This window comes from Ginsengibacter hankyongi, from assembly GCF_008710285.1.
GTDB classification, from domain to species: Bacteria; Bacteroidota; Bacteroidia; order Chitinophagales; family Chitinophagaceae; genus Ginsengibacter; species Ginsengibacter hankyongi.
In genome coordinates, this window is sequence record NZ_VYQF01000002.1 from 1 (window position 1) to 57,671 (window position 57,671).

51 protein-coding genes, 1 tRNA gene, 1 other RNA gene and 1 pseudogene (1 of these 54 running past the window's edge) are annotated in these 57,671 nt (G+C 36.3%); 21 read left to right on the plus strand and 33 right to left on the minus strand.

Annotated elements, in window-relative coordinates:
- Positions 1–367 precede the first annotated feature (367 nt).
- Positions 368–760: a plasmid mobilization protein gene (locus FW778_RS09485; protein ID WP_150414437.1), complete on the plus strand. Its 393-nt coding sequence runs from the start codon at positions 368–370 to the stop codon at positions 758–760.
- Positions 745–1,533, plus strand: a complete 789-nt coding sequence (locus FW778_RS09490) for a relaxase/mobilization nuclease domain-containing protein (RefSeq protein ID WP_150414438.1) — start codon at positions 745–747, stop codon at positions 1,531–1,533. The genes FW778_RS09485 and FW778_RS09490 overlap by 16 nt, the downstream gene beginning before the upstream one ends.
- 48 nt (positions 1,534–1,581) lie before the next feature.
- Here the strand turns inward: FW778_RS09490 and FW778_RS09495 are convergent, their stop codons facing one another.
- The 3 genes from FW778_RS09495 to ssrA all read right to left on the minus strand — a co-directional run bounded on the left by FW778_RS09495 (position 1,582) and on the right by ssrA (position 2,562).
- Positions 1,582–1,809 (minus strand): tyrosine-type recombinase/integrase, encoded by a 228-nt coding sequence (locus tag FW778_RS09495; protein WP_150414999.1) that lies wholly within the window; start codon positions 1,807–1,809, stop codon positions 1,582–1,584.
- Positions 1,778–1,942, minus strand: a complete 165-nt coding sequence (locus FW778_RS23710) for an Arm DNA-binding domain-containing protein (RefSeq protein ID WP_202552168.1) — start codon at positions 1,940–1,942, stop codon at positions 1,778–1,780. Before FW778_RS23710 ends, FW778_RS09495 begins: the two co-directional genes overlap by 32 nt.
- 247 nt (positions 1,943–2,189) lie before the next feature.
- Positions 2,190–2,562, minus strand: a transfer-messenger RNA (tmRNA) gene (ssrA, locus tag FW778_RS09500).
- Between the two features lie 194 nt (positions 2,563–2,756).
- Between ssrA and FW778_RS09505 the strand changes: the two genes are divergently transcribed.
- Positions 2,757–3,629, plus strand: a complete 873-nt coding sequence (locus FW778_RS09505) for a hypothetical protein (protein WP_150414439.1) — start codon at positions 2,757–2,759, stop codon at positions 3,627–3,629.
- A 128-nt stretch (positions 3,630–3,757) separates the two neighbouring features.
- Entirely contained in the window at positions 3,758–5,548 is a 1,791-nt protein-coding gene (locus tag FW778_RS09510; RefSeq protein ID WP_150414440.1) for a MutS family DNA mismatch repair protein, read from the plus strand.
- Between the two features lie 171 nt (positions 5,549–5,719).
- On the opposite strand, the pseudogene FW778_RS23440 reads toward FW778_RS09510, so the two are convergent.
- From FW778_RS23440 to FW778_RS09575, 13 genes and pseudogenes are all read right to left on the minus strand, one after another.
- A pseudogene (locus FW778_RS23440) lies at positions 5,720–5,851 on the minus strand (four helix bundle protein); the annotation flags it as partial.
- A 160-nt stretch (positions 5,852–6,011) separates the two neighbouring features.
- Positions 6,012–7,391 carry an RIP metalloprotease RseP gene (rseP, locus tag FW778_RS09520; RefSeq protein ID WP_150414441.1) on the minus strand — a complete coding sequence of 460 codons (1,380 nt, stop codon included), beginning with the start codon at positions 7,389–7,391 and terminating at the stop codon, positions 6,012–6,014.
- 105 nt (positions 7,392–7,496) lie between these two features.
- Positions 7,497–8,663 carry a 1-deoxy-D-xylulose-5-phosphate reductoisomerase gene (locus FW778_RS09525; RefSeq protein ID WP_150414442.1) on the minus strand — a complete coding sequence of 389 codons (1,167 nt, stop codon included), beginning with the start codon at positions 8,661–8,663 and terminating at the stop codon, positions 7,497–7,499.
- Between the two features lie 72 nt (positions 8,664–8,735).
- Positions 8,736–10,067, minus strand: coding sequence for an argininosuccinate lyase (argH, locus tag FW778_RS09530; protein WP_150414443.1), 1,332 nt, complete (start codon positions 10,065–10,067; stop codon positions 8,736–8,738).
- Positions 10,068–10,122: 55 nt separating this feature from the next.
- Positions 10,123–11,235 carry a M20 family metallo-hydrolase gene (locus FW778_RS09535; RefSeq protein ID WP_150414444.1) on the minus strand — a complete coding sequence of 371 codons (1,113 nt, stop codon included), beginning with the start codon at positions 11,233–11,235 and terminating at the stop codon, positions 10,123–10,125.
- Positions 11,232–12,053, minus strand: a complete 822-nt coding sequence (argB, locus tag FW778_RS09540) for an acetylglutamate kinase (protein WP_150414445.1) — start codon at positions 12,051–12,053, stop codon at positions 11,232–11,234. Before argB ends, FW778_RS09535 begins: the two co-directional genes overlap by 4 nt.
- Positions 12,050–13,012, minus strand: coding sequence for a Rossmann-fold NAD(P)-binding domain-containing protein (locus tag FW778_RS09545; protein ID WP_150414446.1), 963 nt, complete (start codon positions 13,010–13,012; stop codon positions 12,050–12,052). The genes argB and FW778_RS09545 overlap by 4 nt, the downstream gene beginning before the upstream one ends.
- 104 nt (positions 13,013–13,116) lie before the next feature.
- Positions 13,117–14,286, minus strand: a complete 1,170-nt coding sequence (locus FW778_RS09550; protein ID WP_150414447.1) for an aspartate aminotransferase family protein — start codon at positions 14,284–14,286, stop codon at positions 13,117–13,119.
- Between the two features lie 11 nt (positions 14,287–14,297).
- A complete protein-coding gene (gene argC / locus FW778_RS09555; protein WP_150414448.1) occupies positions 14,298–15,281 on the minus strand; it encodes an N-acetyl-gamma-glutamyl-phosphate reductase in 984 nt (327 codons plus the stop codon).
- The gene (gene argG / locus FW778_RS09560; RefSeq protein ID WP_150414449.1) at positions 15,265–16,473 is read right to left on the minus strand and encodes an argininosuccinate synthase; all 1,209 of its coding nucleotides are present in this window, start codon (positions 16,471–16,473) and stop codon (positions 15,265–15,267) included. The genes argC and argG overlap by 17 nt, the downstream gene beginning before the upstream one ends.
- 9 nt (positions 16,474–16,482) lie before the next feature.
- Positions 16,483–17,178, minus strand: coding sequence for a GNAT family N-acetyltransferase (locus FW778_RS09565; protein WP_150414450.1), 696 nt, complete (start codon positions 17,176–17,178; stop codon positions 16,483–16,485).
- Positions 17,179–17,423: 245 nt separating this feature from the next.
- Positions 17,424–18,953 (minus strand): GH3 auxin-responsive promoter family protein, encoded by a 1,530-nt coding sequence (locus tag FW778_RS09570; RefSeq protein ID WP_449404186.1) that lies wholly within the window; start codon positions 18,951–18,953, stop codon positions 17,424–17,426.
- A 59-nt stretch (positions 18,954–19,012) separates the two neighbouring features.
- Positions 19,013–19,408, minus strand: coding sequence for a DUF4258 domain-containing protein (locus tag FW778_RS09575; protein ID WP_150414452.1), 396 nt, complete (start codon positions 19,406–19,408; stop codon positions 19,013–19,015).
- Between the two features lie 61 nt (positions 19,409–19,469).
- Between FW778_RS09575 and mtaB the strand changes: the two genes are divergently transcribed.
- Positions 19,470–20,744, plus strand: a complete 1,275-nt coding sequence (gene mtaB / locus FW778_RS09580; protein WP_150414453.1) for a tRNA (N(6)-L-threonylcarbamoyladenosine(37)-C(2))-methylthiotransferase MtaB — start codon at positions 19,470–19,472, stop codon at positions 20,742–20,744.
- Positions 20,741–21,031, plus strand: a complete 291-nt coding sequence (locus FW778_RS09585) for a hypothetical protein (protein ID WP_150414454.1) — start codon at positions 20,741–20,743, stop codon at positions 21,029–21,031. The genes mtaB and FW778_RS09585 overlap by 4 nt, the downstream gene beginning before the upstream one ends.
- Here the strand turns inward: FW778_RS09585 and FW778_RS09590 are convergent.
- Positions 21,028–21,492, minus strand: a complete 465-nt coding sequence (locus FW778_RS09590) for an NUDIX domain-containing protein (RefSeq protein WP_150414455.1) — start codon at positions 21,490–21,492, stop codon at positions 21,028–21,030. The two genes, FW778_RS09585 and FW778_RS09590, sit on opposite strands and share 4 nt — an antisense overlap.
- Positions 21,493–21,654: 162 nt before the next feature.
- Here FW778_RS09590 and FW778_RS09595 point away from each other — a divergent pair, with 162 nt between their 5' ends.
- Complete coding sequence (locus FW778_RS09595; RefSeq protein WP_150414457.1) at positions 21,655–23,052, plus strand: S41 family peptidase; 1,398 nt, start codon at positions 21,655–21,657, stop codon at positions 23,050–23,052.
- A 105-nt stretch (positions 23,053–23,157) separates the two neighbouring features.
- Here the strand turns inward: FW778_RS09595 and FW778_RS09600 are convergent, their stop codons facing one another.
- From FW778_RS09600 to kaiC, 4 genes are read right to left on the minus strand one after another with little or no spacing between them, the layout of a single operon-like run.
- Positions 23,158–24,828 (minus strand): ATP-binding protein, encoded by a 1,671-nt coding sequence (locus tag FW778_RS09600; protein WP_150414459.1) that lies wholly within the window; start codon positions 24,826–24,828, stop codon positions 23,158–23,160.
- 1 nt (position 24,829) lies between these two features.
- On the minus strand, positions 24,830–25,114 hold the full coding sequence (locus FW778_RS09605) for a circadian clock KaiB family protein (RefSeq protein WP_150414461.1): 285 nt from the start codon (positions 25,112–25,114) through the stop codon (positions 24,830–24,832).
- 1 nt (position 25,115) lies between these two features.
- Positions 25,116–25,406 carry a circadian clock KaiB family protein gene (locus FW778_RS09610; protein WP_150414463.1) on the minus strand — a complete coding sequence of 97 codons (291 nt, stop codon included), beginning with the start codon at positions 25,404–25,406 and terminating at the stop codon, positions 25,116–25,118.
- A 19-nt stretch (positions 25,407–25,425) separates the two neighbouring features.
- Entirely contained in the window at positions 25,426–26,937 is a 1,512-nt protein-coding gene (gene kaiC, locus FW778_RS09615) for a circadian clock protein KaiC (protein ID WP_150414464.1), read from the minus strand.
- 524 nt (positions 26,938–27,461) lie between these two features.
- On the opposite strand from kaiC, the gene FW778_RS09620 reads away from it, so the two are divergent.
- A complete protein-coding gene (locus FW778_RS09620; protein ID WP_150414466.1) occupies positions 27,462–28,199 on the plus strand; it encodes a hypothetical protein in 738 nt (245 codons plus the stop codon).
- A 292-nt stretch (positions 28,200–28,491) separates the two neighbouring features.
- Here FW778_RS09620 and FW778_RS09625 read toward each other — a convergent pair whose 3' ends face one another.
- The 3 genes from FW778_RS09625 to FW778_RS09635 form a co-directional block, all read right to left on the minus strand.
- A complete protein-coding gene (locus FW778_RS09625) occupies positions 28,492–29,064 on the minus strand; it encodes a GNAT family N-acetyltransferase (RefSeq protein WP_150414468.1) in 573 nt (190 codons plus the stop codon).
- A 96-nt stretch (positions 29,065–29,160) separates the two neighbouring features.
- Positions 29,161–30,006 carry a CvfB family protein gene (locus FW778_RS09630; protein WP_150414470.1) on the minus strand — a complete coding sequence of 282 codons (846 nt, stop codon included), beginning with the start codon at positions 30,004–30,006 and terminating at the stop codon, positions 29,161–29,163.
- 153 nt (positions 30,007–30,159) lie between these two features.
- Complete coding sequence (locus FW778_RS09635; protein ID WP_150414472.1) at positions 30,160–30,660, minus strand: DinB family protein; 501 nt, start codon at positions 30,658–30,660, stop codon at positions 30,160–30,162.
- A gap of 189 nt (positions 30,661–30,849) precedes the next feature.
- On the opposite strand from FW778_RS09635, the gene FW778_RS09640 reads away from it, so the two are divergent.
- Positions 30,850–31,173, plus strand: coding sequence for a hypothetical protein (locus FW778_RS09640; RefSeq protein ID WP_150414474.1), 324 nt, complete (start codon positions 30,850–30,852; stop codon positions 31,171–31,173).
- 53 nt (positions 31,174–31,226) lie between these two features.
- Here the strand turns inward: FW778_RS09640 and FW778_RS09645 are convergent, their stop codons facing one another.
- The gene (locus FW778_RS09645) at positions 31,227–32,582 is read right to left on the minus strand and encodes an alpha-L-fucosidase (RefSeq protein ID WP_150414476.1); all 1,356 of its coding nucleotides are present in this window, start codon (positions 32,580–32,582) and stop codon (positions 31,227–31,229) included.
- Between the two features lie 167 nt (positions 32,583–32,749).
- On the opposite strand from FW778_RS09645, the gene FW778_RS09650 reads away from it, so the two are divergent.
- The 4 genes from FW778_RS09650 to FW778_RS09665 are packed head-to-tail and all read left to right on the plus strand — an operon-like array spanning position 32,750 to position 37,550.
- Positions 32,750–33,703, plus strand: coding sequence for a dihydrodipicolinate synthase family protein (locus FW778_RS09650; RefSeq protein WP_150414477.1), 954 nt, complete (start codon positions 32,750–32,752; stop codon positions 33,701–33,703).
- A gap of 12 nt (positions 33,704–33,715) precedes the next feature.
- Positions 33,716–35,215 (plus strand): aldehyde dehydrogenase (NADP(+)), encoded by a 1,500-nt coding sequence (locus FW778_RS09655; protein WP_150414479.1) that lies wholly within the window; start codon positions 33,716–33,718, stop codon positions 35,213–35,215.
- Between the two features lie 32 nt (positions 35,216–35,247).
- Positions 35,248–36,249 (plus strand): 4-hydroxyproline epimerase, encoded by a 1,002-nt coding sequence (locus FW778_RS09660; protein ID WP_150414481.1) that lies wholly within the window; start codon positions 35,248–35,250, stop codon positions 36,247–36,249.
- 50 nt (positions 36,250–36,299) lie between these two features.
- Positions 36,300–37,550, plus strand: coding sequence for an NAD(P)/FAD-dependent oxidoreductase (locus FW778_RS09665; protein WP_150414482.1), 1,251 nt, complete (start codon positions 36,300–36,302; stop codon positions 37,548–37,550).
- Here the strand turns inward: FW778_RS09665 and FW778_RS09670 are convergent.
- The 6 genes from FW778_RS09670 to FW778_RS09695 form a co-directional block, all read right to left on the minus strand.
- Complete coding sequence (locus FW778_RS09670; RefSeq protein WP_150414484.1) at positions 37,543–39,309, minus strand: cellulase family glycosylhydrolase; 1,767 nt, start codon at positions 39,307–39,309, stop codon at positions 37,543–37,545. The genes FW778_RS09665 and FW778_RS09670 overlap by 8 nt on opposite strands.
- A 53-nt stretch (positions 39,310–39,362) precedes the next feature.
- A complete protein-coding gene (locus FW778_RS09675) occupies positions 39,363–40,769 on the minus strand; it encodes a glycoside hydrolase family 30 protein (protein ID WP_150414486.1) in 1,407 nt (468 codons plus the stop codon).
- A 180-nt stretch (positions 40,770–40,949) separates the two neighbouring features.
- A complete protein-coding gene (locus FW778_RS09680) occupies positions 40,950–41,840 on the minus strand; it encodes a sugar phosphate isomerase/epimerase family protein (RefSeq protein WP_150414487.1) in 891 nt (296 codons plus the stop codon).
- A 199-nt stretch (positions 41,841–42,039) separates the two neighbouring features.
- Positions 42,040–42,729 (minus strand): SDR family NAD(P)-dependent oxidoreductase, encoded by a 690-nt coding sequence (locus FW778_RS09685; protein WP_150414489.1) that lies wholly within the window; start codon positions 42,727–42,729, stop codon positions 42,040–42,042.
- Between the two features lie 79 nt (positions 42,730–42,808).
- Complete coding sequence (locus tag FW778_RS09690) at positions 42,809–45,175, minus strand: patatin-like phospholipase family protein (protein WP_150414491.1); 2,367 nt, start codon at positions 45,173–45,175, stop codon at positions 42,809–42,811.
- 94 nt (positions 45,176–45,269) lie between these two features.
- Positions 45,270–47,393, minus strand: a complete 2,124-nt coding sequence (locus FW778_RS09695; protein ID WP_202552169.1) for a carbohydrate binding family 9 domain-containing protein — start codon at positions 47,391–47,393, stop codon at positions 45,270–45,272.
- A gap of 338 nt (positions 47,394–47,731) precedes the next feature.
- On the opposite strand from FW778_RS09695, the gene FW778_RS09700 reads away from it, so the two are divergent.
- Both FW778_RS09700 and FW778_RS09705 read left to right on the plus strand, forming a co-directional pair.
- A tRNA-Val gene (locus FW778_RS09700) sits at positions 47,732–47,806 on the plus strand.
- A 78-nt stretch (positions 47,807–47,884) separates the two neighbouring features.
- Positions 47,885–49,567 carry a SulP family inorganic anion transporter gene (locus tag FW778_RS09705; protein ID WP_150414494.1) on the plus strand — a complete coding sequence of 561 codons (1,683 nt, stop codon included), beginning with the start codon at positions 47,885–47,887 and terminating at the stop codon, positions 49,565–49,567.
- Between the two features lie 71 nt (positions 49,568–49,638).
- Here FW778_RS09705 and FW778_RS09710 read toward each other — a convergent pair whose 3' ends face one another.
- Complete coding sequence (locus tag FW778_RS09710) at positions 49,639–50,475, minus strand: hypothetical protein (RefSeq protein ID WP_150414496.1); 837 nt, start codon at positions 50,473–50,475, stop codon at positions 49,639–49,641.
- Positions 50,476–50,608: 133 nt separating this feature from the next.
- Here FW778_RS09710 and FW778_RS09715 point away from each other — a divergent pair, with 133 nt between their 5' ends.
- Together FW778_RS09715 and aat are read left to right on the plus strand one after the other, a co-directional pair.
- The gene (locus FW778_RS09715; protein WP_235906183.1) at positions 50,609–50,926 is read left to right on the plus strand and encodes an ATP-dependent Clp protease adaptor ClpS; all 318 of its coding nucleotides are present in this window, start codon (positions 50,609–50,611) and stop codon (positions 50,924–50,926) included.
- Positions 50,927–50,998: 72 nt separating this feature from the next.
- Complete coding sequence (aat, locus tag FW778_RS09720) at positions 50,999–51,649, plus strand: leucyl/phenylalanyl-tRNA--protein transferase (protein ID WP_150414498.1); 651 nt, start codon at positions 50,999–51,001, stop codon at positions 51,647–51,649.
- On the opposite strand, the gene FW778_RS09725 is transcribed toward aat, so the two are convergent.
- Positions 51,638–53,014, minus strand: a complete 1,377-nt coding sequence (locus FW778_RS09725; protein WP_150414500.1) for an exonuclease domain-containing protein — start codon at positions 53,012–53,014, stop codon at positions 51,638–51,640. The two genes, aat and FW778_RS09725, sit on opposite strands and share 12 nt — an antisense overlap.
- Before the next feature lie 96 nt (positions 53,015–53,110).
- Here FW778_RS09725 and FW778_RS09730 point away from each other — a divergent pair, with 96 nt between their 5' ends.
- The 4 genes from FW778_RS09730 to FW778_RS09745 all read left to right on the plus strand — a co-directional run.
- A complete protein-coding gene (locus FW778_RS09730; RefSeq protein WP_150414502.1) occupies positions 53,111–55,744 on the plus strand; it encodes a valine--tRNA ligase in 2,634 nt (877 codons plus the stop codon).
- Positions 55,745–55,783: 39 nt separating this feature from the next.
- Positions 55,784–56,245: a hypothetical protein gene (locus tag FW778_RS09735; protein WP_150414504.1), complete on the plus strand. Its 462-nt coding sequence runs from the start codon at positions 55,784–55,786 to the stop codon at positions 56,243–56,245.
- Between the two features lie 113 nt (positions 56,246–56,358).
- On the plus strand, positions 56,359–56,571 hold the full coding sequence (locus FW778_RS09740) for a hypothetical protein (RefSeq protein ID WP_150414505.1): 213 nt from the start codon (positions 56,359–56,361) through the stop codon (positions 56,569–56,571).
- 333 nt (positions 56,572–56,904) lie between these two features.
- Positions 56,905–57,671, plus strand: the 5' end (the start) of a protein-coding gene (locus FW778_RS09745; RefSeq protein ID WP_150414507.1) for a sensor histidine kinase. The gene runs 1,063 nt beyond the window's last position; the window shows 767 of its 1,830 coding nt (coding positions 1–767); it begins with the start codon at positions 56,905–56,907; its stop codon lies beyond the right edge, outside the window.

The following is a 57,671-nucleotide window of genomic DNA, read 5'->3' on the forward strand; positions in this document are numbered from 1 at the left end:
CAAATTAATCTTGCATTTTTCATTCATTCCGGGACTGCTTAATATGGTCTCAAAAATATTTGACTTCTCTTTTCCAGAATTGATTGCCACGTTACCCATACAATTCATTTTATAATTTAAAAATTTATTGACAACACAAATCTATTTTGCTAACACCATTTTCACCCCTTCAGAATTTGAACAGGTATTCTTTTGAGCTTTTATCTATGTTACTTTTATAAAAGTTCCAGGTTGCTGATTCTGCAACCGGCAAGATGTACAAACGTTACACGTTTGGGGCATCTTGCCCTTCACTCCGGAGTCGCTTCGGGGTAATTGAGGCAGAAGTTGAATGGATTATTTGCTAAGATGTGAAAATGAAAATGTGATGAAAGAACCGAAAAAAGTCCGTTCCAGGTGGCTAAACATCCGGTTAAACGAAGATGAAGAAAATAAAATTAAGAAGTTCTACTACCACTCAACTTGCAACAGCTTGGGCGAATATGCAAGAGATGTTTTACAAAAAGATCCCGTAAATATTTTTTACAGAAACCAATCTGCCGATGAATTTTTGACAGAGATGATTCAGCTTAAACATGAACTAAATGCCATCGGAAATGACTTCAACCAGGTAGTTCATAAACTACATACACTCGACCATATTGGCGACATCAAAGCATGGGCAATACACAATGAATCCGGGAAAAATTTATTCATGAAAAAGGTGGATGAAATTTTAGAAAAAGCAAATCAAATCTATGAGCTATGGTTGCAAAAATAACTGTGCCCATTACTATAAACAGAGCACTCAATTATAACGAACAAAAAGTGCAGAAAGGGACGGCAAAATGCATCCATGCAAACGGCTTTTTAAAGGAAGCAGAACAATTAAATTTTTATGACAAATTAAATCGATTTGAGCAATTGATTTCACTCAATAAAAGAGCAGCAACCAATACGGTTCATATCTCTTTAAATTTTGCCGTTAAGGAAAATATCAGCGAAGAAAAACTGACTGAAATTGCAAGCACTTACATGGAAAAAATTGGGTTCGGCAATCAACCTTATTTGGTTTACCAGCACTTTGATGCGGGGAATCCACACATGCATATTGTTACTACGAATATCCAAAACAATGGCAAAAGAATTTCTTTACACAACATCGGAAAAAATCAATCTGCAAAGGCAAGAAAGGAAATTGAAATTGCCTTTAAACTTATAAAACCCGAAGACCATAAGAAAGAAAAATCAGAAGAAATCACGCCATTGGATTTGCGTCGTTTGACTTACGGAACATCTCCAACAAAAAGAGGAATTACCAACGTACTTGATGCTGTGCTCCCGAAATATAGATACGCTTCTCTCGCAGAACTAAATGCAATTCTTAAACTATATAACCTGGTGGCTGACAGCGGAAAAGAAGGTGGAATTATTTTCAAAAAAAATGGGCTTGTTTACAGGATATTGGATGAGAAGGGAAATAAGATTGGAGTTCCCATTAAAGCGAGTTCTGTCTACAATAAGCCTACCCTCTCCTCCAACCTTATCGATTGAAATAAACTTTTTTCGGCTTCATGTTTTTTATGTTGCTTGTTATCTTTTTTAATTCATTGATAATAACTTTTTCCTTAACTTCTGCATATCCTCGCTTACTCTTCTATCGATAATTTTAGCATAATGTTGAGTGGTCCGCAAATTTTTATGGCCAAGCATTTTTGAAACTGTTTCTATAGGAACGCCATTGGTAAGAGTAACTGTTGTAGCAAATGTGTGCCTTGCGATATGAAAGCTGAGTCTCTTATTCGGATTTTTGATCCCATAATTTGGGATCGCATTTGCGCGAGGTAGTTAATTCTTTTACCAATCCCTCTACCGTAATGCGCATGTAAATTGGCATATCTCCAAGTAGATAATTCTTTGGCTTTTTTAAGTAGAAGAGCAAACTGAAATTTTTGCCAAGCATAATAATACCTTTTAAGGGTTATAAAATTAGAACCTCAGCCTTTCCTTGACAAGACATGTTCAAAGACTGAACATGTTCATTTTCAAATAATTAGTTCAAAAATCGTGAGTCATGGTTTTAATCGACCGAACTCATGAATTACTCACGATTACTTTGCGCTTAAATGAACATTTTGATCAGTCGCAAAAAACAAAAAAGCCCGCAAACATTGAGTTTGCAGGCTTTTGATTTCGTTTGCATTGTAAAAAAGTGGAGCTGCAGGGAGTCGAACCCTGGTCCAAACATATCCGCCGTAAGCCTTCTACATGTTTATTTTTGCATTATTTGTCGGGCAAAAGCAGGAGCAAAACAAACCAACTTATTCCTTAGCTGTATGGTCTTAAGCAATCCGCACAGCCTTAGATTGCAGCAACCCGTTTTATTTTTGAGTCGGCGGAAGAGCGTGGCAACAGGTCTGGCCAGCTTCAACGGCCCTAATGGTTACGAATCTATCGATTACGCAGCCATGGCATACGAAGTATTGCCATTTAAAGTTTCGTATTCATATTTAAGTGCTAATTACGCAACGCACTACATGCTTATACTTACAAAGAACTATGCTGTCAAAACCGGTCAGCCCCGTGACAATTGGCAATTTGCAATCGATAATTGAACCTGCAAATTTACAAAAATTAACACGCTTTCTTTTCATTTCAACAAGATTTCACAGTTTATGTTTTTTTAAATGAAAAATGAGCAATAAAAATGAAACTTGCATTACAATCCTTTTACAATTTTTAATATTCCAATTCGTTTCCTAAAACAAACCTATTAAATGAAAACACTATCTATCGTACTCGTTCTTATAATTTATGCCTGCAGCAGTAAAGCACAGGATACAATAAAAAAATGGAATTATTCCATTGGAATAACCTTTACGGGTGTTCCTGTTGTTCAAATCTCAGGAACAGATACAACATTTCAAAACTCTTTGTCTGTAGCCCCCGCCTTCAGCATCAGGAACCATTCAGGAATCGGTATAATATATTCGCCCGCTTTTGTTACAGGTGGCTCTGACGGTGGTATTTATATGCATAAAATTACAGCCGGTTTTGAGCAATATGACAAAAAGAAATTTGATATTGTTGCCGAATACACTCACTTTTTTTTCACGAATAACACAGCCATTCCTTACACGCCAATTAGCAATGAAATAGAACTTGGGGCCACCTATAAAAAATCGGTGATAAGGCCAAAACTTTATACTGATATTGGTTTTGGAACTGATAAAAGTATATCATCTTCAACAACAGCATATGATATTGCAATAGCTGCAGGATTTAGTCATTCATTCGACTGGGAAACAGGTGGTGTAAACTTAAATGCCACACCATCTTTAATGTTAAATGCAGGTACTAATGCCTATTTTTCCTTTTTGGGTATTTCCAAATATATATCGCACAGTAACAAATTCAATAATATAGTAAAGAATTATCATTCAAAAAACAACAGGGGAAACGGAAACAATCAAACAACAAGTACAGTGACCACACAACAACTTTCTATAAATTATCTTGAGTTAAACCTGGAAACTTCATTAGAATCAGGTTCATTTAGTTTAAGGCCTGGAGGAAGCTTATTTTTTCCTACATCTTCAGGATTGTCAGTTGACGGATATTGGGACCTGACATTAACTTATGAGTTTTAGTTTTTATTTCTATAAGACGTTCATAATTTTTGCTGCCGTATTAAAGCCGAAAAATCATTTCAAATAGTGCTCGGTCGTAAAATACATTTGCTTCCATTATTTTTACCGACATTAATGAAGCAACTGAGATGGAGCCAAATAATTATTATCAATCAAGAATAGAACTTCTGAAGACAGAGGGAAAAAAATTACAACAAAAGAAATCAGTTTTTGGGTGGCTCCGTTTTGGAAGTATCGCTGCAGTTGTTGCTGCTTTCTATGTATTATGGTCATTAGGTATTTGGTATGCAATAGTTGCTGCCATTTTATTATTGGCAGTTTTTATTCGCTTATTATATGCCGATTTAAAAAATAAGGCATCCATTGATCACATCAATAATCTTATCAATATTAATAATGATGAATTAAAATTTTTGGATGGAAATTATTATGATTTTCCTGCAGGCAATGAACATATTCCACCAGATCATCTTTATGCAAATGATCTTGATGTTTTTGGCAAAGCTTCTTTATTTCAATACATCACCCGATGCTCTTCCGAGATGGGAAGTTTTCAACTTGCTGAATATTTAAAATTTCCTGCTGTAACAAGTTTGATTGTTCAAAGGCAAGTTGCTGTAAAGGAATTAGCAAAGAAAATTGAGTGGATCCAGGATCTGGAGGCAAAAGGGAAAGAAAAACAAATCACTTTTATAACAAAACGCCGGTTAGACAACTGGATTGCAGAACCGCCGGTTTTTTCAAAATTTAAACCCTGGAAATGGTTGCGCTACGTGCTTCCTGCAATTATAATTTCCATCGTTACGCTGTATATTTTTGATGCAGTTTCCTCAGGTATATTTTATTTTTTCCTGCTTCTATATGCTGCCATTGCTTACCAAATCAATAAGTATGTAGCACCTGTTCATGAAACATTATCCAGGATTGCTGATAAGATTGATACATTGTCAGTAAGTATTGAGCACGTAGAAAATGCCACATTTGAAAGCCCTTTGCTGAAAGAATTACAATCAGTTTTATTTCATCAAAATAAAAATATTTCACAGGATATTTCCAGGTTGCACAAATTGCTTGACAGACTTGATTTAAGGTATAATCTTGTATTGTCTTTACCATTAAATATTTTATTGCTTTGGAACCTGCAACAAATGCTGGGCCTGGAAAAATGGAAATTGGAACAAAAAAAAAATATTGAAAAGTGGTTTAATACACTGGGGCATATAGAAGCCTTAAATAGCCTTGCGGTACTATGTTTTAATGAACCTTCGTGGGCTTTCCCGGAGGTTACGGATAATTATTTTTTTATAGAAGGAAAAGAAATCGGTCATCCTTTAATACCAACAGGTAAAAGAGTAAATAATAATATTGAAATTACGCATGATGGTGAACTCATGCTGGTAACCGGTTCCAACATGGCCGGCAAGAGCACTTATCTCCGCAGTGTAGGCGTAAACGTTATATTGGCAATGACCGGCGCTCCTGTATGCGCCACTTATTTAAAAGTATCGCATGTGCAGGTTATCAGCAGCATGCGCATAACAGATAACCTTGCAGAAAGCACTTCCACTTTTTATGCTGAATTAAAAAAATTAAAAACCATTATTGAAAAGGTTAATGCGGGAGAGACGGTGTTTATTTTATTAGATGAAATATTAAGAGGCACTAATTCTCTTGACCGGCACACAGGTTCTGTAGCACTCGTAAAACAATTAATAAAGCATCATGCCGCAGCCATCATTGCAACACACGATCTTGAACTGGCAAAAATAAAAGACGAATTTCCGGATAGCATTATCAATTACCATTTTGACGTGCAGGTTAGCAATGATGAATTGTATTTCGATTATAAACTAAAGCCCGGTGTTTGCAATAGTTTGAACGCCTCTATATTGATGAAGAAAATTGGAATAGAGTTATAATTGAAAATTGAAAATGCAAACAGCAAAGCATTTTAATTAATTTTTACTAATATAACCTTTGCTTGTTTTGACAATGCTTGCCAACAACCGTATTAATTCGAGACCATCTTCACGAATTGATTGAAAACTTTTTTCATCTAAATATTTACTGTCTTTTAAAAGCATTAACGACTATTCGGTTTCATTTGCTTCATTCAGGGCAATATTCATTTTGTTAACAAAATCGGGTTTTGACTGAGCATGTTCAGCTTCTTTTATTAAGGCGCCTATTGCGGTTCCACAACGCAATGTCTGTTTAGATAAAACATAATCTTTTTGCTAAGTAATTAAATATTTATAAAGTTTAATTATGCGTAACGTAAAAGCATAAGATTTCGCCACTACAATGTTTTCTTTTTTATCATCCATTAAAACTATTTTTCAAAAACAATTTTCAATTATCAATTATCAATTGTCAATTAAATCAATGCCCTTTTCCCCAACCGAACCAATCATTACCATTTGCAAAAAGCATTAAGGCAAATAAAATTACCATCCCGGCAATTTGTGCGTATTCCAAAAACTTATCACTTGGTTTCCTGCCCGATATCATTTCAATTAAAGTAAATAATACATGCCCACCATCTAATGCCGGAATTGGCAGGAGGTTCATGAATGCAAGAATGATCGAAAAGAATGCGGTTATATTCCAAAACGCTTCCCAGTCCCATCCCGTATTCGGAAAAATGGATGCCATAGTTTTAAAGCCACCTAAACCTTTGTAAGCACCAGTTTGTGGATTTAAGATCATTTTAAATTGCTGAACATAAAAGTTGAGCTTCTCTCCGGTTTTTACAACGCCCGCAGGAAAAGAAGCAAGAAAACCATATTTTTTTGTTTCCTGTTTTAGAATTCCAAGACTATCCGCCTGTTCTTCATTCATTACATAAAAGCCAATTTTCCCTGCCGTATCCACTAAAGTCCGCAGTTGAAAAGGCCGTTGATTTCTTACAACCGAAAGAGTAATACTGTCGCCTTTTTTTGTATTAAGTACAGGCGCTACTTCATCAAAAAATTGAACAGGTATTGAATCTATTGCCACAATTCTATCATAAACATGTAAGCCTGCTTTTTGTGCATTGAGAGAATTTGAAGAATCGAACGCTCCTACAATAACCGGAATCCTTGGCATCAATAATGTTGAACGCTTTCCCTTTTTTTCAACCAACTGTTCAATCATATTTGGAGGCAAAGTAATAGTTTGCTCCTTACCATCTCTTGAAAAAGTTATCTGCGTTCCCAAAATAATCTTTGCAGGAAGCTCATTGAAATATTGTATAGAATCGCCATTAACTGCGATAATTTTATCTCCATTTTTTAATCCTATATCATGCATTAAACTATCTGTAATCCATATCCCGTCTTTTACATTGGCCATTGGCAGTTTCGTATCACCCCATTTATAAAGAATCATTGCATAAAGAAAAAATGCAAACAAAACATTCATAGTTACGCCGCCTAACATGATGATGAGCCGCTGCCATGCCGGCTTACTGCGAAATTCCCATGGTTGCGGCGGTTGCTTCATTTGTTCTTTATCCATACTCTCATCAACCATTCCCGAGATTTTCACATAGCCACCTAATGGAAGCCAACCGATTCCATAAACAGTATCACCAATTTTTTTCTTTACCAATGAAAACCATGGATCAAAAAAAAGATAGAATTTTTCAACGCGGCATTTAAACCATTTAGCAGTTATAAAGTGCCCGAATTCGTGAAGTATAACAAGAATTGATAAAGAAAAAATAAGATACCCGGCCTGCAAGCCAACCTGCGACCAGTTAATTGCTAATAGTGTCATAGAATGTACGATGTACGGTGTTTGATGTACGATTGATTGATAAACAATTTTTTTAAGTTCTTCAAAATAATGAATGATGTTTTTTCCCTTCTGGGGTCGGGGCTTTTATAAATGTATTAATGAGGCGGCAAAATTACGAGCCTCGCCGTCGCTTTCAAAATAATCTGTAAGATTTGGCTTTTCTATATAATTTATTTTTTCCATTGTTTTTTCGATAACAGCAGTAATATCGAGAAATCCGATACGGTTATTTAAAAAAGCCCATACAGCTATTTCATTTGCAGCGTTTAAAACGCTGGGAAGATTACCTCCTTTTTCCAGGGCAATTTTTGCAAGAATGAGATTTCTGAAAGTCTTTACGTCAGGCTCTTCAAAGGTTAAGTTGCTTATTTTTTTAAAATCAGTTCGTGGATTTTTATTTGGAAGGCGATGTGGAAAAGCAAGCGCATATTGGATTGGAAGTTTCATGTCCGGCAAACCCATCTGGGCCTTTATACTTCCATCTTCAAACTCAACCATGCTGTGTATGATGCTTTGCGGATGAATAATCACCTGTATCTGGTCGGGTAAAAGATTGAAAAGCCATTTTGCTTCAATCATTTCAAGTCCTTTATTCATCAATGTTGCAGAGTCAATCGTAATCTTTGCGCCCATGTTCCAGTTGGGATGTTGCAAGGCATGATGCTTTTTTACATTCACCAGAAAGTTTGGCTTTTTACCAAGGAAAGGTCCGCCACTTGCCGTTAAAACAATCCTGTCAATTTTGTTTCTTGTTTCGCCAACAAGGCATTGAAATATTGCAGAATGCTCACTATCTACAGGGATAATAGGAACCCTTTTTTCCAATGCTTTTTGCATTACGATATCGCCGGCTACCACCAGGGTTTCTTTATTGGCCAGCGCTATTGCTTTACCCTTTTCAATTGCCTTTAACGTAGGTGTTAAACCAGCAAAACCTACAATACCTGCAAGCATCATGTCATAGGTATCAAAATCAGCCACTTCTTCAAGCGCAGCGGAACCGGTAAATACTTTAATGTCTTTTGAAACAAGCGCTGATTTTACGGCTTCATATTTCTTTTCATCACCAATAACAACCGCATTGGGCTTGTGTTTAATGGCCTGCTCTATCAGAAGCTTATCGTTTGTTTGTGCAGTTAATATTTCGACTTCAAATAAATCAGGATTTGCTTCAATTACTTCAAGAGCCTGCGTACCAATTGAACCGGTAGATCCAAAAACTGCAATCCTTTTTTTATTTATTTCAGCCATAATTATTCAATTAAATCATCTGCAAATTTCTATTAAAAGCTTAATGCAGATTGTAAAGTCAAGACCGGCAATTTACTCCAATAATTTTTGTAAAGCTTCATTCACCTTATTAAAATTGAAGCGGGATAGGACTTTATTCATCATTTTTTCTATGGCATCGTTTTGAAGATTACCAATAGAACCTTCATGCGTATGATTTAGCTGCAGATTATATTGGAAGTTATTATTTTCAATATCCATACCAATTTTTTTATAGGCATCACGTAAAGGTGTTCCCTGCAAAACCAATTTATTCATCTCCTCAACACTAAACAAATATTTATATTTTTTATCCAACAAAATATCTTTTCTTATTTCAATATTTTTTATCATCAATGTTGCCATTGAAATGCAGTTGCGCAAATTTTCAAAAGCGGGTATTAGATGTTCTTTCAATAATTGAAGATCGCGGTGATAACCTGAAGGAAGATTGGCAGCCATCAACATGATCTCGTTAGGCAAAGCTTGTATGCGGTTGCAATGTGCACGTATCAATTCAAATACATCAGGATTTTTTTTATGCGGCATAATGCTGCTGCCGGTTGTAAGTTCCGCAGGGAAAGAAATAAAATCAAAATTTTGATTGAGATACAAACATGCATCCATACTTAGCCTTGACAGTGTTGCCCCGATATTGGCTAATGCCTGCGCAACAATTCTTTCTGTTTTACCACGGCTCATCTGAGCATAAACAACATTGTAATTCAGGTCTTCAAAACCCAATAATTGTGTAGTAAGTTTTCTATTGATGGGAAAAGAAGAACCAAAGCCAGCCGCAGAACCCAGCGGATTTTTATTGACTACCTCATAAGCCGCCTGTAATGTTATCATATCATCAGCAAGGCTTTCGGCATAAGCGCCAAACCAAAGGCCAAATGACGAAGGCATGGCTAATTGCAAATGCGTATAGCCGGGCAATAAATAAGTTTTATACTTTTCACTTTGCTGAAGCAGTAGGGTAAAAAACTCCTTTACATCATGCACCAGCATTTCAATTTCATGGCGCATGTATAATTTTAAATCCACCAGAACCTGGTCGTTACGGGAACGTGCGCTGTGAATCTTTTTACCGGTATCTCCGAATTTTTTTGTGAGCATCATTTCAACCTGCGAATGAATATCTTCAACATCTTCATCGAGTTTAAATTTGCCGGATTGTATGTCTTTATAAATTTCTTTAAGGCCTTTTTGTAAAACAACTAATTCTTCAGTTGTAAGCAAATTAATTGTTTGCAACATTTGAATATGTGCTAATGAACCCAATACATCAAAAGGAGCAAGATAGAGATCAAGTTCCCTGTCTTTACCAACAGTAAAATTTTCTACTTCTTTTAACGATGCAATATTTTTTTGCCAGAGTTTCATTTAAATTTTTTATTATAAGAATTTAGAAACACGAACCAGTCAGACGGAAAACAGGTTACACGAATTCTTTACTAATGATTTTTGAAAAATTTTGCAATAACAATATATATTTCTCTATACCATCTTTTATTTCATCCAAAAAAATATATTCATCAGCACTATGGCTTCTTGCAGAATCACCGGGGCCTATTTTAAGTGTTGGGAAATTCATTAAAGCTCCGTCGGAGCAAGTTGGTGAGCCATAGGATTCAAGTCCCATCTTACTTCCGGCAATTACCAAAGGATGGGTCTCTTCAATAAAAGATGGTTTTAATCGTGTACTTCTTGGCATGATTTCACTTATTGTATTCTTTTTTACTTCCTCAATAATATCATCGAATGAATAAAATTCATTCACCCTTATATCAACCACAAAACTGCATTCGGAAGGTACAATATTATGCGCTTTATTTTTTGTAATAATGGAAGTTACTGCCATGTGAACCGGGCCAAGAAATGCAGATGTTTTCTCAAATTGAAAAGTACTGAACCAATGAATGTCATTCATGGCTTTATAAATAGCGTTTACCCCTTCGTTGCGTGCTGCATGGCCGGCAACACCATGCGCTATGCAATCAAGTACCAGTAATCCTTTTTCGGCTATTGCCATTTTCATTAAGGTGGGTTCGCCCACAATTCCACAATCAATTTTAGGAAGTTGAGGAAGAAGGATTTCAATTCCCTCATGACCGGATATTTCTTCTTCAGCAGTTGCTGCAAGAATTAAATTAAAAGGCAAATCTTCAATAGAATAAAAATATACGAATGCCGCAATTAATGCAACTAACGGCCCACCCGCATCATTGCTTCCTAATCCAAATAACTTTCCATCTTTTTCTATTGCCTCAAAAGGATTGTTGGTGTAACCCGCATTGGGCTTCACGGTATCATGATGAGAATTTAATAAAACGGTGAATTTTTTTTCATCAAAATATTTGCTGACGGCCAATACATTGTTAAGGTATCTTTTAGTTTGAATATTTTTTTCTTTCAAAAAATTTTCAATTACATCTGCAGTTTTGTCTTCTTCTTTGCTGAACGATGGAATTGCAATTAATTGTTTTAATAATTGCAGCGCATCTGCAAATAATTTATTTGAAGTATCATTAAAATTTATTGCTTCTTTCATGAAATTATTTTTGTTCCACTTTCGCCTTTTGCCAGTTGTAATAAATTATCTGAATTACCAATAACAACTTTGTGCACACCATTATTTACAGCGTCAAAAGCATTATCAATTTTTGGCAAAATCCCGGCAAATAATATTTTATCATTTTTTAGCTGATTATAGTTTTGTACATTTAATTCAGAGATAACCGAGGCTTCATCATCTACATTCGTTAATACACCATTTTTTTCGAAACAATATATGAGTTGAACATTATATAATTTTGATAAGGCAATTGATAATACCGCGGCCATTGTGTCGGCATTTGTATTTAATATGTGGCCTTCGTTATCATGTGTGAGTGGCGCTACAACGGGAACTAAATTATTATCAATAAATAATTGCCAGGCCGAAGCGTTTATTGCCGTTGCATTTACGTCACCAACCCAACCGTAGTCAATCGTTTTTACCGGGCGTTTTTTTGCAGGCAACACGTTTGCATCTGCACCCGAAAGCCCTATAGCATTGCATTGTAACGAATGCAATTCTGCAACTATTTTTTTATTTACCAATCCACCATACACCATCGTAACCAAATCAATAGTTTCATCATCTGTTATTCTTCTGCCATCAATATATTTAGATTGAATACCGAGTTTATCCCCGACGGCTGTAGCAATTTTACCTCCTCCATGCACTAATATTTTTTTTTCTTTTATTGAAGAAAAATCTTTCAGAAATGAATGAAGGGTCTTCTCATCATCAATTACGTTACCTCCAATTTTTATAATGAAGAGAGGCTCTCTATTATTAACTTGTTCTGATGAATTTGTTATCATGGCAAATCTTTTAAAATTTGCGCCAGTACGGATTGTGCGGCCCACACCCTGTTAGATGCCTGCTCCGTAACAATACTATTGGGGCTGTCCAATACTTCATCGCTCAATTCCACATTTCTGCGAACCGGAAGGCAATGCATAATTTTCGCATTATTTGAAGGCGATAATTTTTCTTTTGTCAACATCCAGTTAACGTCGTTATCTTCAATCTTCCCATAGTCCCTATAACTACTCCAGTTTTTTACATAAACAAAATCAGCATCTTTCAGCGCCTGTGCCTGGCTGTTAGTAACGTGAGCGCCTTTTGTAAAATTCTTATCAAGTTCATAACCTGCGGGGTGTGTTATAGTGAAATCACACTTATCCCATGCATTTATCCATTCGCAAAAACTGTTAGCAACACATTGTGGCAAAGGCTTTACATGTGGCGCCCAGGTTAATACAACCTTTGGCTTCATTTTAGTTTGTAAAGGAAGATAATCATTGATTGTTATAACATCCGTTAGGCTTTGCAATGGATGAACCGTTGCGCTTTCAAGGCTTACAACAGGAATACCCGAGTATTTTACAAACTGGTTCAATACATATTCATTATAATCTTCTTCTTTATTTTTCAGGGAAGGAAAAGTGCGCACACCTAATATATCGAAATAACGGCCTAGGATAGGCGCAGCATCTTTTATATGCTCAACAGAAGTTCCATTCATAATAGCGCCTTCTTCAAATTCCAGCGACCATCCATCCTGCGAAGCATTAAAAACCACTGGCTCCATACCAAGGTTTTGGGCAGCAATCTGCGTACTTAATCTTGTTCGCAGACTGGGGTTTAAAAAAATTAACCCTATCCGTTTACCCCTTCCTAAGGATTGTTGTGAGAATGGATTTATTCTGAAATTATTTGCAGAGCTTATCAGTTCATTAATATTTCCTGCATCTTTTACTGAAAGAAAGTTTGTCAATTTGTTTCTTAAATTAAGCGATAAAGATATAAATATTATGAACGGGTTTACGGTTGCACTTCAGATTGCGGTAGGGTTGCCAACCTTTAATAGGTTTGCTCAATCTAAATTACTTTTTCTAAGGCTGGCAAGCCTTTAACCAGTATTGAAATTTCCTCGCGCAAAGCAGACAGGAACTTATCTGCATCAGCTTTAGTTAAAGCAAGAGATGGCAACAACCTGATCACGTTTGGCTTTGCCTCCCCGGTAAAAATATGATGCTTGATCAGCAGATTTTTTTTCAGGTCTTTTAATTCAGGAGTAACATCAAAGCCTATCATCAATCCTTTTCCACGAAGATTTTTTAATTCACTTATTCTTTCAATTTCGCTAAATAAATAATCACCCACTTCTTTTGCATTACTCATTAAATTTTCTTTTTCAATTACTTCCAAAACCGCCAGGGCAGCAGCACACGCCAAATGGTTACCTCCAAATGTGGTGCCCAGCATAAAATATTTTGAATGTATATGAGGCGCAATAGAAATGCCCGCAACAGGAAAACCATTCCCCATTCCCTTTGCCATTGTATAAATATCTGCGTCTACGCCCGCATAGTCGTGGGAATAAAATTTGCCGGTTCTTCCATAACCACATTGAACAGAATCAGCGATAAAGACTGCGTTATATTCATTACACAGCTTCCGTATAAGTTGCAAAAAAGATTCGGATGCAACATTGATTCCACCAACACCCTGGATCCCTTCTATAATCACGGCACAAACTGTATCTCCATTTTTTTCAAAATAATTTTGCAAAGCTCCTTTATCATTAAAAGGAAGAAAAATTGCATTTTCTGTTTCATTTACAGGAGCAACAATGGAAGGATTATCGGTTACCGCCACAGCAAGTGAGGTACGCCCGTGGAAGGCTTTTGAAAAAGAAATTATTTTCTTTCTGCCATTATAAAATGATGCAAGCTTCAATGCATTTTCATTGGCTTCTGCACCGGAATTACAAAGAAATAACTGGTAATCTTTTTTACCGGAAACTTCACCAAGTTTATCAGCAAGCTTTTGTTGTATGGGAATTTTTATTGAGTTTGAATAGAAAGCAATTTGTTCTAATTGCTCTTCAATTCTTTTAACCCAATACGGATGCGTATGTCCTATGCTAATTACCGCATGGCCACCATACATATCAACGTATTCATTTCCCTTGTCGTCCCATACATAAGAGCCTTTCGCCTTTACGATATTAATATCATTAATGGGATAAACATCAAAAAGTTTCATACTGAATAATTTTAAAAATAATTTGCTTTTAATTTTAATCCCATTGTTTCTTCAATATTAAACATGAGGTTCATATTTTGTAAAGCCTGGCCGCTTGCGCCTTTCAAAAGATTATCCAGCGTGGAATGAACTACCAGGTTATCCTCCTCCTTTTCAAGATGAATAAAACAATAATTAGTATTAACGACTTGCTTCAAAAATATGGGTTCCATACTAACTTTTACAAAGGGATGATCTTTATAAAATTCATTATACAACTTATAAATATCATCAAAGCCCCTTGAGGACTTCAATTGTGATGTGATAAAAATGCCTCTAGCAAAATCTCCACGCCAGGGAATAAAATGAATAGAAGCAGCCTGCGAGCCGGATAAAAAATCCAATGATTCATTTATTTCAGCAAGGTGTTGATGTGTGAGAGATTTATACGCCTGTATATTATTTTGTCTCCACGAAAAATGTGATGTTGCAGAAAGCGTTTGTCCGGCCCCGGTAGAACCTGTAATACCGGTCGTATATACATCCTTAACTTCGTCTACTTTGGCCAAAGGCAATAACCCAAGTTCAATTGCACTTGCAAAGCAACCCGGATTTGCTATATATTCAGCCGATTTTATCTTCTCCCGGTTAATTTCAGGAAGTCCATAAATAAATGTCTTCCCTTTAATAACAGAGTTAGCTTTTAATCTGAAATCCTGCGAGAGAGAAATAATTTTTACATGGACCGGAACTTCATTTTCTTCCAGAAATTTTTTTGAATCACCGTGGCCGGTGCATAAGAAAAGGACATCGATATCATCGTTCGTTGCAGATGAAAATTTTATGTCGGCTTCATTAATTAAATCCTGGTGAACAGCATGCAAAGGCTTTCCTGCATTGCTCTTGCTATGAACAAAAATTAAATCAGCCAACGGATGATTAACTAATAATCTTATTAACTCACCACCAGTATATCCAGCTCCGCCAATTATACCAACCTTAATTTTTTTGTCCATCAGCACTGTTTTTTACGGAATGATAAATTGCTGTTTGATTACCAAAAATTTTACTAAACCCTCTCACATCATTGCCACTCCAGCCGGTATTCATTTCGCCATATTTTCCAAATTTTGCACTCATCAAATCATAGGGCGATTCAATACCAGTGACCTGGTAACGATAAGGCATTAACTCTACAAATACATCCCCCGTAACCTGCTGCTGCGAAGAAATTAAAAAGGCTTCAACATCTCTCATAACGGGATCGAGTACCTGCCCCTCATGCAGCCAGTTGCCATAAAATTCTGATAACTGATTTTTTAAATTTAACTGCCATTTGGTTAGAACATGTTTTTCCAAAGCATGATGCGCCTTAATAATAACAATGGGTGCTGCAGCCTCAAAACCTACACGGCCTTTGATACCAATGATCGTATCGCCTACGTGTATGTCGCGGCCGATTGCGTAGGGACCGGCCAGTGTTTGCAAATACTGAATGGCTTCTACCGGGTGTGCAAATTTCTTTTTATTGATTCCCAATAGTTCTCCTTTTTCAAAATGCAATTTCACCTGCTGAGGCTTATTATTGGTAAGTTGTGTTGGCCATGCCTTTTCGGGTATCATACCGTTAGATGATAAAGTTTCTTTTCCTCCAACGCTGGTTCCCCAAAGGCCTTTATTGATAGAGTAAGCAGATTTTTCAAAATTCATTTTCACCCCTTTTGATTTGAGGTAGTCAATTTCCTGCTGCCTTGATAATTGCATATCACGAATTGGCGTAATAATTTCAATACCCGGTATCATAATATGAAATATCATATCAAACCGCACCTGGTCGTTACCTGCGCCGGTGCTTCCATGCGCAACTGCATCTGCTTTTAATTTTTTAACATGCTCCGCAATGTGCAACGCCTGCGAAAGCCTTTCTGCGCTTACGCTTAGGGGATAGGTATTATTTTTTAAAACATTTCCGTAAATGAGGAATTTAATAATAGTATCGTAATAGCTTTTTATTGCATCAACTGTTGTGTGAGTTTTTACACCCAAAGCTTTTGCATGCTTTTCTATATCTTTTAATTCCTGTTTTGAAAAGCCTCCTGTGTTCACAATGATACTGTGTACTTCATAATTTAATTCATCAGTAAAATATTTTACACAATAGGAAGTATCAAGACCACCACTAAATCCAATTACTACTTTTTTACTCATTACTATAATTTAGAGATTGAAGAAAAAACTTAACAATGATTTGTTTTTATCGTTTCTTTTACCTTTTAAAAATTTAATAAGCCTGCTTTGTTTAATGCTCATAAATCTTTCGTACTGTTTTGAATGCTTCTTAAAATCCGCAGCAGTTTCTTCTGGTTCAAAATGATCTGCAGGATCATATAACATAGCGGTGCACATACAATTTTTCCTTTCCTTACTCATAAGTATGTCATAATTGACGCAGCTTTTACATCCTGCCCAAAAATTTTCATCATCAGTAAGCTCCGAATAAGTAACCGGCTCGTAACCAAGGTCACTGTTAATTTTCATTACGGCCAGTCCTGTCGTCAGGCCAAATATTTTTGCCTTTGGATATTTTTCGCGGGAAAGATCGAAGATTCTTTTCTTTATCTGTTTTGCGATACCGGTTTTCCTAAATTCAGGCGCCACAATAAGCCCGCTGTTTGCCACAAATCCTTCTTTGCCCCATGCTTCGATATAGCAAAAACCTACCCAAACATCGTCTTTGGTAACGGCAATAACGGCCTTGCCTTCCTGCATTTTTTGTTGAATGTATTCTGTTGAACGTTTTGCAATGCCGGTTCCTCTTGCCTGTGCAGATGCAGCCATCTCATCGGTGATGGTTTGAGCAAATTTGAAATCAGCGGAGGTTGCAATACGAACAATTATATTTGATTGTTCCACTTTGCGTTTTGTTTAAATGAATTATTTTTGTGAGCGGGGATTTTTTCACTGATAGGGACAATGTCAACTGCCTCGGCCTATCAGCATCCAGGTCGGAAAAAACAGCGAAGAGGCATTCTTCGTTCAACGTTTAAGGTTGAAGAAACGAAAGAAAAATATGTAGAATTAAGACCTTTCACTTTTGTAACGTTTAATGAATAGAATGCAAATGTATATTTTTTTATAATTTAATCAGCAAAACGTTTTTAAGAATTTGTTATTGTTTCTGTTGCGGGCTTTTTAGCCCAATGTTGTAGTTGATCTGCAATTATTCTATCGTTGCTTAACCGGGGCACTTTATTTTGTCCTCCCAGTTTTCCAACACTTCTCATATAACTGATAAAACCATTTTTTTGTACAGGAATTATTTTTAATGGCTGAAGAATATTTCCTTTTATCAGGTCATCATAATATATATTTTTCTTCCTCAGGTTCTCATCAATATCATGAGCAAATTGCTTTAGATTATGTGGAAGATTTTCGAACTCAATATACCATTCGTGATAGCTCTTATTATCATCCTGCGAAATTTTAGGGGCAACTGTAAATTCAATAATTTTTATATTTTCATTTTCGGCAGCTTTTAATAACGCACCTTCCACTTCTTCACCAATAACATGCTCGCCAAAGGCAGAGATAAAATGTTTTATTCTACCGGTTACGACTATACGATAAGGATTTAATGAAATAAATTTTACAGTATCTCCAATATTATATGCCCATAAACCCGCATTATTGCTCACTATTAAAACATAATTCTCATTCAGCTTTACATCTGTTAAAGTGAGGCGCGTAGGATTTTTATTGAAGACTTCGCTGGCCGGCACAAATTCAAAAAAGATTCCACTATCGGTATTCAACAACATTCCTTCTTCTTTATAATTATCCTGGAATGCAAAAAAACCTTCACTCGCAGGAAACAATTCAATAGTATCAATTGGCTTTCCTATAGTTTCCAAAAGCTTCGCTTTGTAAGGTTCAAAGTTTACTCCACCCTGCACCATCACGCTAAACTCCGGAAAAATATCTTTAATTTTTTTACCGGTTTTTTCTACCAATGCATCAAAATACATTTGAACCCATGGGGGAATACCGCTTATTAACGTCATTCTTTCATTAACCGTTTCTTCAACGATTTTATTAAGCTTTTCTTCCCAGTCTTCGATGCAATTCGTTTCGAAGGAAGGCATTTGATTGGTGCGTAAATATTTTGGTATGTGATGATTAACGATGCCACTCAATCTTCCTGTTGGGATGCCGCCAACTCTTTCCAGTTCCGGCGAGCCACTAAGGAAAATCATTTTGCCATTTGAAAATTGCGAATTGCCGCTACGTGCCATGTAACAGAGAAGTGCGTTCCTGGCAGTATCAATATGGTTATCTATAGAGTCTTTGGTTATCGGAATATATTTAATACCGCTTGTAGTACCACTTGTTTTAGCAAGATAGATTGGGATGCCTTTCCATAAAATATTATGCTTGCCCTGCTTTATTTTTTCGATATATTTTTTAAAATCTTCGTATTCTCTTATGGGAACATTATTTACGAAATCTTCATGAGTTTTTATTTTCTCAAAATGATGTTCTTTGCCGAATTCCGTTTTTAATCCTGTTTTAATAAGAGATTGAAAAATATGCTCCTGGTCTGCTGCGGCAGTGAGCATTGATTTACGGACTTGTTTATATATGTATAAGGCAAAAGGTTTTGCAAAAAATGACTTTATCTTCATCTTCATTTTACAGGCTAATCTTAAGGCTGCAAATTACATATAATTGATTAAAACTATATGCTAAATCAATTACAATTACAAGCCCATTCATTATCCAGATCAATACAGGTAATAACAACTAATCCGTCGTTTTCGGGCGCAACTATTATCCTTAAATGCTGGCGTTCATCGCTGTATCCTTCCAATGCATAGGTTTCATCGCCTTTTGTACCAGGCCCACTTTTAGCTTCATTTACTCTTCCATCATGGATGATCTCTCTTATTTCGTCTTCCGTAATATGCCTGCAATCCATCCTGCATTTAGCATGTTTGGTTAAAATAAGGTGAGTGGTGTTGCGAAATGAATCTTTATTTGAAGGATTTACAACGGTATGCTCCTGCCTATAAAAAGCAAGCAATTTTATAATTAATAACGCAGCTACTATAATAATTAATACCAGTGCATTTTTCCTTTTATTCACAGCCAGTGGTTTTGCACAATATAATTTCAAAAAAAACAATATTCTTTATTTTTGTTGTCTTATGTCAACTACTAAATCTGTTGCATTACATACATTAGGCTGTAAACTAAATTATTCTGAAACCTCGGCTATTGAAAGGCTCCTGGAAAATGATGGTTTTGTAAAAAAGGATTTTACAGAAGAAGCTGATGTTTATGTAATCAATACTTGCTCTGTTACAGAAAATGCAGATAAAGAATGTCGTCTTCTTGTAAGAAGAATACAACGCAAAGCACCGCAGGCAATGGTAGTAATTACCGGTTGTTATGCACAACTGAAACCAAAAGAAATAGCGGCAATCGATGGAGTAGATCTTGTGCTGGGAGCGGCTGAAAAATTTAATATTACCAAACATCTTCAAGATCTCACGAAAGGAGACAGCGCGAAAATATGCAGTTGCGATATTGAAGAGGTAAATGGATTTCATTCATCCTTTTCAATTAGCAGCCGCACGAGAACTTTTTTGAAAGTTCAGGATGGCTGCGATTATAATTGTTCATTTTGCACTATACCCATGGCCCGTGGAAAAAGCAGGAGTAATTCAATTGAGAACGTTTTAGCTGATATAAAAAAAATTGCAAAGGAAGGTGTAAAAGAGATTGTGCTTACAGGAATAAACCTGGGCGATTTTGGTAAAAATGATGAAGGCCAAAAAAAAAGTGAAGACTTTTATAATTTGCTGCTCGCAATTGAAGAGAACGAAGGAGTAGAACGATATCGCATTTCATCTATTGAGCCCAACCTTTTAACTGATAGAATTATAGAACTTGTTGCAGCAAGTAAAAAAATAATGCCTCATTTTCATATTCCGTTGCAAAGTGGAAGTAATAAAATACTGGCGTCTATGCGAAGGCGTTATAGAAGGGAATTGTATGCAGAAAAAATTGCTCTCATAAAAAACCTGATACCGGATTGTTGTGTCGGTGTTGATGTAATTACCGGGTTTCCGGGCGAAACAGATGAAGACTTTAATGACACCGTGGCTTTCTTAAAAGATATGGATGTATCTTATTTGCATGTGTTCACTTATTCCGAAAGATCGAATACTTATGCATTAAATATTAAACCAGTGGTTCCGATAAACGTTCGAAATAACAGAACAAAAATTTTACGTAATTTATCCTATAAAAAATTGCAGGATTTTACACAAAAACATAATGGAGAAACCAGGAAAGTTCTCTTTGAAGGAGCGGACAAAAACGGTTTGATGGAAGGATATACCGATAATTATATTAAAATTTCTGTACCTTTTAAAAACGAATGGACCAATAACATCATCGACTGGAAAATACAATGAAAACATTTTTAGTAAATATAAAATTTGATTTCACTAAAGATTTCATGGATTATGTACCAGAACACCGTACCTACGTAAATATGCTTATTAATACCAACGTAATTGAAAGTTATGCGGTAAGTATGGAAACGCACCGCTCCTGGATTATTATTAATGCCGAAACAAAAGAAGAGGTGGAAAAGATTCTCGTTAAATCAACACTGTATCAATTCTGGACGTACGAGATCGATGAATTATTTGTATATGATAGCCAGAATTTCCGTTTACCTAAACTTGAGTTGAATTAGGTTTTTGCTTTTTCTTCTAATTCCGTTAACAAGGAGACCTGCGCTGCATTAATTTTTTTCTTTGCTTCATTTATTAAAAACCATTCGCCTCTGTCTACTTCAGGAAAATTTTGAAATTTTCCTGAATGTGGAGGCCATTCCATTTCAAAATTGTTCGATACAATTTGAGCAGCATCTATGTTCTTTTCAAGCGCCCACGCAAATATATCCTTACCCGATTTTTGCTTAACTGGATTCAATTTTAAAAACTTGCCGAATACAACTTTTCCCGTTTCTTCTAAAAACTCCCTGATAGCAGCTTTCAAGGGTTCTTCATTTTCCCCGAATTCGCCTTTAGGAATTGACCATGCTCCCTCATCCTTATTTTTCCAGAACGGGCCACCTGGGTGTACCAGGAAAACCTCGAGTACATTTTTGCCGGTTCTATAAAGCAATAAACCGGCGCTTTGTTTTTTTGCCATAACCGGAAGCTTTTACTTAATATCACAATAATTATACGAGAAAAAATCCGCAAAGCATAAAACAGTAAATATTATTTTAATTACTGTTAAATTATTATGTACAAAAGCAATCAATACAATACTTTCGAAATAGTTCGTTAAATTCATAAGTAATTTTAAGCTATGAAATATAAACTCCACCCTGTTATTATTATTGGTTTTGTTATGGCCTTTTTTGTCATCGGAGCTGTTGTTAGTTCGTGTAAGAAAACTAAAGACACACCAGCTCCGCAGCCACCAACAGATTCCACAACCTTAGCTTCCAAGTCTAAAGATTCGGCTTTGCTTGATGCGAGAGATTTTTATTTATGGTATAATCAAATTCCCTCAGGTTTTAATGCTCAGAGTTATAAAGATCCGGGTGAAATAATGACCGCACTCAGATCTTACAGTAATGAACCGGGGTTTGGCATAGTTGATAAATGGAGTTTTGGAGTTTTAAAAACCGACTGGAACCAGTTGAGTGGCGGAATCGGAACCGTAAGCAATTTAACTACCAGCGGCGATTTTGGCATGAGTGTATTTTTTAGAGTGGAAGGAGACCTTAGGGTAAAATTGGTGGAAAAGGCATCGCCTGCCGGATTAGCGGGAATTAAAAGAGGATGGAGAATTACCAAAATTAATGGCAACACAAACATAAAAACTTCGAATTCTGATTTTATTGTAAACGCAGTTTTTTATAGTGCCAGCTCTACTTTCACATTTGTAAAACCCGACGGTACATCGGTTGATATAACTTTAAACGCCGCTACATACCCTCAGCAAACAGTGTATCTTGATTCGGTGTACAATATTGGCGCTAAAAATATTGGATACATGGTTATGAATTCTTTCCTGGGAGATACCTCGCAAATTAACACCGATTTACAAAAAGTGATGGGCAATTTCGCAACCAGGAATGTGAGCGATATTGTAATCGATTTAAGATATAACGGTGGCGGCTACGTGTCGCTTCAGCAAAAACTCGCAGATTACCTTGCTCCTTCATCAACCAATAATCAATTGATGATGAAAGAGACTTTTAATGATAAACACCAGAATTACAATACAACATTATATTTCACCAAAACCGGGCCTTTAAACCCCAACCATGTATTCTTTATTGTTTCTCAAAGCACGGCTTCTGCCAGTGAATTATTGATTAATAATTTAAAACCTTACATGACAGTAAAACTTATTGGCCCCGGCAATACCGATGGTAAGCCTGTTGGATTTTTCCCTCTTTCAGCTGGCGACTGGTATGTATTTCCTGTTTCATTCAGATCAACCAATAGTGCTAATTCAGGAAGCTACTTCAACGGATTTACACCCGACGCAATTGTAGCTGATGGGCTTGATAAAAACTGGGGCGACACTTCAGAATCGTGCCTGGCAAAAGCCATTAAATATATAACCACTGGCAGCTTTACGGCACAGGGACTGGAGATTTATAAGCAAGATCCGGTGATAATTTCAGTTAATAAAACATTAGATCAATCTTCATTTAAGGGAATGATTGATGTGAGAGGAATGAAGCAATAATCAACAGATGATTAGACGAAGCGGCATTATGGACGAATACTTTTTATTAAACACATTTAGCGGGTATTGAGAGTATAGGGTTTTATACAAAAATGAAGAATAAAATCAATCTTTATACACTGGTAATTTCATACAAAATTCAGAGCCTTTACCTTTTTCACTTTTAAAAGTAAGAGAGCCCGCGTGCCTCTTTACTATTTCGTTTGAAATATATAACCCCAGGCCTAAACCGGGGAAGGTGTTGGATTTTACTTCTGAAGCTCTGAAAAATCTATTAAATAATTTTGAATGTTGTTCAGTTGGTATTCCAATTCCAAAATCCTCGACGCAAAATTGTAAAACGTCATTTCTAACCTGCGTCGTTACAATTATGTTGTTTGCATCAGGCGAATATTTAATTGCATTTGAGATAAGATTATTTATTACCTGGCTCAACCTGTTTCGATCGCCAAAAACTTTACAGGTTTTTGAAAGTTGCAGTTCAATTTTGTGAGTATCCGACGTGATTTGTACTTCATGAATAATTTCAACCACTAACTCATTAAAATCAAAAATCGCCTTTTCAAAAATTATCATACCCTCATTAACTTTGGACGCATCTAAAAGATCAGTAATTAAATCATTTAATTTATTTATTTGCTTTTCCATCCTGTTCACATAATCAACTGCTCTTGGGTTTTTATCTTTATCAACAGAAAGATTAAGCACATGGCTAAATGCTTTAATAATAGTTACGGGAGTTTTTAGCTCGTGGCTGGCCATACTTATAAACTCGTCTTTTTGTATCAATGCTAATTTCTGATCTTCTATGTCGATAGCGATTCCGAACCATGCGGTTATTTTTCCTTCACTATTTTTAAAAGGAAGTGCAGTGCTTACATGCCATCTCCACAAATTATCCGAAGCTCTCAAAAACCTGCATTCAATATTAAAGTCGCATCCTGTTTTTATTGAATTAGTCCACGATTTTAAAACACGGTCATAATCATCTTTATGCAATACTTTTTGCCATTGTTGTTCCAGGCTTTCCTTTATTGTCATTCCGGTATATACATACCATTTTTTATTGAAATAATCAATTTCACCGCCAGGCTTTGCTGTATAAACAATCACAGGCAAATTATCTGCTAAAAATTTAAAATGTTCCCTGCTTAATGACAGTTCCGTGGTCCTTTCCTGTACACGGTATTCCAACTCATTATTAAGTTGTTCAAGCGAAGATTGGGCCAGCAGCAATTCATCATTTTTCAGTTTTAATTGCCTTTCAGTTTCTTTCTGATGTGTAAGGTCTGTGACTATAATACTTAACGCAGTTCCGTCATCAATTTCTATAACGGTTAATGAAATCAGCGTGGGTATTTTTCTTTTTTTATTATCATTTAAATAAATTTCAGCCTTGTTTTCAATTTCCCAGCTCTTTTTAAAAAGGGAATTAAAAAATGTGCAATTGTCATGATCTACAAATTTGCCGAAAGAAGTTCCTATTACCCTGGATAGGGGTGACTTAACTATTGCAGCGAAACTTGAATTACTGTATAATATCAATCCGTCTTTATTAAGGGTAACGGCTCCTTCTTTCATTTTTTCTATAAAGACCCGGTAGGTTTGATCGGCAGACTTAAGGGTATATAATTGAGAGCCCTTTTCGCTTTGCAAAACCAAAGCATCTACCTGCCCGGTTCGTATGGCTTCTATGGCGTCATTTGCCTCGTCTAGTTGCCACCGCAACTCAGCGTTTTCTTTCTGAAGTGTTTCGAGTGGTGTTTTTGCATTCATTTTATAAATCGTAGTCTAAGCCTTTTAATACTTTGTTAGTATCGGACATATCGCCGATTAAACGTTTTAAAGGGAGCGGAGAAGATTTTATAAGCATAGGCAATGCGATTAACTGTTCATCTTTTGCTAAAAAAGGCTGCTGATAAATATCAATTATTTCCAGTTTATAATTGCCGGGGAAATATGTTTCACAAATTTTTTTCATATTGGCAACAGCTCTTACCGAATTAGGTGTAGCTCCAGTTATAAATAATTGCATTTCATAATAGGGCACATCATCTTTCATGTTATTTTTTTATGGGAACAATATTCAGGCCAACCAATACTTTTTCTTCGTTGGAGAGATCACCAATAATTTTTCGGATAGGTTCGGGAACTTTTTTAACCAATGTGGGGACCGCAAATATTTGATCGCCTTCTGCTAATTGCGGTTTTTTAAGCAGATCTATTACTTCTAGTTTGTACTTGCCTTTTAAATGCTCTTCGCAATATTTTTTAAGATTTCGTAAAGCGGTCTGCGATTTAATTGTTTTACCGGCAATATATAATTTTAGTTCCCAAACTTCTTCCATATTCATAGAATACTATTTCTTTTAATCACTTTTTAAATAATATTTTTTCGTTTTTCATTTTTAGTTGAAATGCTTCGCGTGCTGAACCCACCAGTATTCCTTCCGGGCCATTGATAACATTCAATATATCTACTCCTTTATCTGTTATAATAAACTCACGTACTTGCTTGGAGTGATTCATGCCTCTCGATTTCATTATGTAAATGCCGCGGTTTCTTTCCCCGTTTAATTCAATGTCGCGAACCATCAGCCACGCATCCACCAACGAAGAAACACCTTCGTCGGTCTGTTCATTAATAGAACTGTTTAAAGTTAAAGCAGTAAACAAAACTGTAATTTGTTCTTTTTGTAAAAAATCTATCAGCCGTATTAATATTGACTTTATTTCACTTACGGTTCCTACCGTTACGAGATTGGTTATAGGGTCAAGAATTATAGATTTAGGTTTAAACTGTCTTATCAACTTATAAATAGCTAAAAGGTGCATTTCCAAACCGAAAGTGGTAGGCCTCGAAGCATGGAATTTGAGCAGCCCCTCCTCAACGTAATGTTTTAAATCTAGGCCTATGGATTTCATATTGCGCATGATCTGCTCAGGTGATTCTTCAAATGCAAAATAAATACACCGATCGTTACGGCTGCAGCTTGCATGTGCGAAATAAGCGGCAATACTTGTTTTACCGATGCCCCCCGTACCCGAAACAAGAATGCTGCTTCCTTTAAAAAATCCTTTGCCTCCCAGCATTTCGTCTAGTTTAGTAATGCCCGTGGATACTCGTTTTGAAGAAACTTTATTATTAAGTTTAAGGGAGGTTACAGGCAAAACGGATATGCCTTCCTCGTCTATCAAAAATGGATATTCATTGGTTCCATGGAAGGATCCCCTGTATTTAATAATACGTAAACGTCTTGTTGAAATTTGATTATTCACCCGATGATCAAGAAGTATAACGCAATCAGACACATATTCTTCTAAACCTTCCCTGGTTAAATGGCCATCACCCTTCTCACCGGTTATTATCGCAGTAACGCCTTTATCTTTCAGCCATTGAAACAGTCGCCTTAGTTCTGCCCTTAAAATAGCTTTATTCGATAAGCCGGAAAAGAGATTTTCAATGGTATCAAGCACAATTCTTTTAGCACCTATACTTTTAATGGCATAATCCAGCCTTATAAACAATCCTTCGAGGTTGTATTCACCCGTTTCTTCAATTTCCGCACGTTCGATGTGTATATAATCAACCCTGAGCTTTTTTGTGTCGATAAGTTTCTTAAGATCAAACCCAAGCGAAGCCACATTGGTCGCTAACTCATCTGCTTTCTCTTCGAAAGCAACAAATACCCCGGGCTCGTTATAATTTAGAGCCCCTCTTACTATAAATTCAATAGAAAATAAAGTTTTGCCTGAGCCGGCTTCGCCACAAATTAAAGTTGGCCGGCCTTTGGGTAATCCACCTTGGGTAATCTCATCCAGTCCGCTTATGCCTGAGGGCGTTTTAGGCAATTGAGGTAAAATGACTTTTCGTAGTTGAGCCATAATCAATTTGGTTAGAATTTAAAGATAATATGTTTATAAATATCTTTTAATTAGTTTTTAATTGTTTAAATAAACACTTATCAAAGGCGTTAAATCTTTGAACATACGTAATGACTTTTAAAGGCTTTTGTTCAATTGATAAATATTCGAAATAGTTAAAAAATTAATAAATGATATTATTGCATTGTCAATTATTTTACCAAAAAAATGTTGTTAAGAAATATTTATGTCATACGAAAAGGGAAGACTTATAAATTGTGCAGCATATAGACTATGGTGACAATGGTAATCACTGCAAGCACAATCAAAATAACATCAGGATACTCCTGGATCTTTTTTATTATTGACACAATTGTATTATTAGGATCTTATATATATAATAAGATTAATAAGTAACGAATGTTTAACGCATCAAGTATAATATTATAAAAAAAAAGCAAAGTAATTCAATAATATCTTCATGGGTTCGTTATCAATAGCAAGCGAATTAATTTTCCTATTATTAATAACTAACATTCTAAATTATGAAACCAACCAAAACTATTCTGGCAATTATTATTGCAATTTCATTCACTTCATGTCAAAAAGAAAAGTCTAATGATCCTAACAACCCTGCTTCTTCGAAAGTAAAAACATACACCGAAGATGCTACGGAGGGTGGCACTCATTCTGTAATAACATTCGATGTTACTTACGATGCATCTAACAGGCCAGTAAGTCTTATTTCAGAGTCGTCTCCCGGAGATAAATTTGTATTGCAATATGGTAGTGGCAGCTTTACCCTTGATTTATATAATTCTAACGTAGTATCCGTACACGAAGTATCTTTTCTGAACAGCAATTCTCTTATAGACAGCACTTTTCAATATAATGACACCAGCGATTCCACCACGGAAAAATATATTTACAACAGTGCCAAACAGCTTATTACACTAAAGGAGTACGATTATTCCAAAGCTAACGGGACACAATTGTTCAATACTACTAATTACACTTACGATAGCAACGGAAATCCCCAATCAGAAACGGACGATTTTTCTGTAACCACATATGAGTATACCACTTTTGTAAACAATCTGGTTTTTATGCCTACTTATTTACCTGTTGCTAAAAACCTGGTTAAGACAACTACCGTCACTTCCGGCGGTAGCAGTAGTGTTTTAAACCATAGCTACACTTTTGATGGAAGTAACCGGTTAAGCACAGAAAAAATAACGGATGACAATGGCAATATTCTTATTAAATCCTATACTTATTATTAACACCAGTATAAAATAAATCTCAAACTTTTCGTTTGAGATTTATACACTTGTTTAAGAAGAACCTTTAAAAAATTTGCAGAAAAGAAATAAATTCTTCCCCGTATATGCTGATGTTAATAGTATATGCTATAACAATTTGTATGCCAGTCCAATTTAGAAAGGTACGAGGAATGGGCTTACGCCGGCTTGGAATCTGATCTTATTTGTGCGGCCTCTTTTACTGGGTTATGGAGATTTCGGTGGGCAGGTTGAAATATTTAATTATGAATCATTTTTTGGAGATGAAAAAAATTTAAGAATATTTTAAAAACGTGTTGAGAAGAGAAATATCTAACTCAGGAAATTTTATTGGCGCAATGGGCTGATCAGAATAATCATTCAATTGCAATTGCCACCAGCTAACGGTGTTCCATTTGTTGAGCTTACAACCAATGTTTTTATAATCTGCAAGCCAGGTAAAGCCAAAGCTTTTATGAAAAGCAACACTTTTATCGTTGGGCAATGTAATGCCGGCATACACGTTTCTGCAGCCCTGGTATTTTAATATTTCAAATAGAGTTTTGTATAAGGCTTTTGCAATTCCTCTTTGCTGAAAATCACTATGAACATATACAGAACTTTCAACACACCACTGGTAAGCGGATCTCTCCCTGTGTTTGGTAGCATACGCATACCCGGCAACAACTCCATTGACCTCATATACAAGCCATGGCCAGTTTTGCTGATAAGTAATTATTCTCTGCGCAAAATTTTCTGTGGCAGGTACTTCGGTTTCAAAAGTAAATGCAGTATTAATAATATACGGAGCATAAATAGCTAAAAGCGCATCTGCATCTGCCGGCTTCGCAAGGCGAATTGTCTTCATAAATAAATTTACAACGGTCAGTTGATTTATAAAAATGTCTGAGAGATTTTGAAACAGATTCTAATGCACATTTTTTTTAGAGAATAATGTATATCATTATTCCAACAGTTTAATTCCAGTTTGGGTAAATTCTATTTTTCTTTCACGGTATAATTTGCCGGTAGCCATTTTAAAGGTCTTCTTACTCATACTAAAAAATGAATAAATTTCCTCCGGTGAAGATTTATCGTTGTAAGGAAGATAGCCATCGTTTTCCTTTAATAAACGCAGTACTTTGGCGCTTTCATCTTCTACCCTATTATAGCCAGGCCTGCCTGCAGCAACGTCTATCATGTATTCGCCAGATTCATTTACCGAGTATATCTTTTTTATAAATCCTGCAAAGCGGTCACCAATTTTAATCGGGCGATAGACTTCATTAAAATGTAATAAGCCTGTGTGTTTATTGTTAATGATTACTACATAACCAAGATCACTTTTTCGATATACCAACAAATCAACAAGCTCCAGTTCTTTTACAGAAAGCTCCTTATTGGATAGAAAAGGTTCGAGCTTCTCGGTAGCATACAATCTTCCCGTCTGCTCATCCATCATTATTTTCACAAGATATTCTCCATTTGGGCGCATAAAACTTACCTGCCTGCTACGTGGTATAAATAAATCTTTCATAAGCCCCCAGTCAAGAAAAGCGCCCTGTTCATTTGTACTTACCACTTTTAATTTTACGATATCGCCCAACACTCCGAATGGCTTTTGCGTTGTAGCAATAATTCTGTCTTCACCATCGTGGTATAAAAAAACTTTTAGTTCATCCCCTATTTTTGTTCCCTGCGGAACAAACCTTTTTGGCAACAAAATACCAATATCACCATCATCAAGAAATACGCCTATTGGCTTTTCCTTAATTACTTTCAGCACATTATATTCACCAGGTTTTACCATAAGGAAACTACAATATTAATAATCAAAGGTAACATAAACTCAAACTGAATAAGTTAAATAAACAGGGGCATTAAATGAGAATATTTTGCGACTTAAAAGCATTTAGTCGTAGCCGTTAGTTCCGCAAAATAATATTGTGGCTGTTTGGGGTGACTATTTATTCCACGCATTTAATAACCTCCTAACAATAATTATTTCACCCGTATGATAACTATTATGATCTGCTAATACCAATGCTTCTTTCAGCAGGCTTTGACCGGTGCCATATTCGAAAGGTTCGTATAAATTATTCCCCGCATTTTTTATAAGTTCTATAAACGATTTACGGTCAGCATGTATTTGCCCGATACACTTGTTCCACGCGTCTTTCGATTTTGGGGCAGCATCCTTGGGCCAATAACCATCAGGCCATTGTGGAGATACGTGTTTTGCATTGCGTGAAAATTCAAGAATATCCCATTGTGCAATACGAATATGCTCAACAATCTGCCAAATGCTATAAGGAAGATGCTCAGGTTTTTCGCCTAATAAAGCAAACGGTATATTTTTCACGGCGTCGTCCAGGGAAACATGGGCATTTCCTTTCTTAATTAGATCCACAATATTTTCAATTAATGTAGAAAATTGCGGATCAGTGGATTTTTGCGTATTCATAATTAGTTGACTTTAGTATTATTGCAAGTTGTAAACAAAATAGTTTTTTTCTAACAAAATAATTTGGCCTAAAATTAGTTTTAATATTGAAGAAAGTATTTAACACAAATTTTTATTAAGGGTTGTTTGCTTAATGGTTTGTTTGACGTCTAATTGATATGAGTTAATGAATAAGTAAAATGAAATGACATGAAAACAAATTCTACACAACAGGAAATTTTATTATTAACCGGGACAACATTTTCCAAAAGAGAATGGAGTGAAAAAATAACCGGCAGTAAAAATAACCTTACTGAAAAAGAGCAGCTTGAAGATGCCTGCTGGAACGGCTTGTTACCTGAATTATTACCAGAAATATATATTCACGCTGAAGGAGATAAAAAAGTATTTCTTTGGCAGATAAAACAAGGTAAGTCTTTTTTAGACGTTGAGCTGGGCGATATCCTTGAAGAAACCGAAAAAGAATTCTCCATAGATCCATACGCATTCCTGCGCTTTCAATCCCTCTCATAATATAAGACCTCACAGCTTTTAAGAACCTGTGAGGTTTTGCTTAAGAAAAAAGTCTATTCTTTTGTTGATGCTTTAAAAAATCCAACTTCAGCAAGCTGAACTTTTCCTTTCGATTCTAAAACAGTAAGTCTTATTTTTTGCGAAGCAATTTCCTTAAAACGAAATAAGCGTTTATACCCCACCGTTGTAAACTCTTCCATTTTTTTCCACGAGCTTCCATCCCAATATTCCAATAAACCTTTTATAATTCGCTGCCCGTTAGCAATATTTTCCTGCAACATTGCCCTATCTGTTTTTATTACTTTTTTAAAATCAATGACGTAAGGATGATTTGCAGTTAATGAAATAAACGTGTTTAATTTTTTGTCGGTAAGGGAAGAGGGCACTTTATTTTTTGCAAAATTTATTTTAAAGGTTTCATTAACAATTTCTCTAAAAGTCTTTATGTTTTCTACATCCTGTTGGGATAACAGTCCTTCACGATTAGGCGGTATATTCAATAAAAGCAAACTATTATGCCCAGCAGACTGGTAATATAAATTTACTAGTTGCTGCGGCGTTTTCACTTTATCATTTTCAGCCGCGTGATAAAACCATCCCGGCCTTATAGATACATCAGTTTCCGCCGGTATCCAGCATTTACCGTTAGCATCACCGGTGTTTAAATAAGCAGGGTTCGCTTTTCCCGGCGCCATTCCTACGGTATCAATTGTTGACCAGCAGGTTTGCCCTGCATTGCCACTTTCATTTCCCACCCATCTTACATCTGGACCAGCGTCAGAAAAAATAACTGCTTTAGGTTGCAATTCTCTTACAATATTCCAGTATCCTTTAAAATCATATTGCATGTCTTTTGCATTTTCGCCTTTAGCTCCATCGAACCACACTTCCGATATTTCTCCATAGTTGGTTAGCAATTCTTTCAACTGATTTTTATAGTAAGTATTGTAAGCCGGAGTTCCATAAGAAGGTTCATGCCTGTCCCACGGTGACAGATAGACGCCAAATTTTAATCCATACTCCCGGCATGCATCAGCAACTTCTTTTACCACATCGCCTTTACCATTTTTCCACGGACTGTTTTTAACTGAATGCGTTGTATAAGCAGAAGGCCAGAGGCAAAAGCCATCATGATGTTTGGCTGTAAGAATTGCCATTTTAAACCCTGCATCTTTTAATGCTTTTATCCACTGCCTTGCATCAAATTTTGTTGGGTTAAAAACTGCTTCACTTTCCGTTCCCTCGCCCCATTCTCTGTCAGTGAATGTATTAACAGTAAAGTGAAGGAAAGCATTTGTTTCCATCTGCTGCCATTGCAATTGGCGGCCTGAAGGCGTTGGTAATGTTTGAGAAAAAACTATTCCCGAACAAAAACATCCGGCAACTAAACATAGAAGTATTTTTTTCATAAGAGTAAATATAATATTATAAACTCTTTGGCCAACTAAATTCACAGAGAAAAATATTTCTTAAAAAGATTCAGCCGCCCAAAGCAGAATTCAACTGCATTAACCCGTTACATGGTAATTGTCATTATTTTTTATTTAAAAAAAATACCTTTACTAAAATTTATTTTATGTCAGTTAACTGGAACGGAGTCTTCCCGGCTCTTACAACAAAATTTACCAATGATGATCAGCTGGATCTCCCGATGTTTAAAAAAAATCTTGATGTGCAATTACAGGCCGGTGTGCATGGCATTATCCTCGGCGGAACGCTGGGCGAAGCAAGCGTATTAACAACAGAAGAAAAATCTAAATTGGTAGAGTTTGCGGTAGAAAATGTTGAGGATAGAATTCCGGTAATATTAAATATTGCAGAAGGTGCAACACGTGAAGCACTGAAGCAAGCAGAACTTGCTGAAAAATGGGGCTGCAAAGGATTGATGTTGCTGCCACCTATGCGTTATAAAAGCGATCACCGGGAAACAGTCACCTATTTTAAAACGATAGCAAAGTCAACTGAGTTGCCAATTATGATCTATAACAATCCCGTTGATTACAAAATAGAAGTAACGCTGGATATGTTTAGCGAATTAGCGGATTGCAAAAATATACAGGCCGTAAAAGAATCAACCCGCGATGTAACCAATGTAACGAGACTGCTTACACGCTTTGGCGGCCGCTATAAAATTTTATGTGGTGTGGATACGTTGGCTATGGAAGAAATGCTGATGGGCGCTCACGGTTGGGTTGCAGGCCTGGTTTGTGCTTTTCCGGCAGAAACGATGGCGGTTTATAATCTGGTAAAAGCAGGCAGAATAAAAGAGGCTACTTATATATATCGTTGGTTTATGCCTTTACTTGAACTGGATATTCATTCTAAATTGGTACAGTACATTAAACTTGCTGAAACCCTTGAAGGAATTGGAACGGAAAAGGTGCGTGAACCACGACTCACGTTAGCAGGCGAAGAAAGAGAAAGGATTCTAAAAATTATCAATGATGGTATCGCTTCAAGGCCCAGTCTTAAAAGTTATTTTCAGCAGGAAAAAGTATTTTCTTCTTCAGCAAAAAGCATGTCTTTATAAAATTTTAAAAAAATGTTAGTCACAAAAACTCCCGGCACAGCTCTAACTTCTATAAACGAAACAATGCTGAATGCCTTCGATGCATTTAATGAATATAAAAAAGTATTACCTGAACAAAAAGCTATTTTTCTTGAAACAATCGCCAACGAAATTGAAGCCTTAGGTGATACTTTAATTAACAAAGCAAGCGAAGAAACAAATTTGCCTGCGGCAAGGTTAACCGGTGAAAGAGCAAGAACCACGATGCAATTAAGAATGTTTGCAGCGATGGTAAGAGAAGGAAGCTGGGTAGAGGCTTCAATAGATACGTCTATACCTGACCGTTATCCTGTACCAAAATCTGACATCAGAAAAATGCTTATCCCTTTGGGACCAGTTATTGTTTTTGGCGCAAGCAATTTTCCATTCGCATATTCTACAGCGGGCGGTGATACTGCCTCTGCCTTGGCTGCTGGTTGCAGCGTGGTTGTAAAAGCACATCCTGCACATGCTGAAACTTCAATAATGGTATATGAAGCAATAAAAACATCTATCAAAAAATGCGGAATGCCTTCCAATGTTTTTCAGCATGTAAATGATGAAGGCTTTGAAACCGGTAAAGCATTAGTACAACATCCTGCAACTGCGGCGGTTGGATTTACGGGTTCATTTAGCGGCGGAAAAGCATTGTACGATTATGCCTTTGAAAGAAAAAATCCTATTCCAGTTTTTTCTGAAATGGGAAGCATTAATCCTGTGATTTTCTTCCCTGATACTTTAGAAAAGAATTCAGAAGAATTGGTAAAAATGTACGCCGGCTCTGTAACGTTGGGCATGGGGCAATTTTGTACCAATCCTGGTTTAATGATAGCAATTGAAAGCGACGCTTTAAATATTTTCTTAGAAAATTTAAGTGAAGAAGTTTCAAAGTTTATTCCATCCAAAATGCTGCATGAAGGTATTCAACAAGCCTACATTGAAAAGATGGAGAAAGCACTTTCACAAAAAGGTGTCACGTTAATAAAAAAATCTACTTATCAATCTAACGGAATAAAAACTCTACCAGCAATTGCTTCTGTTAGCGGCGAAACGTTTTTAAAAAATCCAACTTTACATGAAGAAGTTTTTGGGCCTTATTCCTTAATGGTAAAATGTAAAGATGTTAATGAATTAAAAGAAGTATGGCAATCTGTTGCGGGCCAGCTTACAACTTCTTTAATGGGAACTGACAAAGATTTTAATGATCATAAAGAGTTAATAGAAATCGCTCCTGCTATTGCAGGCAGAATAAATTTTAATAATCCTCCAACCGGCGTGGAAGTTTGTCCAAGTATGGTTCATGGGGGGCCGTTTCCTGCAACTACGGATAGCCGTTATACTGCAGTTGGCATAAATGGAGTGAAGCGCTGGGTCAGACCAATTTGTTTTCAAAATTGTCCTGAATATTTATTACCCGAAGAATTAAAAAATAAAAATCCAAGAAAAATAATGAGGCTTATTAATAACCAACATAGTAACGGAGATGTTGAATAAAATCAACGTTATTAAAGTCTGATAAAAAATACATGAAATATATTTTCGAATGCATTGATGCACATACATGCGGTAATCCTGTAAGACTGGTTGCCAAAGGTGGCCCCGTTTTACAAGGAAATAACATGAGTGAAAAACGCCAACACTTTCTAAAAGAATTTGATTGGATAAGGAAGGGATTGATGTTTGAACCACGTGGTCATGATATGATGAGCGGAAGTATTTTATATCCTCCACATGATATTGAAAACGATGTTGCAGTTTTATTTATCGAAACAAGTGGTTGCCTGCCCATGTGCGGACATGGAACTATTGGCACGATAACCATTGCCATTGAGGAAGGATTGATTATTCCAAAAACTCTCGGTATCGTCCGCGTGGAAACTCCTGCAGGATTGATTATGATTGAATATAAAATAAATGGCGATAAAGTATCATCAGTAAAACTTACCAATGTTGCATCCTTTCTTGCAGCAGAAAATATTATTGTTGAATGTCCTGACCTCGGCAATCTCCATGTAGATGTTTCATATGGAGGAAATTTTTATGCAATCGTTGACGCGCAGGAAAATTTCAAAGGGCTTGAAAATTATTCTGCTGATCAGTTAATAAGTTGGGCAAGAGTAATGAGAGAAAGAATAAATGAAGAACATCAATTTGTTCATCCTGAAAATGATACTATTAATGGTTGTTCTCACATTTTATGGACAGGAAAAACATTGGATAAAAATTCTTCAGCAAGAAACGCAGTGTTTTATGGTGATAAAGCTATTGACCGCTCCCCCTGTGGCACCGGCACTTCAGCAAGAATGGCCCAATGGTTTGCAAAAGGGAAATTAAAGCAAGGCGATATTTTTATTCATGAAAGTATTATTGGCTCTAAGTTTACAGGAACTATTGAAAAGGTTACTGAAGTTGGCGGTAAACCTGCAATTATTCCCGGTATTGAAGGATGGGCAAAAATTTACGGACATAATGTTATTACTATTGATGAAGAAGATGATCCTTATGCTTATGGCTTCCAGGTGATATAAAATTCAGATACTGGTTTATTAACTTATTGACTTTTGTTAAATTATACTAAATGGCTAATGTGATTATTATAGGAGGTGGAATTATCGGATTAAGCAGTGCTTATTATTTACTGCAACAAGGACATCAAATAACCATCATTGACAAAACTGATATGCTTGATGGATGTTCTTATGGAAATGCCGGTTATGTCAGCCCCAGTCATTTCGTACCCCTTGCATCACCCGGTATTGTTAAGCAGGGGTTTAAATGGATGACAAATTCGAAAAGTCCATTTTACATACAACCAAGATTGAGCAAGAGCCTGCTTAATTGGGGAATGAAATTTATTAAATCTGCAACAAAAGAACATGTTGAATCTTCGGCTATCCCCCTCCGTGATATTAATCTACTGAGCAAAAAAATGTACGAAGATCTGTGCAATGTTCCGGGATTTAATTTTTATTATGCGAACAAAGGAATGCTTGATTTTTTTAAAACAGAATCGAGTGCACATCATGCAGAAGAGTTGGTTTCTGCATCAAATAAATTAGGGCTTGACGCAAAACTTTTGAACAAGCAGGAAGTGCAAGAAATGGAACCAGCCTTGAACATGGATATAAAAGGCGCAGTGTATTTTAAATGCGATTCCCACATGTATCCAAATAAACTGATGAAGGATATGATTGCTTTTCTTACAAATAACGGCGTGATCATTAAAACCCGGGAAGAAATAAAAAGTTTTATTAAAGAAGGAAATATCATTAAGGGTGTTCGAACAAATGTCTCCGAATGTTTTGGTGAACATATTGTGTTAGCTGCAGGTGCATGGAGCGGAGAGATAGCAGCCAACTTAAACCTAAATATACCAATGGTCGCTGGCAGGGGTTATTCAATGACTTTCGAAGATTCGTCATTCGAAATACATCAACCAATTATTTTAAGTGAAGCAAGAGTGGCGTTAACGCCAATGGCAGAAAATAAAATTCGTTTCGGCGGAACCATGGAAATAACGTCAACAAATACGCCGCCAAAGATCAATCGTGTGAAGGGCATCCTTGAATCTGTAAAAAAATATTTCCCGGATGTTGAAATACCTTTTCCTGAAAAAGACAAAATATGGTTTGGATTCAGGCCATGCTCTGCTGACGGGTTACCTTATATTGGCCGCGTGAGTAAATATAAAAATTTGATAATCGCAAGTGGCCATGCAATGCTGGGATTGAGCCTTGGGCCAGCAACGGGAAAATTGGTAAGTGAAATAATCAAAAATGAACCAACAAGTATAGATATAAAAGCGTTTAACCCTGACCGCTTTAATTAATTATTATTTTCTCCAAATTAAATCCACCTTTAACAGCAGCTATTTTTATCCTGTTTAGCCCTGCACCCAAATGAATATTTTTCACAGTTACAGTTTGCCATGTGTGCATATTGCCTGTAACCGGAACATCAACTTCTTTTGCCAGCACATGCCCGTTAGAACTTATAGATAATTTTTCCCCATCACTTATGGATGCAACAGAGAAACTAAAATTATAGCTCCCATTTTTTGATACGTTAATCGTGTATTGCAACCATTCTCCATCTTCAATATTACCTACGTAATAGGTATTATACTTTGAGGAATCTTTATAAATGTCCACTCCATCATTACGATAAACCCGGCCACGATTACCTGTGCCCGGCACACCTGACGAGCGATAATTTGCCGTATCCAAATCATAGTAGGCAATGCCATTTCTTCCTAAATCATAATCAACTGCGTTTATTGTTACACTATTTTTTAAATTATAAGAATGATAAGGAATTGCTTCAGCAGAAAATGGCTGGCGAAACATAGCATCCATTACATCATTATGAACAATATTATTTTCAACTTTAGCATACACGGCGAGTTCAAGCAATCCGCTATATACATCACTTTCTTTGGGAGGTTTGCCATTCCCATTCATATAATTTTTTAGTGCATCATAATTTAGATTCGATTTTATTTCCAACGGGTTATTCGATCCCATTTTTTTTAGTGGCCACATAGACCACCCGATATTATTTTTTTCCAACAAACGAATTTCTTCTGTAAACCAAACATTAGAATTTTCGCCGGTTTCACCCAACCATTCAGGAACATTATATTTATTTCTTGCGTCAATAAGGCGCTGAATGTTTTCCGGCTTATTATAATCCCAATACTTATGAAAGCTCAATACCATATTTTTATCCCATGTTAGCAATATTCCTGTATAATTATTTCCCCATCCATTGCCTTCTATAATAATCATATGATTTTTATCAACAGAGCGGATAGCACTTGTTATTTGCTGAAACAATTCTTTTATCGGCGCATTATTTTTTTCTTTAGTTCCGTTACGATCATTTACACTATCGGTGAATCCCCAATTGGGTTCATTCAAAATATCATAGCCGCCTATCCACTCTTCATTTTTATAACGCTCTGCTAATTTTTCCCAAAGTGCAATCGTCTTTTGTTGATTCGCTTCACTTTGCCATAATGATGGCTTGCTTGGGTCGCGATCCGAAATGTTTATATCATTCCCTTGTCCGCCCGGCGCTGCGTGCAAATCTAAAATGAGATCCATATGATTTGCTTTGCACCATGCCAGTAAACTATCTGTTAATGCAAAACCTTTATCGAGCCATGTGTTCTCACCAGCCACTGGCTCTTTATCTACCGGTAACGTATAAAGGTTATAATGCATAGGAAGCCTTATAGAATTAAAGCCCCATGCATGCATCGAATCAATATCTGTCTTTTGTATAAAATTATGCAGCCATGCATCATAAAATTCCTCTGTTTCTTTAGGGCCCATTAAGTCTTCTATCCTTGATCTTATTTTATTTTGTTGCGCATCTTTATTAATGCCCAGCATATACCCTTCCTGCAACATCCATCCGCCAAGGCCCTCTCCTCTTAATAAAACATTTTGCCCTTTTGCATTTACAATTTTTTTGCCATCAGCTTTTAAAAAACCTTGTGCCGATAAACTATTAAAAAAAATATTGCATACAAAAAACAGAATGATATATTGAAAGTTTTTTTTAGAGAATAATTTTATTTCCATGGTGAATTTTTTATTCTGATAACAGCAATATCAAAGTAAGCGAATACGATTTTTTACCAAACAAATGTTGCGACTGCTTTTCCTTCTAATGTTGCTGATGCATTTTTTCCATGGTAGCTGATAGTAAAAGTTTGTGGTTTATTATTTTCATTAGCAACAATTAAAACTTTTTTATTACCTGGAGTTGTAAAAGCAACGTTAGGCAAAGATTCAAGATCATTTGATGCAATACGCACAGAGCCCGGTCTTACAAATTTTGAAATATGCGCCATAGAATAGTATGCAATATTTTTCGAGTAAGAATTACCATCGATTGTTACAGCTCCCTGGCACATGGAGCAGCCACCACGATCCGTATAAGGCTTGAAATCGGGTCCTGCAGCAAGATTCCATTCAAGAACATTGCGGCACCAATTGCGTGTAGCGCCAATAATAATAGTGCCTACCGGCTCTGATATAATCATTCTTGAGGTATCATGAAACTGCACTACCATTTGCTCAGTAAAATATATATTCTTATCAGGATGCGCATTATGCACCTGGGTAAAAGCGTCTACGCTTCCTCCATATAAATGAAATGCGGAGCCATCAATATATTTAGCCGCCTGGGGGTCGTCAAGAATTGTGATCGGGTAATCTGGTCTGTCAGCATTATGATCGTAAATAAGAATTTTGGTTTGGATGCCAGCAGCTTTGAAAGCTGGTCCTAAATTATATTTTATAAAATCTTTTTCTTCGGGGCCCGTTAGTAAAAGGCTTGGGTTATTACCCGGATGCAAAGGCTCATTCTGAACAGTGATTGCATCAATGGTGATGCCTTTAGCTTTCATTTGCTTGATATATTTTACAAAATACTTTGCGTAAGCGGCGTAATATTCCGGCTTCAATCTTCCTCCTCGCGTATCGTTATTTGTTTTCATCCATTTTGGAGGCGACCATGGTGAACCCAATATTTTTATAGAAGGATTTAAAGCCAAAATTTCTTTCATAACCGGTATCACATCTTTTTTATCAGGGCCAAGATCGAACTTATCCATATTGATATCCGTTTCACCGTCCGGCAAATCATCATAAGAAAACACATGATCATTTAAATCAGATGAACCAATGCTTAAGCGCAAATAACTCACACCAATATCATTGCCTTTTGTTCCAAATACTTCCTGCAATAATTTTAAACGGCTGCCGGCATTCATATTTATAATGTGCATAGCACTTCCGCCTGTTAATGCAAAACCAAACCCAACCATAGATTGATATGTTTGTTTATCATCTACTTTAATTACCGGATTGTCATTTGTTGCAGAACCAAATTGCAATTGCTTATCCTGCCGGGTAAATAAGGCAGATTTATCACGATTGGTGAGCCATACATCAATCTTAGAATTCGTTTGTGCCTTTACGTTACTAACGGTCGATAAAAGAATTAAGGTTAAAAAATATTGGAGTTTGTATTTCATTAAAAGAATTGAATGATTGAATCAAAAAAATTATTCCCGGATCCGGAATTACGGCATCGTAAAAGATTATTGCAAAGGTAAAATTATGAGAAGATTATTTCGCAAACTTTTAATCATTAATATTAATAAAAAAGCTGAACAGTTAATAATAATAACTGTTCAGCTTTTACAAGAATTTTACTATTTCAGTTTTGACAACTGGTCGTTATAAAACTTTACTGTCTCTATAACATCGGGTACGCTATGGTACCAGTTTGATTCATGTTCTATTGAAAACATTCCGCTAAAATGCTGGCGTTTTAGCTCCTGGAATATGGGGGCAAAATCAATTACACCTTTTCCAACAACGGTGTCTTCAGATTTTGTATCATCAAATTTCTTGATGTCTTTTAGATGAACACCAAATATATGGCCTTCCAGTTTTTTAAGTGCATCAACAGGATTTACCCCGTTGCGTGCCCAATGTCCTATGTCGGCACAAGAACCGATATTCGGATGACCCACAGTGGCAGCCAAAACAGAATCAGGGCTCCAGTAAACATTTGGTTTTGGATGATCGTGAATAGCCACTTTAATACCATAAGCGCCTGCCATACTATCTACCATGTCCCATTGATCTTTGTGTGGCTCGGCAGTGATATAGCTAAGCCCGAATTCCTTAGCAAGATCAAAAGCCTTCTTCCATTCATCACGTGTATTAGGAACAATAACGCCCATTGCAACAATACTTATACCTTTCTGCTGCAATAACTGTTTTAGTTTGGCTTTGCTTTCATCAGACATTCTTATACCAAAACTATCTTTCATGCCTGCACCAAGAGGTTGCCCCCAGAATGCTTCAATGTATTTTATACCTGCACTGTCTACTTTATCAAGTGCATCTGCAAAAGGGAACATTCTGAATGTCCACATCTGTACGCCAAGTTTCCAGTTGGCGGTAACATTACCGGAGTCGGATATTGCAACAGACGTAGAATCATTTGTTGTATCAGTTTTTGTAGTTGTAGAATTACATTTTGTCAAGGCAATAATGCAAATACAACCAAGGAAGAGAAAAGCAATCTTTTTCATGTAAAATGGTTTAATTAAAAGGAGGGAGCAAGTTAGTGTTTTATGTGAAATAATATTTTATTAATAGATTTTTTTTAAATGAAGAAAAAATAAAAAATCTTAAAATAAATCACCGTGAAAACGTCATAGAATTTGAATCAAAACACAGATTTAATTAACCAAACACTGTCTGTTACCAGGCGCTTTTTGTTTCAATAACTTATGCATTATTATAGACTTTTAAAACCGGTTCCCGAAGCGCAGCTGCTTCATCCGTGCAATGCCAGTAAATAACATCTGCAATGGCTTCCGGTTTTACCCAGTTATCGAAATGGGCTTCTGGCATGGCTTTGCGGTTAGGAGGTGTATCAATGGTGCTTGGAACAACCACGCTGGTAACAACATTTTTTCCTTTCGCTTCTGCATTCATTAATTCAGCCAAACGAAAAATCAGTGACTTTGCCAATCCGTACGCAACCATTCCTTTACCGTTTCTTGCGTCAAGTCCAGGCTTAGATCCTATGATAAAAATTCTTCCGCTGTTTTGTTTCAGCATTTGAATAAATACAGGACGAGCAACATTATAGGCAGTTTCAAAATTTAGTTTATATTGTTTTTCAATATCGCTTGTTTTTGTATCTACAATTGATCCCATTGCAAAACCGCCGACAGTGAGCACAGCGGCATCAACGCTTTTATATTTTGAAATTACGGTATCGATAAATTTTCCTGATGCTTCTTCATCACCCAAATCAACAACTACCTTTTCAAATTTATCGGCGGGAAAATTAATTGGAGTTGTATCATTAGGGATTACTGTTCCAATTACAAAATATCCTTCTTGAACAAATTTTTTTACAACGGCTTGTCCCATGTTGCCTGTAGCGCCGGTTATCATTATAGTTTTCATTGTCGTTTTTTTATATATAAATAAATCACTGCATCAAAAATATGCATCCTCTCGTTAGTTAGTTTAACCAGATATTTTATCAGGGTTCTTTTTGCTCAAAATAATTGATAAGATTATTTAATTGAGGATTTTGAATCAGCCGGTTATCAATGCGGCGCAATAAAGTGTCCGACATAAACCAGTTCATAGCATAAGAAGGTTCTTTATTAAATCTTGTACGCAACGGATCCCGGCTCCATTCAGTTGAATCTTTATATAATGATATCCTGTCATAAACAGCCTGGTGGCCGCCAAACCTATTGATGTCACTAACATAGTTAATAAGCCTCATATCATTCACGGTTGTTTGCATATCATACGCTCCTTCAATTGTAAGAATAGGGCTTAGTAAATCATTTTTAATAGGCGGAACTTTTACTATGCTACTCGAGTCTTCTTCGACAGGGCTGTTTACAATGTGTAACACGTTAAATCGTAATTTTTTAATTTGCGTGTATAACGTGCCGTTACCCATGCTATCTTCTTTCTCAATATTCAAAATGCCTCTTATAGTTTCCTGGATTACGCCCGCTCCAGAATTATCGAAATAACCTCCATCAACAAAATAATTGTTGGCGATTCTTCCCGCAGGGCTTAAATAAGGAAACCTTGCGCCGAGAATTGCGCCCGACGTAAGACTGATATCTTTGTTGTTACCTAGCAAATTCAATACATCAATCCTTTCATTAAAAATTCCTGAGTCAGGTTTGAGATTAGTAACTATACCAGGATTCCCATCCTGCATTCTGGTGGTGTTTATAAAGAGTATCGGCAAATAAGTTCTGCCATCTTTTAAGGCAGGAAATTTCGATAGCGTATCATAAAATGGCACTTCATAAGCACTGTCATTTTTGATATGAGAAGATTCTTCAAAAGACATTTCCAAAGCAGCAGCCCGGTCTTTAACAGCGCTTACATGAAATATATAGTTGAAAAAATCGGGACCAAGCATTCTTGCAAATGTGTAAGTAAAATAATCCTGTTTTAAAAAAGCTTTTGCCGATTTTGCATACAATGCATCAGTATGCAATTCTTTATTTCGTAACAAAGAGAAAAAGGTAGCCACTCCTACTCCACCGCCTGATGTTCCTGATACGCAAAAAACATGATCAGAAAATCTATTCGTTTTATCATGAATTAACGATGCATCTTCCAGTCTTCCTAACACTCCGGCCGTCCAATAACCCGAACGTGAAGCGCCACCGTTAGACATTACAAAGTACATATCATACTTCATTGAATCGGGCAGCGCAGAAATATTTCTATCGTGTAGCCATGCTGTTAAGTACGCTTTTAAATCAGGTCTCGATTCATAATTATTATTTGTTTGCAGGTCAATCGTACGCACATAATGCGTTTCACCAAAACCCAGGACAAACGCTAATATCAACAGAATAAAATGAAAGTTAACCTTAAACTTTACAGAGAAAGCGGTAACTATATTCCCGAATGCCAGTAATACTCCAAACGCCAGGATAATAAATGGAAAAGGCCCGATACTTCTTGCAAATGAAAGCCATATTATTGAAGCGATGTATAATACTATACCGGATATCCCAATAAACAAAGACCACTTGAAATATCCTATTTCTTTTCGTGGAATACAGAAATAATCCATCAGTCTTTCCAACATGTTTGGTTCTTTCTGCTTTTCTTTTTGAACAAGCATTACCTGCTCTGCTTTCCTTTCCATTCGCACCCTGCGAAGATTGATATATAAAATAAAAACAACATGAAATACAATCAATAAACCGAAAAGAGTAAGAATATAAATTGTATTAAACAGACTCGTAATTATAATAAGCGCTATCAATATAAACAGCAATACAAAAAATAATTTTCTGAATGATGATTTCATTGCCAGCTTATCGTTAACCCATTTATTTATATACCGGAGAACAATCAACAAAATAAAAAAGGAAATCCACGTCACAGCAGAACTAATTGCATGCAATGCTGCAGGCGATTGAAGCAGCGCCAACTCGAGTACTAAAAAACAACTGTTGCCAATAATGCGGGGAAATTCATCAAGAAAATTTTTTCCAACCTCGAAAATGTTATAATGCGCTGCATATTCTTTTTCCGCTGTTTCTTCATTTGTTCTGGAGATTACTTTTATTTCATCTTTCTGTCTTGTCTTTTTTATATAAGAAACAATTCTTGCTGAATACCAGCTCACATAAGCCCAAAAACCAATAGCCACAAAAAATATAATACGGGTATAGTTTATTGAAAAGATCGTCTTCGATGTATTTTCAGTAAAGGCAACAATAATATCTTTGCCTTGCCCAAGCGTCCAGAAACAAAAAATGCCAAACAATAAAAATATAATTCCGGGAAAGAAAAGCCAGATTGATTTTGATAACTGAGAAATAAATCTCAGTACACCAGATATAAACTGCTTCATAAAAAAAATTTAGGTGATCGGGGGTTGCTGCATATCGTAAGCCTAATTTAACTAAAGGTTTTTTCAAAAGCAACTCATCAAAATGCGCGAATACTTAAAGCGTCCACCAATACGTAAATTTTAATAAAATTTCTCTATTCCTGACTGCGAAGGGTACGTTTAAATAATTATCTGTATAAACGAGAAACAGGTCTGATGCAGGTTTATAACGCCATTGCAACCTTGCATTTACATTTGTGTTTTTAAGTTGTTCATTGTATTGAACATAAGTAGTAAAGAAAAGTTTGTTAGTCATTGTCAGGTCTATTTTTGGCCCAACAAGCCAAAAATTAGTATGCCCCCATGGTTCCGGCAACATTAATTGATTATAAGTTGCATATAAAGTAATGTTGAGCACAGGCTGAAAGCGATAGCCAAGGTTGCCACTTGCTGTAATTTTTTTACCATCAGCATAGTATCCTCCATAACGAAAAGAATACCCATAAGTAAAAAGGCTTTGTGGCTTTGAAACAAAATCGGCGCCAATAGTTTTCCACTTATGGATTGAAGCAAGTTGCAATGAATCTTTACCGCTATTTGTTGGATCAAAAGGAAAAAGCAATTGCACATAATCGTCTATCATTACAGATGATAATGTTGCCTTAGTTCGAAAAGTAATTAAATAAGTCAGCAGGTCTTCATGATCTGTCTGATGAAATTTTGTATTAAAAAAATAAGTTGAAGTTAGCTGGGGGCCATGCGTTAATATGCTCCCTCCTTTAGGGAAAAAGTAATAAGCAATGTTTGGATTCAACTTTATATCACCTCTGCGTGGTACATAGCCAACTTCTGCATTATAATTTTGACCAATCAATTCGTAACTACCATTAATGGTCCATCTCTTACCGGCATATTGTAAGTTACCCGCTAATAACATATCCTTTCCCTTTTTGCCCGGGCTAAAAGATTTTATGAGCATTTGCTTTCCTGTCCATGCATTATTGGGTGAAGCAAGATTATACTCCACTGCGATATTACGATTATACTTAGAATAAAGCGGAAGTAAAGAATCTTTACCGGGATGATAACTAATAGATTGTTTATTAATGAACATTACATTAATATTTGACCGGGAAAAAACTTCTCTTTGCAAAGCAACTACAGCAAAATTTTGTTGCGGCAAACCGATTTCATCCTGCTTTGCAGTTTGCATATCCATAACGTTCATGCGCCAGTTACGATTGAGTTTACCACTTAATCTTCCTCCGAATTCAATTGGTATTCCTAAACCAATACGACGCGAAAAAAATGGTCGAATATCAGAATAGCCAAAGTTATTTGTCTGGTCACCATTTTCAAGAAAGAATGGCCTTCGCTCAGGAAAAAACAATTCATAACGATCCAGGTTGGTAACTTGTTTGTCTACCTCTACCTGGGAAAAATCAGGGTTTACCGTAAGATCAAGATTCAATGAAGAAGTAACAGCAACTTTTGCATCAAGCCCTATTTCATGTTTAAACTCTGCGGGTGAAGCTGGAATAAATTTCTTTGAATTTCCTGCTAAGACAAATGGGATTAGAGACACATTATTTTTTTGAACAGGTGGTGGTATACTCCAAATTAAAGAACCTGTATAAGCAAGAGCAGCTGTTGGAAACTGCCGTGGGACAGGTGCCCAGCTTGATTTTTCCGTTGTTTTTAAATCATTTCGACTAAAGTTTATCCCCCATTTGGAAACTCCCTTTTTATAACGGAGTGTTTTAAGGGGAATAGCAATTTCCAAAACCCATCTGTCGGCATGTTGCTTTACTTCTGACCTCCATTTGTTATCCCAATTTAAATCTACAGAGCCGCCCTGGTACATTAATCCATCCCATTGAGCGCCGGCTGCGTTTGTGCCAAAAGCAAAACCGTTAGTCTGGTCATCAAACGGGTCAATGAACACAATAAAATTGTCGTTTTTCTGAAAATCAAAATCCCTTCTTAATGATTCTACCATATCACGACCGGGTAAAGCTTTATAGCAGGTAGCTAAGAGATAAAGATTATTTTTATCAAAAGTCATTTGCACCTCAGTCTTTACCCTTGCATGGCTTGTGTCCATTGGAAGTACCATATAAAAATCCCTGGCAACTTTTGCATATTTCCATACAGAATCATTTGCTATTCCATCAACATGAACCATTTCGGTAGTTGGGTAAATATCCAATGTATAGGAGCTGTTTTTTTTCTGTGCCATTGTGATGACGCTTAACAGGCAAGCATAAACGAAGAGTAAATTTCTTTTCAATGTTGGTTTCTTTTAATAAACAAAAACTACCGGAAAAATATACATAAATAGAATCCATAATCTTCACAGTATCGCAATAAATAAAAATAGTAGCGCAATTTTCTTTTGAAAATTCTCTATTTAAATTTCAAATTCATAATTCGGTTAATCCACACAAAAACTACTTTAAGTGCAAGAGTAGGAAATCCTGATGTCTTACAATACACTTTTCCCCTTTCACCAGCCACTTTGATTTAAATTTTTTAAAATTCCATTCGTCTCCTTATATTTGCACTCCCAAAAATAAAGGGAGCATAGCTCAGTTGGTTTAGAGCATCTGCCTTACAAGCAGAGGGTCCGCGGTTCGAACCCGTGTGCTCCCACAGTTACCCCGTTTAAGCGGGGTTTTTTAATTCTCTTCACTTGAAAGTAGCGAGGAGACGGGTTTCAATTTATTTGACATGTTAAGGCCAAAATTATTTGACACTTTAAAGACTTACAACCGCCATCAGTTTCAAAAAGATGCAATGGCCGGCTTAATTGTAGGAATTGTTGCCTTACCACTGGCTATTGCTTTTGCCATTGCATCAGGGGTCTCTCCCGAAAAAGGATTATACACAGCGATTATAGGAGGATTTATTATTTCTGTATTGGGCGGCAGCAAGGTGCAGATTGGCGGCCCAACAGGGGCTTTCATTGTTATCGTTTATGGTATCGTACAGCAATATGGAATTAATGGTTTAATCATTGCGACTTTTATTGCCGGCGTAATGCTAATTATAATGGGGTTAGCAAGGCTGGGCGCCGTTATAAAATTTATTCCCCATCCATTAATTATCGGTTTTACAAGCGGAATTGCTTTGATTATTTTTTCATCAGAAATAAAAGACTTTTTTGGATTGAAAATGGGCGCCGTACCCTCAGATTTTCTTGAAAAATGGAAAAGCTATTTTGTCAACTTTCACTCGTTAAATATATATACTGTTGCAATTGCTTGTGCAGCAGTTATCATTATTTTGCTATGGCCGAAAGTTACACATAAAGTTCCGGGTTCATTAATAGCCATACTTGTTACAACTGCAGTTGTGCAATTATTTCATTTACCTGTAGAGTCTATTGGCAGCAGGTTTGGTGCTATCCCATCCTCATTGCCATTGCCTGTAATTCCTCACCTGGATTTTGCTACGATAAAAAATCTGATAAGGCCTGCGTTTACAATTGCACTCCTGGGAGGCATAGAGTCATTATTAAGCGCCGTAGTTGCAGACGGAATGATTGGAGGTAATCACCGATCCAATATGGAATTAATTGCACAGGGAACGGCAAATATTTTCTCATCATTATTTGGCGGTATACCGGCAACAGGCGCCATAGCCCGCACGGCAACCAACGTAAAAAACGGCGGACGAACGCCTATCGCAGGAGTTATTCATGCAGTTACACTTTTGCTTATTCTGTTATTTTTTGGGAAATGGGCTTCTTTAATTCCCATGGCAACATTGGCCGCGATACTAGTTGTTATTGCTTATAATATGAGCGAATGGCGAAATTTTAAATCTGTATTGGAAGGATCCCGAAGTGATGTGGCAGTTTTGCTTACCAGCTTTTTGCTTACAGTAATTATCGATCTCACGATTGCTATCGAAATTGGGATGGTGCTCGCCGCATTTCTTTTTATGCGCAAAATGATTCAGTTCAGCAACGTAAGCATTTTAACCAATCAAATTGACGACCATGCGGATGATCTTGATAAAGCGGCTATAAGTAATTTTGACGTTCCAAAAGATGTGGAAGTATTTGAAATAACCGGACCACTCTTTTTTGGCGCTGCGTATAAGTTCAAAGATTCTATTAAATTTATTGAGAAAACTCCGAAAGTTCTCATTATTCGCATGCGCCAGGTACCCATTATCGATGCCACTGGCATACACATATTAGCAGAAGTGTTTAAAGAGATTAGTAAAAGGGGTACAAAAATTATTTTGTCAGGCATAAGCAGCGAACAGGTGATGGAGCAATTAAAAAAATCACGACTTGTATTTGCAATTGGCAAAGCGAATATTACTGACACGTTTGAGGAAGCCTTGAAACGCTGCCGTGTAATTTTGGATGATATGGATTCATTGAAGACTAAAGCACGCTAAGTGTAAATACGAAAGCCGCCCGTTATAACAAACAGGCGGCTTTTTCTGAGGTGTTTTTAAAATAAGATCAATTATTTATCATCTAATTTTTTCCTTGCTTCCGCTTCTTTCTTCTGTGCCTCTGCTTTCCTAATTTCTATTTCTTTACTTATTGAGTCTCTCCTTTTTTGCTCAATTTGTTTTACAATCGAATCTATCCGGGCTTTTTCTACCTCATCTTTTGCTTTCTTTTCATCTGAAAGCGTTTGCACCTGTGCCAATTTCTGTTTTAATGCATCATCAAGAATCATGGCAAAGTGATATCTTGTTATAGTGGTTTTTTTAGGCTTAAAATTGCCGTAATTATAGCCTAAAGTAACTCTCAAAATATCATACAATTCATCCTGGTAAAAAGGCGCATTTGCATTTAACAATGCTGCCTTTGTAAAAGGTGCATTAATGCCCCAGTTTTCGAGTAAAGACTGTACAGCAACATAATACACACTGCCTGGTTTAAGGTCTTTCACCTGCGTTACACTTGTTATGTAGGCCTTATTTCTATCATAAGTATTGATAAGCGAAGTATCGAGACCGGCATTATTTATTAGATCTTTTATGCGACCTAAAACGGAATTATAAGACACAACAAAATCTCCCCGTTTTAGATTTGCATTTCCTGAAAAAGAATTATCAGCGTACACCATTATAACATGATGATTTTCTATTAAATCTTTTAGAGAATTATAAGCTTCATTATTTTCAAGTATATCTGTAACCTGGCTAATTGATTGAGGATTGCCAAATCCTTTTGCTATTTTTTGCGCATTGAGTTTTGCATTGGTTCGGCCACGGCTAATTTGAGCAGTTGAACTATTAAATAATAAGAAGAGTGTTGTAAGAAAAAGAAATGCTTTGAAGAAATGTCTCATACAGTTTTAATGTTCTATAAATTACCGGTGCTAAAAGAATTCTGTTTACGCACCCAAATTCAATGCCTGAATTAAAATTTTACCCTATCTGCAATGATTGGTAATATTGATTTAAGCCCATAAAATCGTAAATTTGCAGCAGATTTTTTATATGAATCAAACAAAAACACATATAGCGGAAGACTCTGATACGGAGCTTTTAATTGACAATGATAGTGGCTGCCAGCTTGTGGTTTGGAACGATGAGGTTAATAGCTTTGAATGGGTAATTGCAACGCTGGTAGAGGTATGCGGTCATTCAACCGAGCAAGCTGAACAGTGTGCTATGATAATTCATACAAAAGGGAAATATGGAGTGAAAGATGGATCTTACGACTACCTGAAACCAATGTGCGATGCCATTACTGACCGGGGAATTGGCGCCACGGTAGAGGAACTTTCCGAACATTAAGTTTTCAAAGAAGATTCCTTTCTTTTTCCTAAGCAATCTTTATGATTGCAAGCTAAGTACAATTAATCTTTAATGCCCGATTTTTTATTACGAAATTCGCCCTGCTTCCCGGATGTTGAATCTGCCGCTGAAGATGGCCTCCTGGCTTTTGGTGGGAATCTCGAATTAACTACTTTATTAAACGCTTACAAAAAAGGAATTTTTCCATGGTACAATCCTGATGAACCCATCTGCTGGTATTGTCCGGATCCGCGGTTTGTTTTATTTCCAGGGGAACTTAAAGTAAGCAAGAGCATGAAAACAATTATTAAGAAAAATGAATTTTCATTTTCCATTGATAAAGATTTTGCAGGAGTAATAAGAAATTGTCGAATGGCTAAAAGGAAAATTGGTCCTGGCACATGGATTACTGATGAAATTGAAAAAGCATATACCACTCTCTTTGAAAAAGGATACGCCCACAGTGCAGAAGCATGGCATAACGGAGAATTGGTTGGCGGTTTATATGGTGTGCAATTGGGCAAAGTTTTTTTCGGCGAAAGTATGTTTGCAAATAAAAGCAATGCAAGCAAATTTGCCTTTATTATGTACGTTGACAACCTGGTAAAAAATGGCATCGCGTTAATTGATTGCCAGGTGTACACTCCGCACCTGGGAAGCCTCGGCGCTGAATTTATCAGGAGAAAAAAATTTACCGAACTCCTGAACAAATTAATTGTTTAAAGAAATTTTTTTAGAAGGATATCTCGCAGCATGCTGATAAACTAATCCTCTTATATAATCGTTTTCAGCATAAGGTGTAAGGCGGAATTTAAGCTCTTCAATATTTTGAATGGTGATATCAGAAGGCAAATAACCCATTCCATAAAATCGTCCTTTCTCCATTAAAATACAACTTTGCTCCTGTTGCTGCAATCCAAAATCAATTAAAGCAAAACTTGGTAATTCGTTATTCAAATAGTCAATACAAGCGGCTACCCGTGTGTTATATTCTTCAACACTTTCTTTTTGTTCGCAAGCGCCTTTGCATTTTTTTTCAGCAAGTAACTGGCAGGATATATTTTCTGATTGCAGGAAACAAAGCTTCGGGCAAAGCTCAAATTGATGCATTAACTTTCGCAGTAAGTTATGGCCTTCCGTCAATAGGTTAAAAGTGTATAGTGGTTGTATATTCCTTTTCTTTTTTTCAATACACAATCTTATATAACCTTTCCGGTCTTCGAACGAATACAAGCCATACGCCTGCTCAAACCTTTTCTGGCTGCGATTTTGCTCCGGCCACAGTTTTTTTATTTCAATGCTTTCCAAAATAAAAGCCATCAATTCAGTTGCAGTTGTTTTATAGCTGATATTATAAATTTTCTTTAAAAATTCCTGCTTTTGCCTATTGGGTTTGTTATTAGAAAAATGGCTGTTTATTCTATTGGCCAGGCTTTTGGCTTTGCCGACATAAATAACCTTTCCTTTCTTATCATGAAAATAATAAACGCCGGGTTGCTGAGGCAATTTCTTTATTGCCTGTGCAGAAATGTTGGGTGGCAAAAACTGTTCTTTGCTTTTAGTTTTAAGCATCGCTTGTACGTGTCCGTTAGTATCACATTTCAATAAATGATGAAATAGTTGCACAGTAGCTAAAGCATCTCCACTCGCACGGTGACGATCTTCAATTTCAATACCAAGATGTTTACATATTTTGCCCAACCCGTAACCGGGAGCACCAGGCAATATTTGTCTTCCGAGCCTTACCGTACAAAGCTTTTTACAATTCAATTCATATCCTGACTGCGACAGGTGGTGTTTCACAAACGAATAATCGAAATTTACATTATGAGCGACAAAAATTTTATCGCTCAACATTTCAAACAATTCATCAGCAATACTGCTGAAAGGCCTTTCATATTCTACCATTTCATTAGTAATGCCGGTGAGGGCAGCCACATATTTTGGAATTGTGTAAACAGGATTTAGTAGAGTATGAAACCGGTGTATAATTTTTTCGCCATCAGAAACAAATACCGCAATTTCGGTAATGCCGTTTGCTGCAGCATACCCTCCCGTTGTTTCAATATCTACTATCGCGTATAACAAAGTGTCCTTTTAGAATGCAAACTTACTAACTTCCTTAGTAATAATGTGCCTGTTGTTTTTATTACATTTGCAGGCCACAAATTTTGAAATTAAATTATGGATTTAAGCAAAAATTATATACCCGCAGTAGTTGAAGAAAAATGGTACAAACATTGGCTTTCGAAAAATTACTTTAAAAGCACACCGGATGGACGGCCTCCGTTTACCGTAGTAATTCCTCCGCCAAATGTAACAGGAGTGCTGCATATGGGGCATACCTTGAACGAAACGGTTCAGGATATATTGGTGCGTAAAGCCAGGATGAGCGGCTTTAATGCATGCTGGGTTCCGGGTAGCGACCATGCTTCTATTGCAACAGAAGCAAAGGTGGTAGAAATGCTGAAAAGAGAAAAAAATATTGACAAGAATAATCTTTCCAGAGAAGAATTTTTAAAATATGCTTTCGAATGGAAAGAAAAATATGGCGGCATAATTTATAACCAGATAGAAAGGTTGGGTTGCAGTGTGGATTGGGAAAGAGTTTCATTTACAATGGATGATCATTATTATAAAGCCGTAATTAAAGTTTTTGTTGACTTATATAACAAAGGACTTATTTATCGCGGAGCAAGAATGATTAACTGGGATCCGGCCGCAAAAACAGCATTGAGCGATGAAGAAGTAGAATATAAAGATGTTACCGGAAAGCTGTATTATGTAAAGTATGAAGTGGCAGAAAGCGGTAGCAATGCTCACTACATCGTTATTGCAACACAACGCCCCGAAACTATTATGGGAGATACAGCAGTTTGTGCCAATCCTAACGATGAACGTTATACGCTGTTAAGAGGCAAAAAAGTTATTGTTCCGCTAATCAATAAAGAAGTACCTGTAATTTTTGATGAATATGTAGATAAAGATTTTGGCACCGGTATTTTAAAAATAACACCTGCACATGATATCAATGATTTTAACATCGGGCTTAAATACAATCTTCCGGTAGTAGACACTTTGAATGAAGATGGAACAATGAGTGAAGCTGCACAAATTTATATTGGCGAAGATCGGTTTGTTGCACGCAAAAAAATTGTGGAGGGACTTAAAACGAAAGGGTTACTGGTAAAAGAAGAGGAATATACAACAAGGCTTGGATACAGCCAGCGGACTAACGTGGTAGCAGAGCCGAAGATTTCAACCCAATGGTTCGTGAAAATGAAAGAGCTGGCACAACCTGCATTGAAAGAAGTTACTTCCGGCAATGTAAAGATTCATCCCGGTGAAAAATTTAATGCCACTTATAAATACTGGCTGGAGAATGTAAAAGATTGGTGCATAAGCCGCCAACTTTGGTGGGGGCAACAAATTCCGGCTTGGTACGATGAAGAAGGCAATGTTTACGTGGCGGAAACAGAAGAGCAGGCTTCTCAATTGGCGACAGGCAACGGGCAACTGACAAGAGATGAAGATGTATTAGACACATGGTTTTCTTCCTGGCTGTGGCCCATTGAAGTCTTCAATGGAATTACAGAACCAAACAATAAAGACATCAATTATTATTATCCAACATCAGTGCTTGTTACAGGACAGGACATTATCTTTTTTTGGGTAGCCAGAATGATAATGGCAGGCATGGAATTTATGAAGGAGAAACCTTTTAATGACGTTTATTTTACAGGAATGGTGCGTGATAAACAAGGAAGGAAGATGAGCAAGCAACTTGGCAATAGCCCGGATCTATTACATTTAATTCATGAATACGGAGCAGATGCTGTTCGTTTTGGAATTATGATTTCATCGCCTGCAGGAAACGACCTTTTGTTTGATGAGAATTCACTTGAGCAGGGGAAATATTTTAATAATAAACTATGGAATGCTTTAAAGCTTGTAAAAATGTGGGCTGAAAAGTTATCAGGTGATAATAATGCGTTATCAGTTGAAAACAATTCTTACAACAACAGTTTTGCAATCGACTGGTTTGAAAATCGTTTGAATGAAGTACAAACAGAAGTGGATAATTTAATGTGCCAGTTCCGCTTAAGCGAAGCATTAAAAACAATTTATTCTCTTATATGGGATGATTTCTGCAGTTGGTACCTCGAATGGATAAAGCCAGGTTTTGAAGAACAAATTGCTGAACCAGTTTATTTAAAAACGGTTTCTTTCTTTGACAGTCTATTACAATTGTTACATCCCTTCATGCCATTTATTACCGAAGAAATTTATCATCTTTTAGAAGAAAGAAATGATGATCTCATTGTAAAACAGTTTTCTTCTGCAGGAAAAACAGATGCAACAATTTTAGAACAGGGAAACAGGCTTAAAGAAATAATAACTGCCATACGCGATGCAAGAAATAAACATAACATCAGGCAAAAAGAAACGATAAAATTACATATTGAAACTATCGACCAAAACCAATACCGGGCCATTGAAAATATTCTTGCCAAACAGATAAATGCAGAGAGCATTGGCTTTTCATCTCAGCCCGAAAATACTTTTATTACAATAGTTGCCGGAAAAGAAAAAATGTATATTGAAGCCAATATAGAAATTGACATCAATACTCAAAAAGAAAAATTAATAAAAGACCTCAATTATCTTAAAGGTTTCCTAAATAGCATTGATAAAAAATTAAGTAATGATAGATTTGTACAAAATGCGAAGGCCGATGTAATTGAATTGGAACGTAAAAAGAAATTGGATGCGCAAGCCAAAATTCTTGCTATTGAGCAAACCCTTTCTGCGCTTTAATGCGACGTAATAATCAACAAAGTTTTTCAAATGTATTATATGAAATCAGTTCTGTTTAGTTTCCTTTTTGCCTGCACGTTCTTATTTTCTTTTGCGCAGGATTCTGCTATTACCAAAGTGCCGAAGTTTAAACCACCGGTGGTAGCATCTTACCTTGGCATAAACACCAACGGAGCTGCTGTTACTGTCCAGGAGGCTCAGCAATTGATTTCGTTACCTTTAAAAATAACCGACACAAAAAAGAATAATTACACGATAGATTCTTATCATTTTCTTTATAGAAGAAAAGGCGTAATACAGGATGAAAAAACCGGGAAAAAAAGTACAACTTTCACTATCGTATCAGATTTTTTTAAAACCACTCCTCTTCCTAAAACTTGGACGGATAATATAAAAGACGGTTTTCAAAAAGACGAAGAATTATATTTCTTTGACATAATTGTAAAAGATAATAAAAACAGGAAATTTTTTGCACCTGATTTGAAGATAACTCTTCGTTAATGAAATTAATAAAGGCTGCTGCGTTAAACGATCTTCCTGTTATTCATGATATGACGTACGCCATATAACCTAATGCATATGGTGATATTTTATCTCGCAACCAATTAAAATACATGCTGGATAAAATCTACTCGTTGAGCTCACTCGAAAATCAACTTTTAAACCAGCACCATAATTTTATTATCGTACTCGATAATGACATTCCTGTTGGGTTTGCATCTTTTTCACCTAAGGAAGAAAACAGAGCCAGACATTTTTATGAAAAAATGGCTTTACAATTCTTGAGGAAGTTGAGATCGCTATTGGAGAGGGCTATTTATGAATGATTACATTATGAAACTAGACCTGAAATAAATCATCCGTTTATTTTATTATCACATCCATTTACTCAAGAGCTAAAACCGAATATTTAATAGCCTCAAAAGCCCGTTGAATTGATTGTAAATTGATGTTGTTAATTCCTTTTTTGTTGAATTAAAAAAATCATTTTTAAATTGGGCCGCTTCGTGGTGGCCCCGTATTAAAATGATATTGAAATTTAGAGCGGCTAACGTTGGAAATCTTACTATGAAAAATCTAAACCCTCAGGAATTCTATTGCTAATAGATTGTTTTTTAATCGTTTTAGCATAATTATTTTTATGCTTTCATCAATTATTTATGCGTAAGCAATTTATCCTTCTGGCAATATTATATTTTTTTTCGGGCAATATTTTTTCACAAGACAATAGCTATGTCGATAGCCTTGTAAATTGGATAAATGAGCACCCAAAAGTAGATTCGCAATATATACAGACGCTTCACAGGCTAAGTTATAGGTACAGCGAAAATGATGTAAAGAAATCTTATTATTATTATCAAAAAGTACAAGACCTTAGCGATAGCCTCAATTTCACTTTTGGAAAATCGCTTGCCCAGATAAACCTTGGGATTTTGCTATCCAATTCTGCAAGTTTAGACGCAAGTAATAACGCTTTTTTCAAGGCAATTGATTATGCGGATGAATGTGGGGCTCTACGATTAAAATCTGTATCGCTCAATAATGCGGCTGACAACTTTCTAAGTTTAAGGAATTTCGAAAAATGCAGAGAATATACAAACGAAGCGATTCCTATTAATATTAAGTTGAAGGCATGGCGAGGCGTTGCCATAAATTATGAATTACTGCAAAGATGCGACCTTAGTCAAAAGCTATATGCGGATGCAAGAGAGAAATTAATAAAAGGAATGCCTTATGCTATACTGGCCAATGAAAATTATATTTTTTCTCAATATAGTGTGGGTTTTGGAAAATTGTATGCACTGGCCAATAAAGTTGATTCAGCAAAGTATTATTTCAGAAAAGCAATAGACGAAGCAAAAGCCGAAAATGATTTACGCAATCAATTTTCAGCTTACTTAGCTGAAGCAAAATATCTGAAAAATTT

Coding starts and splice junctions, on each gene's coding strand:
- FW778_RS09485 (WP_150414437.1), top strand. CDS start 368: ATGAAAGAACCGAAAAAAGTCCGTTCCAGGTGGCTAAACATCCGGTTA.
- FW778_RS09490 (WP_150414438.1), top strand. CDS start 745: ATGGTTGCAAAAATAACTGTGCCCATTACTATAAACAGAGCACTCAAT.
- FW778_RS23710 (WP_202552168.1), bottom strand. CDS start 1,942: ATGCTTGGCAAAAATTTCAGTTTGCTCTTCTACTTAAAAAAGCCAAAG.
- FW778_RS09505 (WP_150414439.1), top strand. CDS start 2,757: ATGAAAACACTATCTATCGTACTCGTTCTTATAATTTATGCCTGCAGC.
- FW778_RS09510 (WP_150414440.1), top strand. CDS start 3,758: ATGGAGCCAAATAATTATTATCAATCAAGAATAGAACTTCTGAAGACA.
- rseP (WP_150414441.1), bottom strand. CDS start 7,391: ATGACACTATTAGCAATTAACTGGTCGCAGGTTGGCTTGCAGGCCGGG.
- FW778_RS09525 (WP_150414442.1), bottom strand. CDS start 8,663: ATGGCTGAAATAAATAAAAAAAGGATTGCAGTTTTTGGATCTACCGGT.
- argH (WP_150414443.1), bottom strand. CDS start 10,067: ATGAAACTCTGGCAAAAAAATATTGCATCGTTAAAAGAAGTAGAAAAT.
- FW778_RS09535 (WP_150414444.1), bottom strand. CDS start 11,235: ATGAAAGAAGCAATAAATTTTAATGATACTTCAAATAAATTATTTGCA.
- argB (WP_150414445.1), bottom strand. CDS start 12,053: ATGATAACAAATTCATCAGAACAAGTTAATAATAGAGAGCCTCTCTTC.
- FW778_RS09550 (WP_150414447.1), bottom strand. CDS start 14,286: ATGAAACTTTTTGATGTTTATCCCATTAATGATATTAATATCGTAAAG.
- argC (WP_150414448.1), bottom strand. CDS start 15,281: ATGGACAAAAAAATTAAGGTTGGTATAATTGGCGGAGCTGGATATACT.
- argG (WP_150414449.1), bottom strand. CDS start 16,473: ATGAGTAAAAAAGTAGTAATTGGATTTAGTGGTGGTCTTGATACTTCC.
- FW778_RS09570 (WP_449404186.1), bottom strand. CDS start 18,953: ATGAAGATGAAGATAAAGTCATTTTTTGCAAAACCTTTTGCCTTATAC.
- mtaB (WP_150414453.1), top strand. CDS start 19,470: ATGTCAACTACTAAATCTGTTGCATTACATACATTAGGCTGTAAACTA.
- FW778_RS09585 (WP_150414454.1), top strand. CDS start 20,741: ATGAAAACATTTTTAGTAAATATAAAATTTGATTTCACTAAAGATTTC.
- FW778_RS09590 (WP_150414455.1), bottom strand. CDS start 21,492: ATGGCAAAAAAACAAAGCGCCGGTTTATTGCTTTATAGAACCGGCAAA.
- FW778_RS09595 (WP_150414457.1), top strand. CDS start 21,655: ATGAAATATAAACTCCACCCTGTTATTATTATTGGTTTTGTTATGGCC.
- FW778_RS09600 (WP_150414459.1), bottom strand. CDS start 24,828: ATGAATGCAAAAACACCACTCGAAACACTTCAGAAAGAAAACGCTGAG.
- FW778_RS09605 (WP_150414461.1), bottom strand. CDS start 25,114: ATGAAAGATGATGTGCCCTATTATGAAATGCAATTATTTATAACTGGA.
- FW778_RS09610 (WP_150414463.1), bottom strand. CDS start 25,406: ATGAATATGGAAGAAGTTTGGGAACTAAAATTATATATTGCCGGTAAA.
- kaiC (WP_150414464.1), bottom strand. CDS start 26,937: ATGGCTCAACTACGAAAAGTCATTTTACCTCAATTGCCTAAAACGCCC.
- FW778_RS09620 (WP_150414466.1), top strand. CDS start 27,462: ATGAAACCAACCAAAACTATTCTGGCAATTATTATTGCAATTTCATTC.
- FW778_RS09625 (WP_150414468.1), bottom strand. CDS start 29,064: ATGAAGACAATTCGCCTTGCGAAGCCGGCAGATGCAGATGCGCTTTTA.
- FW778_RS09630 (WP_150414470.1), bottom strand. CDS start 30,006: ATGGTAAAACCTGGTGAATATAATGTGCTGAAAGTAATTAAGGAAAAG.
- FW778_RS09635 (WP_150414472.1), bottom strand. CDS start 30,660: ATGAATACGCAAAAATCCACTGATCCGCAATTTTCTACATTAATTGAA.
- FW778_RS09640 (WP_150414474.1), top strand. CDS start 30,850: ATGAAAACAAATTCTACACAACAGGAAATTTTATTATTAACCGGGACA.
- FW778_RS09645 (WP_150414476.1), bottom strand. CDS start 32,582: ATGAAAAAAATACTTCTATGTTTAGTTGCCGGATGTTTTTGTTCGGGA.
- FW778_RS09650 (WP_150414477.1), top strand. CDS start 32,750: ATGTCAGTTAACTGGAACGGAGTCTTCCCGGCTCTTACAACAAAATTT.
- FW778_RS09655 (WP_150414479.1), top strand. CDS start 33,716: ATGTTAGTCACAAAAACTCCCGGCACAGCTCTAACTTCTATAAACGAA.
- FW778_RS09660 (WP_150414481.1), top strand. CDS start 35,248: ATGAAATATATTTTCGAATGCATTGATGCACATACATGCGGTAATCCT.
- FW778_RS09665 (WP_150414482.1), top strand. CDS start 36,300: ATGGCTAATGTGATTATTATAGGAGGTGGAATTATCGGATTAAGCAGT.
- FW778_RS09670 (WP_150414484.1), bottom strand. CDS start 39,309: ATGGAAATAAAATTATTCTCTAAAAAAAACTTTCAATATATCATTCTG.
- FW778_RS09675 (WP_150414486.1), bottom strand. CDS start 40,769: ATGAAATACAAACTCCAATATTTTTTAACCTTAATTCTTTTATCGACC.
- FW778_RS09680 (WP_150414487.1), bottom strand. CDS start 41,840: ATGAAAAAGATTGCTTTTCTCTTCCTTGGTTGTATTTGCATTATTGCC.
- FW778_RS09685 (WP_150414489.1), bottom strand. CDS start 42,729: ATGAAAACTATAATGATAACCGGCGCTACAGGCAACATGGGACAAGCC.
- FW778_RS09690 (WP_150414491.1), bottom strand. CDS start 45,175: ATGAAGCAGTTTATATCTGGTGTACTGAGATTTATTTCTCAGTTATCA.
- FW778_RS09695 (WP_202552169.1), bottom strand. CDS start 47,393: ATGGCACAGAAAAAAAACAGCTCCTATACATTGGATATTTACCCAACT.
- FW778_RS09705 (WP_150414494.1), top strand. CDS start 47,885: ATGTTAAGGCCAAAATTATTTGACACTTTAAAGACTTACAACCGCCAT.
- FW778_RS09710 (WP_150414496.1), bottom strand. CDS start 50,475: ATGAGACATTTCTTCAAAGCATTTCTTTTTCTTACAACACTCTTCTTA.
- aat (WP_150414498.1), top strand. CDS start 50,999: ATGCCCGATTTTTTATTACGAAATTCGCCCTGCTTCCCGGATGTTGAA.
- FW778_RS09730 (WP_150414502.1), top strand. CDS start 53,111: ATGGATTTAAGCAAAAATTATATACCCGCAGTAGTTGAAGAAAAATGG.
- FW778_RS09735 (WP_150414504.1), top strand. CDS start 55,784: ATGAAATCAGTTCTGTTTAGTTTCCTTTTTGCCTGCACGTTCTTATTT.
- FW778_RS09740 (WP_150414505.1), top strand. CDS start 56,359: ATGCTGGATAAAATCTACTCGTTGAGCTCACTCGAAAATCAACTTTTA.